This is a genomic window from Paraburkholderia sp. RL17-381-BIF-C, assembly GCF_046026435.1.
GTDB lineage: Bacteria > Pseudomonadota > Gammaproteobacteria > Burkholderiales > Burkholderiaceae > Paraburkholderia.
This window is the reverse complement of sequence record NZ_JARESX010000018.1, coordinates 1-56658: the sequence shown is the minus strand read 5'-3', so window position 1 is coordinate 56658 and position 56658 is coordinate 1. Positions and strand designations below refer to the sequence as shown.

Sequence of the window (56658 nt, the reverse complement as noted above, 5' to 3'; positions counted from 1 at the left end):
CTGCGCGGCCCCTATCACGGCGCGCTCAATCACACGCAAAGCTACCTCGTCATGGCGCATGACGACGAAAACGGCCAGATCGACGTGGACGACAAAGGCCAGCCGCGCATCGTGTGGGAGAACGCCGGCAAGCAGCCGATCTTCCAGGTGGTCGAGGCAGCGCTCAAGCAGGCGACCGTGCCGCTCGGCGGCAAATACCTGCGCAATCCGATTTCCACTGAAATTGTCGGCAACCGCACCGTTACCGTGCATCCGCTCGGCGGCTGCGGCATGGGCGAGGATGCGGAGCGCGGCGTGGTCGACCATATGGGCCGCGTGTTCAGCGGAGCGACGGGCAACGCGGTGCACGACGGTCTCTACGTAATGGACGGCGCCGTCATGCCGATGTCGCTCGGCGTCAATCCGCTCCTCACCATTTCCGCGCTGGCCGAACGCAATTGCGAACTGCTGCTGGCTACGCATCCGGTGACGGCCGCCTCGTCTGCCGGTGCAGCGGCGACGCCGAGCTTACCGCCTGCACCGACACCCGAACTCGCGTCCTCGTCGTTGACGCCCTCCTCGCCGCAGAAGATCGGCCTGCAATTCACCGAAACGATGATCGGCACCTACACGCCGGTCGTGGCGGGCGAAGCCGCCACGAGTCCGATCGAGTTCACGCTGACCGTCGAATCGGAAGATCTCGCCGATATGCTCAGCAATCCGCAGCATCTGGCGCGAACCGCGGGTACGCTGACCTGCCCTGCGCTGTCCGCGCAGCCGATGACGATCTCCAACGGCACCTTCAATCTGTTCGTGGTCGACGCGTCCGACGTGGACGAGCGCAACATGAACTACCGCATGACGCTCAATTCCACCGACGGCAAGACGTACTTTCTGAGCGGACAAAAGATCATCACCCGCACCTCGCCGATCAATTTGTGGGAGCAGACCAACACGCTATACGCGGAGATTCGCGAATCGGCGCAAGCGGACGCGCCGCTGATCGGCAAGGCAACACTGATCATCACGCCCGAAAATTTCCTCAAGCAGCAACGCACGCTGGAAGTCACCCATGCACCCGATCTGAAGACGCGCCTCGAATGGACCCTGAAATTCGGCAAGTTTTTCGCGGGTGTGCTGTTCACCGAATATGGCGGCGTGGCCGCGCCCTTGCAGTACTTCAACCCGAATGCAGAACCGCGCCTGAAGCGTGCGTTGCGCGCGCCGGTGCCGCAGGTCTTCTTCTTCGACACGCCCGATGGAACGAAGCTCAGACTCACGCGTTACCTCGACCCCGCGAACAAAGCGGCGCGCCCCGTGCTGCTGATTCACGGTTCGGGCGTATCGAGCCGAATCTTTTCCACCGACCTGATCGCGACCAACATGGTCGAGTATCTTTGCGCATCAGGCTACGACGTCTGGCTCGTCGATCTGCGCGTCAGCATCGAAATGCCGAGTGTGCTCGTGCCGACCAACGTCGACAAGGTGGCGCGCGAGGACATTCCGGCCGCGGTCGCCAGAATCCGCGAGTTAACCGGCGCCCCGGAGATTCAGGCACTGGGACACTGCCTGGGCGGATTGGCGTTGAGCATGTCGCTGCTGTATGGACTCGAAGGAGTGCGTTCGGCGGTCATCTCGCAGGTGTCGACTCACCCGGTGCCGGGCACGCTACAGAAGATCAAGGCCGGCCTGCATATCCCCGACATCATGAAACACCTCGGCGTGCTCGACCTGACCGCCTATACGGAACACAAGTCGTGGCCCCACAATCTGCTCGATGAGGCGCTCAGGTTCTACCCGCTCGATCACGACGAGGGTTGCGGCAATCCGATCTGCCACCGCGCGACCTTCCTGTACGGCCTGCTCTACGAACATGCACAACTGAACGAGACGCTGCATGCGAATCTGCAGGAATTGCTTGGTGTGCATGACGTCGAGGTATTCAAGCACCTCGCCACCATGGTGCGGGCCGGCAAAGTGGTCGATGCCGCCGGCAAGGATGTCTATCTGCCAGGCGCGGACGGCATGAAAGGACTGAAAGGCATGCGCCGGCCGATCGGCTTCATTCACGGCGATAGAAACGAAACCTATCTGCCGAAAAGCACGCTGCTCACGTACGAGATGCTGACCGGGCACTTCCCCGAGCAGCCTTACGAGCGGCACATCATTCCGGGCTATGGCCACATCGACTGTATCTTCGGCAAGAACGCCGCCGTGGATGTCTATCCGGTGATCGCGAAGTACCTGGACGCGCATTGACTCAGGGCGAGCACGCCTACACTCACGCGTAACGGCATAGCCCGTTCAGAACAGCTTGCCGGGATTCAGAATACCGTGCGGGTCAAGCGCATGCTTGATCGCGGCCATCGCGGCCAACTCTTCCGGCGAGCGCGAGATCGGCAGGAACTCGCGCTTGAGCAGACCAATGCCGTGTTCGGCCGACACCGAACCATGCAGCGGCCCGAGCATGTCGTAGACAAACGCGTACACCGCGTGATGATCGACGCCGGGGATCGAATGGCCGTCCACCGTGACATGCAGATTCGAATCGCCGATATGCCCGAAGAAATACGACGCATTGCCCGGCCAGCGCTGATCGAGCGCCGCGCGGCATCGGTCGACGAAAACGCCGATCTCGCCGATCGGTAAGCTCACGTCGAAGTTGATCGCGTCGAGCCGCACCGGAAACTCCGCGGTGCATTCGCGAATCGCCCATAGCGCGCGCACGTCGGCCACCGACTGCGCGATCACAGCGTCGCGGATCGCGCCCGCTTCGAGCGCTTCTGTCAGCGCGGCGGAAAACCGTTCACCGCCATCGCCCGCATCGAAGCTCGCGTGTTCGATCAATGCATAGAGCGGGTGCGCTTCGGCGAACGGCGAACGCGTGCCGGTCAGCTTCACGCCGAAGTCGTAGAAGTCCGGCCACATGATTTCAAACGCGCCGATGTCGTTGCCAAATCGCGTGGACAAGCGGCGCAGCAGATTCACGGCGGCATCGTAGCCATCGAGCGCGACCAGCGCGGTGTGGCGCGCGGCGCGTGGCGGATGAAGCCGCAGCACCGCACGCGTGATCACGCCGAGCGTACCCTCCGAGCCGATGAACCAGTGCTTGAGGTCATAGCCGGTGTTGTTCTTCACCATCTTGCCAAGCGACGTCAGCACGTCGCCATTGGCCAGCACGACTTCGAGGCCGAGCACCTGGTCGCGCGCGGTGCCCGACTGGATCACCCGGTTGCCGCCCGCGTTGGTCGCGAGATTGCCGCCGATCTGGCAGGACCCGCGCGCGCCGAGATCGAGCGCGAGTTCGAAGCCGGCTTGCGCGGCGGCTTCCTGCGCGGCTTGCAAGGTCGTGCCGGCGCGCACGGTCAGCGTGGCCGACGCGGCATCCACTTCCTCGACGCCGGCCATCCGTTCGAGCGACAACGCAATATCCGTGGCACGCGCAATCGCGCCGCCCGCAAGGCCGGTCATGCCACCTTGCGGCACCACCGGCTGATGAGCCGCGTGACAGATCGACAGCGCACGCGCAACCTGCTCGGTGGTGCGCGGCAGGAGCAACGCCGCGGGGCGCGTTGGATCGTGGCGTGTCCAGTCGGTCATCGCGCGTTCGCCGATCTGCTCGCCCACGCGCACGCTGTCTTCACCGAGCGCGGCGCGCAGCGCGGCGAGTGTCGCGGAAAGCGGCGCTGTGTGACCCGCCGTGCTGTTGTCTGTCATGCAGTGGTTCCTTGCGCGCCTTCAGCGGCGCGTTTCTTCCGATAGCCCATCGAGTCGTTGATACGCCCGAGAATGTAGTCGCCCGCGGCGACCGGCTGATACTTGAGGTCGGCTTCGTTCGTACCGAGATCGCGCGGATCGACCATCGCGCCGTAAGTCGGATCATAAAACGTCGCGATCGAATAGCGCTCGCGACCCGACGCATTGATCACGCGGTGCAGCGTGGAACGGAAGCGGTCGTTGGTCCAGCGCGCGAGCAGATCGCCCACGTTGACCACGAAGCTGCCTTCGACCGGCGGCGCGTCCACCCACGTATTGTTGGCGATTTCGCGCACCTGCAGGCCGCCCACCTGATCCTGCCACAACAAGGTGATGCAGCCGTAGTCGGTATGCGGCGCGACGCCGAACTGATCGTCGTCCGATTGGGGCGGCTGCGGCGGATAGTAGACCATCTGCGTGCGCTGCATCCGCTTGGTATATCGCGGCGCGAAAAAATGTTCGTCGACGCCGAGGCTCACCGCCACCGCGCGCAGCAGATCCGCGCCGCACGCCGCGACCGCTTCGTAGTAGCCATATAGCGCGGGACGCAGCTCCGGCATGAAGTCCGGCCAGTTATTCGGCCCACGCAGTGCCTGACCTGCCAGCACGTCCGGGTCGTCTTCCGGCAATTCGAGGCCGATGCTGAAGAACTCCTTGTAGTCGGGACGTTTGGCCTCGTACATGGTCGCGTCACCGAGCGCATTGAAGCCGCGATGCCGTTGGTTGACCGCCGCGCGCCGCTTGGTCTCCACCGGAAACGCGAAAAAGCGGCGCGCCGCCTGCGCGGCGGCATCGATCGAGTCTTGCGGCACGCCATGATTGACGATGTAGAAGAAGCCGATCGTCGTGCACGCTTCACGGATTTCCTGCGCGACGCGCTGCAAAGCCTGCGGGTCGCCCGCGCGAACGCCGGCGAGATCGATGATCGGAATGCGGGTCACGGGCATCGCGCTGCTCCTGATGGGCGGGTCGAATCGACTGATGAAAGAACCACATGAAGGCGCATGAATCGTCTATGGGAAGACCTCGTTCCGCCTCACGCATTGCAGTTGTATATACCGCCAAAAGCACACCCGCAAGCTGCTTCGCACCGCTTCATATAAGGGCTTTTCTCTACTCGCGTGTTTATTTTTTTCGCGCGAAAACTGCGGTATATACTGCCTCGCATGACTCGCGCCGAACCCGTTTCGTGCACCACCTTCGCGCGACACCGCTTTGCCAACCGGAGAATCCCATGAGCATCCTTGCAGGCTGGAAGTGTCGTTTGGTCATGCTGGCGTTGTGCGCGGCAAGCGTCACCGCCCACGCGGAAGACCAACTCGCCAAAGTGAAGAAAGCCGGCGAACTGGTGGTCGGCACCGAGATGCAGTTCGCGCCCTTCGACTTCCTCGAAAACGGTCAGCAAGCGGGCTTCAACAAGGATCTGTTCGCCGAGGTCGGCAAGGAAATGGGCGTGAAGGTGCGCTTTATCGACTTGCCCTGGCCGAGCGTGCTGCCGGGTCTTGAAGCGGGCAAGTTCGACATGGTGGGCGGCCCGCTGACCGTCACCAAGGCGCGCATGGAGCGCTACACCTACACGCTGCCGATCGCGGACGCAACGGATGCGCTGCTCAAACGCGCGAACGATTCGTCGCTCAAGCAATCGTCGGATATCGCGGGCAAGACGGTGGGCGCCGGCAAGGGCTCGGCGCAGCTCGACCAGTTGAAGGCCTACGTCGCCACGCTGCCCAAACCGCCTGAAATCCGCGAATACGTCGACAACAATCAGGCTTACGCCGATCTCGCCGCGGGCCGGATCGTGGCGGTCGCGAACTCCATGACCAACATTGCGTATGTGGCGAAGCAACGCCCGGAAACGTTCGCCGTGGTGCAGCCCCCGTTCGGCGCCAAGGTGTATTTCGCGTACTGCCTGCGTAAAGACGCGGACAGCAAGCCGCTCGCCGATGCGTTCAACGCCGCGCTCGTGAAAATGCACAACGACGGACGCCTCGCCACCTTGCAGAAGAAATGGTTCGGTGTCGCCATGGATGCGCCGACAACCATGCCCGCGCCGAACTATTGATCGCCTCACGCTTTGCCTGGCTCACGTGCTGATTTCGATGCACGTGTCGTGATGCAAGCGATGCGGACCGCGCCCCGGGCCGCATCGTGTTTCCCGTTCTAGCGAGTGCGACGCTTATGTTCAGCACGACCGTCTTCCTCCAGGGCTTGCCGCTGCTGCTGCATGCGGCGCTCGCCACCATCGGCATTTCGCTGACGGGTCTGCTGATCGGCTTCTTCGTGGCGATCGGCGTGTGCGCGGCGCGCCTCTCGCCGAATCGCGCGGCGCGCATGTTCGGCGGCGCCTATGTGTTCTTCTTTCGCGGCGTGCCGATGCTGGTGCAACTGCTGCTGGTGTACTACCTGCTGCCGTTCGCGGGCATCAACGTGTCGCCCGTCGTCGCGGCGATCAGCGCTGTGTCGCTGTGCTCCGCGTCCTATATCGCCGAGATTCTGCGCGGCGGTTTTCTCAGCATTCCGCCGGGCCATCTCGAAGCCGCCCGCATGCTCGGCCTCTCGCCATTCGACATGCTGCGACGCATTCTCGTGCCGCAAGCGTTCCGCTTGACGCTGCCGTCGCTCGTCAATGAAATGGTGCTGCTCATCAAGGCTTCCTCGCTGATCTCGGTGGTGGGCGTGGCCGAACTGACGCGCACCGCGCAGAACATCGCCGCCAGCACGTATCGGCCGCTGGAAGCCTATCTTGCCGCAGGGCTGATCTACTTCGTGATCTGCGGTGCGCTCGCGCTCGTCGCACACGCCGCCGAATACCGCTTGCAGCACGCCTGAGCGGCCCAGCGTTCGACCTCGAATCCACGCCATGCAAAAGCTCGATCCCACCGTCATCACACACAACCTCCAGCCGATCGCCGCGGGCCTCGCCACGACGCTCGGCACCTGGGCTGCGGGCGTCGCGATCGGCATCGTGATCGGCTTTCTGATCGCCGTGCTGCAACTCTTCTGCGGGCGCTGGGTGCGCGGCGTATTGCGCGTCTATATCGAACTGTTTCGCGGCACGCCGTTTCTCGTGCAGCTCTTTTTGCTGTATTACGGCGGCCCGTCCTTCGGCCTCACGTTGGAACCGATGACCGCGGGTGTGCTCGGTTTGGGCCTATACGGCAGCGCCTATTTCGCCGAAGCCTTCCGCTCCGGTTTCCAGTCGGTGCCGCCAGGTCATCTCGAAGCGGCGTCGTGCCTGGGCCTCACACGCTGGCAGGCGGTCATGCGCGTTCAGGTGCCGCAAATGCTCGTGCTGATCGTGCCTGCATTGACTAATCTGATCATCGTATTGAGCAAGGAAACGGCCGTGCTGTCCATCGTCACCGTGCCTGAACTCACGTTCGTGCTGACCGGTATCGGCTCGGCCACCTTTGCCTTCGTCGAAACGCTGCTCGTGCTGTGCGTGTGCTATCTCGCGCTGGTCGAACTGACTTCGCGCGCGGGCATGTGGGCTGAAACCCGCATCGCACGCTTCATGGCATGAACGGAAACGGAACCCTCCTATGAACGCCATCGCCGACATGCCCTCCTCCGCGCCTACTGCCAACATCGAAGCATCGCCCGGTGCGCCGTTGATCGAAGTGCGCGACCTGCGCAAACGCTTCGGTGAAGTCGAAGTGCTGCGCGGTGTCGATCTCGAGATCGCGCGCTCGGAAGTGGTGTGCATCATCGGCCCGTCCGGCTCGGGCAAGAGCACGCTGTTGCGCTGCCTCGCCGCACTCGAAACCTACGATCAGGGCGACGTACGCATCGAAGGCGAACTGCTCGGTTACAGCGAGCGCAACGGCAAACGCGTGCGTGCGTCGCAAAGCGAGATCAATCGCGTGCGGCGCAACGTCGGCATGGTGTTTCAGCAGTTCAATCTGTGGCCGCACATGACGGCGCTCGGCAATGTGATGGAATCCCTGCTGCGCGTTCGCCATCTGTCACGCGACGAAGCGCGCCGCCGCGCCAACGCCATGCTCGAAACAGTCGGCCTCGCGCACAAGGGCGATGCGTATCCGGCCAAACTCTCGGGCGGCCAGCAGCAGCGCGTGGCGATTGCGCGAGCGCTCGCCATGGAGCCGCACATCATGCTATTCGACGAGCCGACCTCGGCGCTCGATCCGGAACTGGTCGGCGAAGTGCTGCAAGTGATGAAACAGCTCGCGCGCGACGGCATGACGATGGCCGTGGTCACGCACGAAATGGGTTTCGCCGCGCAAGTCGCGGACAAAGTCATGTTCATCGATCAAGGCCGCATCGCCGTGCAAGGCAAACCGCGCGATGTCTTTCACGATGCCGGACAGCCGCGCTTGCGGCAGTTCCTGCAAAACTACTTCGACCGCAACGCTTTCTGGGCGCGCGGCGCCGACGAGGCGCAGCCGCTATGAGCGCCCACCGCTTTCCGCCTGCCTCACGCGGACACTGACGCCAAGGCCGCCGATGTCCTCCACCGTTCGCAGCCGCGCTCACGACAAGCCGCTTTCCTCCGCGGCGCTGAAAGCCGCGCGCGCCGCGGCCGAGGCACCCGCCGCGCGCTACGAACAGGTCAAGAGCCATATCCGCCAGATCATCGAATCGGGCGAACGCCAGGCGGGCGACCGTTTGCCGTCCGAACTCGATCTGGTCGCGACACTCGGCGTGTCGCGCATGACGGTCAATCGCGCGCTGCGCGAGCTCGCCGAAGAGGGACTGGTGACGCGCGTTTCCGGTGTCGGCACCTTCGTCGCGCAAAGCAAGCCGCAATCCACGCTGCTGATGATCGCCCATATCGGCGACGAGATCCGCTCACGCGGCCACGAATATCGCTACGACACGGTGCTGCTGCAACGCGAAACGGCTTCAGTGATGGTGTCGAACGCGCTGGGGCTGGTGCCGGGTGCGTCGGTGTTTCATGTGATCTGCGTGCATCGGGAGAACGGCTCGCCGGTGCAACTGGAGGATCGCTATGTGAACCCGGCTATCGCGCCGGATTTTCTACAGCAGGATTTTTCGGCGATCAGGCCGTCGGAATATCTGTTCGAGATCGTGCCCGCGCACGACGTCGAACACGTAGTCGACGCGGGGCTGCCCACGCGCGCCGAAGCCGACCTGCTCGAAATCCGCGCCGAGGAACCGTGTCTCACGCTAATGCGCCGCACGTGGACGAGCGGTGTGGCGGTCACGTTCGCGCGTTTCGTGCACCCCGGCTCGCGCTACCGGCTGGGCTGCCGTTTCTCGCCGGATCTGTCGCAACGCCAGGGTTGAAACCGCGCTCTAAGTGAAGCCGCGCTAGACGTTGCCCGCCAGATGAAAACGCGACGCCGGGTGCCACAACCGCACCGACGTCGCCACATCGTCACCTACCCATGTGCGACGCCAGAGTTGCAGGCACGGCTCGCCGATATCCATCATCAGATGCCGCCGCACATGGGCGTCGGGCTTCTGCGCGTAAATGCGGAACTCCGCGCGCTGGATCGGCGCGAGCCGCACCATGTAGTGATTCGGCGTCTCGATCGTGAAATCCTGTTCCAGGTAATCGGGAAACACCTTCGGGTTGACGTAGCGGTCCTCGTACTGGATCGGCTCGCCCTCCTCGCTATGCACGATGCACGAGTGAAACGCCGGCCCGCTGGCGAGACCGAGCGCTTCGAGCGCGTGCGGGTCGTCGCTCGGTTCGAGCGTCAGCACACGCGCCGAATGGCGGTGGCCGCGTGCGGCGATTTCGTCGGCGATATTGCGGATTTCCAGCACGGTCGATTCGTAGCGCTGCGGCGCGACGAAGGTGCCCGAGCCTTGCACGCGCGTGAGCACGCGTTCGGTGGTCAATTCGCGCAGCGCGCGCGACACCGTCATGCGCGCGACGCCGAATTCCTTGACCAGTTCCGTTTCAGAAGGAATCAGTCCGCCGGGCTTCCAGTCCCCTTCGCTGATGCGGCGGATCACGTAGCGTTTGATCTGCTCGTAAGCGGGCATCGCTTTCGCTGGGGTCTCCCGTTTGCTATCGGGGCAGCCCTGCGTCTCTGCGCTTCGCGCGTTTGTAGTTGTGTTCACTCCGACCTCGTGGGTGGTACGCGGGTTCTACCTGGTTGGTACACCTCGACCGGCGCGCCGGCGGGTAAGCCGGCGCACCGGCGCTGTTTCCATCATGCCATGTGCGCGGCGGCGTGCCCGTCGTTGACAGCGATACTCGCGGCGGCGCGAACGTGGCCCGCGGCCACCAGACTCGTGACCGTTGCCGGCCTCGCCAGCTCGGTGCCGTCGACGGACGTATCCGGCCGAGGGCCAATGTTACCAGGGTTCGGCAACGGCGGCGGCGCCTCGTCGGCGATCATGCGAAAGGCGATGCTCATGTCGTCCGCGAGCGGACGGTCGTCGCGGTACGCCGGCACGACACGGCGCACGCGCTGCCAGAGCGCTTCAGTGTGCGGCGCGCGCGGCGCGTCGATACTTTGCAGGTCGTAGGCCTGCGCCGCCGCCAGCAATTCGATCGCGAGGATGCGCCCGGCGTTGTCGATGATTTCCAGCGCCTTGAGCGCGGCCGGCGTGGCGTGGCACAGGTGGTCTTCCTGCAAGCCCGAGGTGATGCCGCCGTCGAGACTTGCGGGCAGCGCGAGACGCCGGTTCTGCGCGACCAGCGAGGCCGCGGTGTACTGCGCGATCATGAAGCCGGAACAGGTGCCGCCCGGCTCGGCGAGAAACGCCGGCAGGCCGCTCACCAGCGGATTGACGAGGCGGTCGAGGCGTCGCTCGGCCATCGCGGCGACTTGTGCGATCGCGGTGGCGAGACTGTCCATCGCCAGCGCGATCGAAGCGCCCACCGCGTGCGCCTGCGAATACACGCGCGGGTCTTCCGGCGTGCCGGCGACGATCGGGTTGTCGGTAATCGATGCGAGTTCACGATTGACCACGTCGGCGGTCGCGGTGAGCACATCGCGCGCGGCGCCATGCACGTGCGGAATGGTCCGCATGCTCAGCGGGTCCTGCGTGCGGTGGCCGACCACCGCCGCGAGAATGCCGCTGTCGGCCAGTGCGGTGCGCATCCGCTCGCCGACCAGGTTCAAGCCCGGCGAAATACGCAATGCCAGCGAATCTTCATCGAAAGCCGCGAGCTGGCCGCGCAGATTCTCGAAGCTCATCGCGGCGACCATGTCGGTCCAGTCGAGCAGGCGTTCGGCCCGCGCGAGCGCCAATGCCGCAAGGCCCGTGACGCACGGCGTGCCGTTGATCAGGCTCAAGCCTTCCTTCGCTTCGAGCACCAGCGGTTCGAGCCCGAGCCGCTGCAGCGCGTCGCGTCCTTTGAGCCGCTCGCCGCGAAAACGCGCGTAACCCTCGCCGATGCAAACAAGTGCGATATGCGCCATGTGGCTCAGATAACCGACCGAGCCGAACGCGGGCACTTCCGGCAAGCAATCCGCGTCGAGCAGCGCCACCAGCTGGTCCGCGACTTCGAGCCGAATCCCCGAATGGCCGTGCGCGAAGTTGTTGACGGCCGCGGCCATGATGGCGCGCGTTTCAGCGACACCGAGCGGCGCGCCGACGCCGACCGCGTGGCTCATCAGAATGTTGCGCGACAACGTGCGTTGTTCGGACGGCGAGACGATCACGTCGCACAACGCGCCTACGCCGGTATTCACGCCATACGCGCGAATCCCGCGCTCGACGATCTGTTCGACGAGCACGCGCGCCGCCGCGATGCGGGCGCGGGCGTCGGCGGAAAGCTCGAGCGGCTCGCCGGCGGCAACCGCTGCCACCTGAGCCCAGTCGAGAGGACGATTGGAACGGATTACGGCCATGTCAGCGCTCTACTTGGAAATTACCTGGTGATACTGATCAGTTCGTGGTGCGGTCCTGATGGCTCGAAACGAATTGCCTGAAGCGATCCGACTTGCATTCGACGAACACTTCGTCGGGCGTGCCGTCGGCTTCAACTTGCCCCTGATGCAGGAACATCACGCGATTGGACACATGGCGCGCGAAACCCATCTCGTGCGTGACGACCAGCATGGTGCGGCCCTCTTCGGCCAGCGAGCGCATCACGCGCAGCACCTCGCCCACCAGTTCGGGATCGAGCGCCGAGGTCGGCTCGTCGAACAGCATGACTTTCGGATGCATCGCCAACGCGCGCGCAATCGCCACGCGCTGCTGCTGCCCGCCTGAAAGATGCGCGGGATAGTGGCCGCGCTTTTCCGCGAGGCCGACTTTCGCCAGCAGGGCCTCCGCCTCTTCCACCGACTCGGCACGGCTGCGCTTTTGCACGCGCATCGGCCCTTCGATCAGATTTTCCAGCACCGTCATATGCGACCAGAGATTGAAATTCTGGAACACCATGCCCAGTTGCGAGCGCACCCGGTCCACCTGGCGGCGGTCGCTCGGCTGCAGCTTGCCGTCGCTGCGGCGCTTCATTTTCAACTCTTCGCCGGCCAGGGCGACCGAGCCGTCATCGGGTGTTTCGAGCAGATTCAGGCAGCGCAGAAAGGTGCTTTTGCCCGAGCCGCTCGCGCCGAGAATCGAGATCACATCGCCCTGGTGGGCGTCGAGTGAAATGCCCTTGAGCACGTGGTGATCGCCGAACGATTTATGAATGTTCTTGACCGACAGTGCAACGGGTGCCGTAGCGTTCATGGGATTCTCCAGATTCATCCAGGATGGGCGGCCGTTCAAGGCGCGGCGCGACGCGCTTCGGTGGTGCTGGAAACTTTGCGGCTCACGGCGGCCTGCGGGCGCGCAGCTCGCAGGTGGCGCGACAGACGCGTTTCGAGCAGGCCGAGCAGCCGCACGATGACAAAATTCAGGAACAGGTAGATCAGCGCGGCGCAGATGAAGACTTCAGTCGTGCGATAGGTTTGCTGAATGATCTGCTGCGCGACGCCGGTCACTTCCCACACGGTGACGAGACTCGCGAGCGCGGTCGACTTGACGAGCAGCACAGCTTCGGTCGAATACGCCGGCAGACACTGGCGCAAGGCGATCGGGCCAATCACGCGGCGCAGCAGCGCGAAGCCCGACAGGCCGATCGAATAACCGGCCTCGATCTGACCGACCGGCACGGCCATCAAGCCGCCGCGAATGATCTCGGCGGTATAGCCGGCCGTGCATAACGCGAGCGACAACACCGCGCACATGTAGGGCTCGCGCAGCACCGGCCACAGGAAGCTCTCGCGTATCACGCCGAACTGGCCCATGCCGTAGTACACGAGGAACATCTGGATCAGGAGCGGCGAGCCGCGGAACACGAGGATATAAGCGCGCGCGAAGCGATTCGGCAGCCAGTGCGGCGACACGCGCATTGTGACGATCACGAGCGAGAGCAGGCCGCCGAGAATCAGCGAACAGAAGAACAGGCCAAGCGTGGTCGGCACGGCCGCGAGCAGTTGCTTGAGCGTGTCGAACAGAAAGTCGAAGTCGAAATGCATGATGGCCGCCCTCGTCAGTTACGCGCGAAGTTGCGCTTGAAGGACCGGCCCACGCGCGCTTCGGCGCGGTTGAAGACGCGGTTCGAGATGCTGGTCATGAGCAGGTAGAGCGCGCCGCCCACCACGAAGAACGTGAAGTATTGGTGCGTGGACCCCGCCGCCACCTGGCTCGTGCGCAGCAATTCGGCGAGCCCCGTCACCGAGATCAGCGCCGAGTCCTTCAGGCTGAGTTGCCACACGTTGCCGATGCCGGGCAGCGCGAAACGCAACACTTGCGGAATCAGGATGCGGCGCGCCATGGTCAGCGTCGGCATGCCGATCGAGCGCGCGGCTTCGAGTTCGCCACGCGACACCGCCAGCACCGCCGAGCGGTACACCTCGGCCTGATAGGCGCCTGAAATCATGCCCACGGCAAGCGCGCCGATCACGAACGGCGGCACGCCGACAAAACCGTCCGCGCCGAACCACTGGCCGATGGTCGTGACAAGCGTCGAGCCGCCGAAATAGAACAGATAGATGACGAGCAGTTCAGGCACGCCGCGAAACACGGTGGTGTAGATATCGCCGATTACGCGCAACGTGCGCAAACGCGACAGCTTGGCCGCCGCCACCAGCGCGCCGAACACGGCGCCGACCGCGAGCGCCGCGAGCGTGAGCGCGACCGTCATCAATGCCGCGAGCAGTAGTACGCCGCCCCAGCCTTCCGGCCCGAAGCCGAGCATCTGTATCAGAGCCATTCCCTACCTCTCATCTTCATCCATTGCGGCGGATCCGAACCAGCCGGCTCGCGCAGTGAGGCCGTCGCGCGCGCCGCATCTTCCGAACGCGCTCAGGAAAACGCCGGGCCGCCCACAGCTGTTGCCTCGCGCGAAGCAACAGGCTCGGGGCGCCCGCCAAATCAAGGCGTGACGTCGGTCTTGAACCACTTGTTGGAGAGCTTCTTGACGGTGCCGTCGGCAAGCGCGGCGCTGATCGCGGTGTCGAACTTCGCTTTCAGATCGGCGTCCTGTTTGCGGAACGCCAGGCCTTCACCCGGGCCCCAGATCGGGCCGCCGATCTTCGGGCCGGCCATCGCGATCGACGCGGTTTCTTTCTTGTCGATATTGGCGGCGTAGTAAGTCACGTCGTCGAACGAGGCGTCGATGCGGCCGTTGGCCAGATCCAGATCGCGCTCGGGCGAAGTCTTGTAGACGCGGATCGTGGCGATGTCCTTGAAGCCGTCGTTGATGAACTTGGTGTAGACCGTGCCCGACTGGATGCCGATGGTCTTACCCTTCAGCTGCTTGCGCAACGCGTCGACAGTCGGCTGGTCGGCCTTCGGATCGCCCGACAGCTTCACGACGCCGGCACCCGGCGCGGCCTTGGGCAAAATCTTCGCGTCGGCCACGGCGAACGTGGCGGGCGTCGCGGCGTACGGCTTCGAGAAGGCAATGATCTTTTCGCGCTCCGGCGTAATCGAAATCGCATCCATCAGGACATCGAACTTGCCAGCCTGCAGGCCGGGAATCATGCCGTCCCAGTCTTGCGCCACGAGGTTGCATTGCAGCTTGATGCGCTCGCACAGGTTGGCGACCAGTTCAGGCTCGAAGCCGCCCAGTTTGCCGCCTGGCAAGGTCAGGTTCCACGGGGCGTAGCCGCCTTCGAGCGCGATCGTCACTGTCTTCCAGTCTTTGGCCTGCACCGGTGCCGCGAAAATTGCCACGGCGCCGATAACGGCGCCGATCAATGCTTTTGCTGCCGTCGTGCGCTTCACTTTCACGTCGAAACTCCTTTGATTGAGGAAACCGTCGAACCGAGTGTTTAACCGCTGTTTAATTTGTATAGACAAGTCTGCATGAGTCAAAAAGCCGCTGCAAGACAATTTGCGGGAAATTGGCAGGATCATCGGGTAAGCCCCTAGACGATGCCGTGCGACGGGACTTTTCGGGGAGTTTTTACGTGTGAGAGGCGGACGGCGCGTGTCGCCGCATCGGCGCGCGTCTTTTGTTTTGTCTAGACAGGTTGATAGGCAGCGATGGTGTCGCGATGCGCCTCACCAGATAAACGGCACGAACCGATAACGCACGCGCGCCATGTAGTCCGTGTAACCGTCGAGTTGCGCGGCCAGCACGCGCTCTTCGCGCACCGCGCGCCAGCCGATGCCGATCACCATGACAGGCACGAGGGCGAGCCCCCACAACGACCCGAGCAGCAAAGGTGTGCCGACGAACATCAGCAGCGCCGCGGCGTACATGGGGTGACGCACATGCGCGTAGAGGCCGGTGTCGATCACCTTATGGCCCCGGCTTGCCTGGATTTTCACGACCGGCGCGGCATAACTATTGGCCTGGAACACGAAGCGGCACATGAAGAGGCAAAGGAACACGCACAGCGAGCCGAGGCTGACCAGCGCGACCGGCAGCGGCGCGGTCCAACGAAAGCGTATCGCGTCGAACGCCATCAGAACCAGCCAGCCGCACCACACCACCGCGACGGCCACCATGAATATGCGGTCCCAGCGGCTTTGCTGCTCCTGAACGAAAGGCGACAGACGCTCGGCGAGCAGACCGGGATCATGACGCGCGAGCCACAAGCCGATCCATAGACTCAGCACGCCCAACTCGATCACGTACCACCACGCGGCCGGCCACGCAAAGGTGCCCGCCGCGCCGAACAGCAGCGCGCCCATGCCGAGCAGCCACACCACCGTTTGAAAAATGAGGCGCGCGACCATGACCGTTCGTTGCTACGCGGTTTTCGGCGGCGTGCGCACGCGCTCGAATATCTCGGCGATGTCGATCTCACCGGTATCCAGGCCGAACTGATCGCGCAGACACGCGGCGAGTTCGGCGGCGCTCGCGATCTGCCGCTCGCTGATGAGCCGGCCGTCCGCGGCGCGTTCGCTCAATTGATCGTTGAGCAGCGCGAGCCGCGCTTCGGGCAGCACACGGCACACGATCAGCGTGCTCGCAAAAATCGCTTCTGGCGATGTCGACGTATACCAGTTCGAGGTTTCGTAATCGATCCACTCGACCGGATGCAGATCGAAGCGATAGACGCGCGCCCAACTTTCGTCGCGTGCCTGCACTTCGAGATAGAGCGCCTCGCGCGATGCGTCGGCAAGACGGAACGTACCGAGTTCGGTGGACTGCGCGAGTCCCGCGGTCAGCCGCAGCGGGGCGGTCAGCGTCACGCTGCCGAAGCCGACGTCCGCGATCCAGGCTTCGCCGCGTATGTCGACGCGCAACACCATGTGCGTGCGCGGCGGAACGGCGTCCGATTCGCGGCCCCACAGCACGCGCCCGAGCAACGGCGTGACCGTGAAGCCCAACTGAAGCAGCACGTCGGCGAACAGCGCGTTCTGTTCGAAACAGTAGCCGCCGCGGCGTTCGGTGATGAGTTTGCGCTCGACCGCCTCAAGATCCAGTTTCACCGGGCGCCGCGTGAGCGGGTTCAGGTTCTCGAACGGGATCGCGCGCGGATGCAACCGGTGAAGCGCCTGCAAGACTTCCAGCGTGGCCGCGCGCGGACCGTCGTAGCCTATGCGGGCGAAGTAGTTTTCCAGATTCACTGTGTGCGGCATCGGCAGGGTTCCGGTATGGTTTTGGGCGCCGGACGCTTATGCAACAGTGTGCGGCTGTGTGCGGTGATATGCGGCCAGGCGGTTTCGGAAATCGATCATAGCCGCTTTTAGGGTCCGCTCGCTGCCGTGCTGCTTACCTGTTTTCGTAGGCAGCGGCCCGCGCCGCCCGTGCGAGGGCGGCGCGCTTTGCCGAGGCCGTATGTTGCCTGCTGGCTGCCTACTTCCCCTTACTGCCCGCCCTTCAACGCCGAGGTGGCAATCGACGGCACGCTGATGCCGTGGCTCGACGCGAACTGCACGGCCGAACTCAGCGTGGACATCAACGATTGCAACTGGCCCGGCGCCGATTGCGCGATGTACGAGGCGCTTTGCGCCGTCTGCGGATTCATGCCGGACTGCAGCAGCGACGACGGACTCATCTGGCCGATGCTGCCGAGCCCCGACTGCAAGCTGGAATATTGGCTCACGCCTTTACCCAGCGACGACAACCCTTCCGTGAAGGCCTCCTTGTTGATCGGCGTAGCCGACGCACTGCCGCTCGCCCGGCTCGCAAAGGCTTGCGTCAGCGTTTGCGACAGCGACTGCTGCGTGCTGCCCACCTGAGTCAGTTGACTCACCGAGGGCGTGCCGCCGCTCAGCAATCCCGCCGCCTGCTGCGCCTGCCCCGCCGCGCTGCTCATGCCCATCGCGGAGGCAAGACTCGACTGGCCGCTGAGCACCTGCTGGTTCGCACCTACATAGGTCTGCAACAACTGCGAGACACCGCCCGACGAAGCCGTCGCCCCGGCGCCCGCCGAACTGTCGCCGCCGCCTATACCGAACTGTTTGAGATTCAATTGCGCATTCGACGCGCCACTCACCAGCAAACCGCTGCTCGCCAGCAGCGAAATCAACATCTTGCGTTTGTTCATATCCCTCTCCTGAATGGGCGTTTCGGGTATTCGTGCGAGTTCGACACGACACCCCGGAACGCGTTCGATATGACTACATCCATACGGTTCCATTACGTCTTTATTAACTTCGAATTACACGCAAATGCCATCCAATAGCAGCCCGTAAAGAACAAAGTTATAAGTCAGTAATATTGATGCGAATCGTTCTCATTTGTGTTGACGCACCCATTTCGCATGCGTACGATCTCGCCATCTGCTGCAACGGGTGTCGCGAACCATGCGGCAAAATCGCTGGCACGCGCCGACGCGCCGCGATGGTTCAAATCAGTCGATACAACACCAATAAGGATTTCGATGAAGTTCGCCGAATTCAACGGACCTGGCGCGAAGGCGCGTCCGTTTCGCGATTCCGTGCCGCGCGCCAAGGCGGCGTGCCGTTCACGGTTGCCTTCCTTGCGGCGCGCCGCGCTTTGCACGGCATTCGCCTGGGCGTCGCTGACTGCCGGCGCCGCGATGGCCGAAGCCAATCCCGACGCCACGCCGGAAGCGCCCGAGGCCGACCTGAAGATTCAGGCGACGCAGACGAACCAGTGGACCGGCTTCTGGAATCGACAGCAGATGCTCGGCGACATTGGCGGCTTGCGCCCGTGGCTCGGCAAATACGGTGTGACCTTCACGCTCACCGAAACCAGCGAAGTGCTCGCCAACCTGCGCGGCGGTCTCGCGCGTGGCGCCGACTACGACGGCCTGACGACCGGCACCGTGCAACTGGACACGCAAAAAGCATTCGGCTTGCCGGGCGGCCTCTTCAACGTCAGCGCGTTGCAGATTCACGGCGCCAATCTCAGCGCCAACAAGCTCGGCACACTGAATACGGCGAGCGGCATCGAAGCGGACGACGCCACCCGCCTGTGGGAACTGTGGTACCAGCAGTCGTTCCTGAACAAGCGCCTCGACGTGAAGATCGGTCAGCAAAGTATCGACCAGGAATTCATCACGAGCCAGTACTCGGCGCTGTTCGTCAACACGATGTTCGGCTGGCCCGCCTTGCCCTCGTACGACATGCCGTCCGGCGGCCCGGCGTATCCGTTGTCCGATCTGGGCGTGCGCGTGCGCGGCCAGATCACGCCTTCCTTGACCGCGTTGGCCGGCGTGTTCGACGGCGATCCGCTCGGCAACAACCCGAACAACAAGAGCGGCACCAACTTCAATCTGCACAACGGCACGCTGTTCATCGGCGAATTGCAGTACGCGATCAACCAGCCGGCCGACGGCGAAATGGTCGGCGCGGGCGGCGCCGGTTTGCCGGGCACCTACAAGCTCGGTGTCTGGTACAACAACGGCAGCTTCGCGGATCAGCGCTACGACAACACCGGCTTGTCGCTTGCGAATCCGGCGACGAGCGGCGTCGCGCAGAACCATCACGGCGACTACAGCTTCTACGCGGTGGCCGATCAGATGATCTGGCGTCCGGACCCGGACGAAGCGCGCAGCATCGGCGTATTTGCCCGCGTGATGGGCGCGCCCGGCGACCGCAACCTGGTGAGCCTCGCCGCCAACCTCGGCGTAGTCATGAAAGCGCCGTTCGCCGGCCGCGACAACGATAGCGTCGGCCTCGCGCTCACGTACATCAAGGTCGGCAATCACGTGAACGGGCTCGATACGGATGCGCGCGCATTCAGCAATAGCCCGTACGGCATACGCACCAGTGAAACCACGCTCGAGGCGACCTATCAGTATCAGGTCAATCCGTGGTGGCAACTGCAAGCTGACGCGCAATACACGTTCAACGCCGGCGCCGGCCAGAATCCGAACGATCCGACCCAGCCGCTGCGCAACACGTTCGTTATCGGCGTGCGAACCAACATCAATTTCTGATGACGTTCGCGCCCAACTCACACGCTACCGACACATCGAATTCCATGCTTTCGATCATGACCGCAATCACCGCTTTGTGCGCAGGCACGGAGGCTCAATCGTGAACAACCCCACGCGCAAGTTTTCGCCGCGCGCCGCGCGGGCCCTCGCATGGCCGCTCGCACGGCCCCTTGCACGGCCTTTGATCGCCGCCGCTGTCAGCGTGGCCGCATTCGCGACGGCCGGCAGCGCGCAGGCCGAGCCGCAAGGCTTCCTCGAAACCGTCAAGCATCACACCACGCTGATCAATACCGTGCCGGGCAACGGCGACCAGAATCCGTACGCGGTGGTGGTCGCGCCGGTCACGGCGGGCACCGTCAAACAAGGTGACGTGCTGGTCGGCAACTTCAACAACTCGACCAATCTGCAGGGCACCGGCAGCACGATCATCAACTATCACCCGGACACCAAAGAGATGACGGTGTTCGCCACGGTGCCGCGCGATCTGAAGGAATGCCCGGGCGGTATCGGCCTGTCGACCGCGATGACGATGCTCAAGTCCGGCTACGTGATCGTCGGCAGCACGCCGAGCAACGACGGCACCACGGGCACCAAGGGCGCCGGCTGCCTGATCGTGATCGATCCGCAAGGCAAGGTCGCCTCGACCATCACGAGCCCGAACATCAATGACCCGTGGGGCAACATGGCGGTCGTCGACAACGGCACCAGCGCGACGCTGTTCGTCAGCAACGCAGGCTTCGGCGTGGGCGGCGCGGACGGCAATCCGCCGGTATTCAAGCAGGCCACCGTGCTGCGCCTGGATCTCGACGTGCCGGCCGGCAAACCGCCCGTCGTCAAGAAAGAAACGGTGGTGGGCAGCAACTTCGGCGCGCAGGCGGATAAGGGCGTGTTCCTCGTCGGCCCGACCGGCCTCGCGCTTTCGGCCGATCAGAAACTGCTCTACGTGTCCGACGCGATCGGCAACCGCATCACCGAAATCGACGAACCGATGACGCGCGACACGAGCGCGGGCGTCGGCCGTCAACTGACCGCCGACGGCCTGCTGCACCGCCCGCTCGCCATGGTCACCGCGCCCAACGGCCACCTGCTCGTGACCAATGCGCTGAACGGCCAGATCGTCGAAATCGACCCGGCGAGCGGCAAGCAGATTTACGCGCGCTGGATCGACACCGACAAGGCGCAATCGCCGCCGGGCAACGGCGACCTGTTCGGCCTCGCAATGACGCCTGAAGGCGACGGCTTCTACTACGTGCAGGACGACGTGAACACGCTCGTGCTCGCGAAGTGATTTCAATGTTCCAACGCCAAATGAAGGTGAAGTAACCATGGCAAACGATCACCCCCCCCGGCCTTCACGGCGCGGGTTTCTCAAGGCGGGCGGTGCCGCGGTCGCAGCAGGCGCGAGCCTCGGCGCGGGGCTGGCTACGTCGCAGAGCGCGCTCGCCAGAACGCAGGCGCATGCCCCCGTCGATCCGCAAGTGGCCGTCGAGCCGTTCTACGGCGTGCATCAAGGCGGCATCGTCACACCGCAGCAAAGCCACACCTACGTCGCCGCGCTCGATCTGACCACCGAGAAACGTGACGACGTGATCGCGCTGCTGCGCGCGTGGACCGACGCCGCCGCGCGTCTCACGCAAGGCGGCACGGCCGCGCCGCTGCCGACCGGCGACGCCGGCGACAACAAGGCCGCGCCCGATTCCGGCGATGTGCTCGGCCTCGGCCCCTGCGGCCTGACGATCACCTTCGGCTTCGGCCCCGGTCTTTTCACGCACGAAGGCAGGGATCGCTACGGCCTCGCCGCGCGCCGCCCCGCCGCGCTCGTCGATCTGCCGCGTTTTAACGGCGACCAGTTGATCAAGGAAAAAACCGGCGGCGATCTGTTCATTCAGGCCTGCGCGAACGATCAGCAGGTCGCGTTTCACGCGGTCCGGCAGTTGGCGCGTCTCGCTTACGGCACGGCGGCGATGCGCTGGGGCCAGTCCGGTTTCCTGTCGGGTCCGCGCGGTCAGACGCCGCGCAATCTGATGGGCTTCAAGGACGGCACCAACAATCCGTCCACCGCGAAGCCGCAGTTGATGAACGAATTCGTGTGGGCCGGCGCCAGCGCCGACGCGCCGTGGATGGAAGGCGGCACCTACACCGTCGTGCGACGCATCCGCATCACGCTGGAGCACTGGGACAACACCGAGCTGGACTTTCAGGAACAGGTATTCGGGCGCCACAAGTACAGCGGCGCGCCGATCGGCAAGAAGAACGAGTTCGACGCCGTGGACCTGAAGGAAGAGGACAAGGACGGCAATCCGGTGATTCCGGAGAACTCGCACGTGCGTCTGTCGAATCAGGCGAGCAACAACGGCGCGCAGATTCTGCGGCGTTCGTACTCGTATAACGACGGCACGAACTTCTACATCGAGCGCTGGCCGCCATGGCGCCAGGAAACCGAATACGACGCGGGCCTCATTTTCATCGCGCATCAGGGCGACCCGCGCACCGGCTTCATTCCGATCAACGACAAGCTCGCGAAGTTCGACATGATGAACCAGTTCACGACGCACGTAGGCAGCGCGATTTTCGCCGTGCCGCCGGGCGCGAAGCCGGGTTCGTATATCGGCGCGGGATTGTTCGAGGCGTAATGCGAGCCGCGCAGTCGGCAAAACACAAATCAACTATCACATCAAAACGGATTTCTGGATCATGGCTTACAACTGGTTTGGCACTCGTCTGCGTGTTCTGAGCAGCGCGGCCGCGCTCACGCTGGCCGCTTTCGCGACGGTGCCGTCGGCGGCGCACGCCGCGTCGATCACGCTGTATAACGCGCAGCACGAGCAGGTCGTCAATCTGCTCGCCAAGGACTTCGAAAAACAGTCGGGCATTTCGGTGAAGATCCGCAACGGCGAAGGGCCGGCCATGGCCGCGCAGATCGTCGCCGAAGGCGCCGCCACGCCCGCCGACGTGTACTTCACGGAAAACTCGCCCGAGCTCATGCTGCTCGAAGAGAAAGGCCTGCTGAACAAGGTGGACGCCTCGACGCTCGCCACCGTGCCGGCGCGCTTCAGTTCGCCGAGCGGCGCATGGGTGGCGGTGACCGCGCGTGAAAACGTGCTTGCCTATAACACCACCAAGGTGCAGGCATCGCAACTGCCGCAATCGCTATTCGATCTCGCCAAGCCGGAATGGAAAGGCAAGATCGGCATTGCCCCGAGCGACGGCGACTTCCTGCCGCTCGTCTCCGCGGTGCTCGCGTTGAAGGGCGAGGCGCAAACGGTGCAGTGGCTCAAGGGCCTGAAAGCCAACGCGCAGATTTTCGACGACGACGAAGGCGTGGTCGCCGCAGTGAACCGCGGCGGTGTCGCGACCGGACTGATCAACAACTACTACTGGGCGCGCCTGCATGCCGAACTCGGCGACGGCAAAACCCGCAGCGCGATCTATCACTTCGGCAACGGCGACGCCGGGGCGGCCGTGAACGTGTCGGGCGCCGCGGTGCTGAAGTCCGCGCACAACACGGACGGCGCCCAGAAGTTTCTCGCGTACCTGGTCAGCGACCGCGCGCAGCAGTTGATGGCGAATAGCCACGTCATGTTCGAATATCCGCTGCACGCAGGTGTCGCGCCTGACCCGATTCTTAAACCGTTCGCTGAACTGAGCCCGCCGCCGCTGACCATCCAGCAACTCGGCGACGACAGCCAGGCCGGCAAGCTGCTGCGCCAGGCAGGCCTCCTGTAAATGAGCGAAGCATTGTCAGCCGGCCCGCCGGTTGTCCCCTCTGACCCGGCGCGCGCCCGTCCGCGCGCGCCGCGTGGCCTGTTCGCGGCGGCGGCACTGAGCGCTTTGCTGGTATTGCTGCCGATCGCGTTGACGTTCTGGCGCGCCGCGAGCTTTGGCGCCGGCGAGGCGATCGATCTGATCTTCCGTCCGCTGGTCGGCGAACTGCTGATCAACACGCTGACGATCACCGTCTCGACCACGCTGGTCTCCGCGGTGGTCGGCACGGCTGCCGCGTGGTTCGTCGAACGCACGCACTTGCCGGGACGCCGCGCGTGGGCCGTGTTGAGCGCCGCGCCGCTCGCCATGCCGGCCTTTATCTCGAGCTATGCATGGGTGTCGCTGAGCCTGGATTTGCAGGACTTCGCGGGCGCGCTGCTCGTGCTCACCTGCGCGTATTTTCCGCTCGTCTATCTGCCGGTCGCCGCAGCGTTGCGCAGCATGGATCCCGCGCTCGAAGAAAGCGCGCGCGCACTCGGCTGCAACCGTTGGACCACCTTCATTCGCGTGGTGCTACCGCAACTGCGTCCCGCGTTGCTCGGCGGCATGCTGCTGGTCGCGCTCGGCGTGCTGTCCGAGTTCGGTGCGTTCACGCTGTTGCGTTTTCACACGTTCACCACGCAGATCTACGCGGAATTCCGCACCAGTTTCGATGGCGGCGGCGCGTCGCTGCTCGCGTGCCTGCTGATCGTGATCTGCCTGATCGTGCTGGCATTCGAGTTCCGCGTGCGCGGCGCGGCGCGTTATGAACGCGTCGATCGCGGCACCCGCCGCGCGGTGTTGCGCTACGACCTCGGCGTGTGGCGCTGGATCGTCGTCGGCGGCTTTGCGCTGCTGTCGCTCACTACGCTCGGCGTGCCGCTCGGCATGATCGGCTACTGGCTCACACAACCGGGCGCGGCTGCCGTCACGCCGGCCGACGTGTCGCCCGAACTGCTGTTCAATGCGACGCTCTCATCGCTCGGTTTCGGTCTGGCCGCCGCGTTGCTGACCACGCTGCTGGTCGTGCCGCTCGCGTTCCTGCTGGTGCGCTATCCGACCCGTTTCGCGACGCTGTTCGAACGCACGGTGTTTCTCGCGCAAGGCGTGCCGGGTCTCGTGATCGCACTGGCGATCGTGTCGCTCGCGGTCCACGTGCTGCAACCGCTCTATCAGAGCGCGACACTGCTGGTGATCGCCTACGCGATGCTGTTCATGCCGGTGGCGCTGGTCAGCGTGCGCGCCGCCTTCATACAGGCGCAGCCGCGCCTCGAAGAGACCGCACGCGCACTCGGCCTGAACTGGTCGCAAACGCTGTTTCGCGTGGTGTTGCCGCTGGCGGCGCCTGGACTCGGCGCGGCCGCGGCGATGGTGTTCATCTCGGTCGTCACCGAACTGAACGCGACGCTGCTGCTCTCCCCGCTCGACACGCAAACGCTCGCCACCCAGGTCTGGGCCGACACCTCGACCATGGCGTTCGCCGCCGCCGCGCCGTACGCGGCGCTGCTCACCGGCATTTCGCTATTCGCCTCGGGCCTGCTGTTCACGCTGCTCGGCAAGTCGGCGCTACTCGGCGAACGCGGCTGACGCGCCGCGCTTTTACCATCGGATTGTCATGAGCGAACTTCGTATCCGCGGGCTGCAAAAATCTTTCGACGGCCAACCGGTGCTGCACGGCATCGATCTTTCCGTCGAGCGCGGCACGTTGCTGGCGCTGCTGGGTCCGTCGGGCAGCGGCAAGACCACGCTGCTGCGCCTCTTGTGCGGTTTCGAACGCGCGGATGGCGGCAGTGTCGAAATCGACGGCCGCCGCGTGGCCGGCGACGGTCTGCATGTGCCGTCGGAACAGCGCCATATCGGCTACGTGCCGCAGGAAGGCGCGCTGTTTCCGCATCTGTCCGTGGCGGAGAACATCGTGTTCGGCTTGCCGCGCGCGCAACGCCGCGCGCGGCATCGCGTGGCCGAGTTGCTTGAGCTGGTCGGCTTGCCGGCCAACTTCGGCGAACGCGCGCCGCAGCAGCTATCGGGCGGGCAGCAGCAACGCGTCGCGCTGGCGCGCGCGCTCGCGCCGTCGCCCACGCTGGTGATGCTCGACGAACCCTTCTCCTCGCTCGACGCCGCACTGCGACTCGAAACCCGGCAAGCCGTGGCAAGCGCGCTGGCTGCGACCGGCGCGACGGCCGTACTGGTCACGCACGATCAATCCGAGGCGTTGTCGCTTGGGCATGAGGTGGCCGTGTTGTGGAACGGCCGGCTGATCCAGACGGCGACACCGGAAAACCTCTACCGTCGGCCCGTGACGCGCGAGCTGGCGTCGTTCGTCGGCGAGGCGGTGTTGTTGCCGGGCGTGGTCAGTCAGAACCGCGTGAGTTGCGAACTGGGCGAATTGCCGCTGTCCGGGCCGATAGGCGAAGGCGCTGTCGATGTGATGGTGCGGCCCGAGCAGATCCGGCTGCTGCGCGCCGAAGACACGCTGCACAACGGCGCGCCAGTGCATGACGCGGTCGTCACGGAGGTGGTCTTCCAGGGACAGGACGCAGGCGTCGCGCTGCAACTGCGCGCCGCCACGCGAACCCTGATCCGCGCGCGCGTGCCGGGTTATCTTTGCCCGCGGCCAGGCGAACAGGTCCGGCTCGCGGTAGATGGCGAGGTGACGGCTTACGCGCGTGCCTAGTCGCCGCGTTTGAATATCAAAAAGTGCGAAGGCGGACTTGGCCGCCGCCTTCGGCCACTCGACTCGCCGTCGCCTCGTCTCGCCGCTAGGCCGACGCCCCACGCGATTGGGGCCGCACCGACAAATCCTGCACCATCTGCGCGGCCAGGTAATCACACGTCGGCCGGTCCGACTTGGCGCTGCGCGCCACCACGATTTCCAGCGGCGCGATGCTCGGCAAGCCCTGCGCTTCACCGAGAATCGCGAAGCGCGGCGGCACGCTGCAACGCGTGAGCGCAATCACCGACAACCCCGCATCCACGGTCGCCACCAGCCCCATCAGGCTCGCGCTGCTGAACGCCGCGCGATAGCGGATACGCGCGCCGTCCAGCGCGGCCAGCGTATGCTGGCGCGCCACGCAGCCCGGCTCGTAAAGTCCCACCGGTAGCGGCGACGCCGCCAGCACAGGTGTATCCACCGACGCCCCCACCCACACCATCGGCTCGCTGCGCACGAATTCGCCGCGTAACTTGCGGTCGCGCGTGACGAAGGCGAGGTCGATCTTGTTGTCGGCCAGCATCGGCGCGAGCGAGGTGCTCTGCGCGCAGACGATTTCGATCTCCACATGCGGATACAGATTCGAAAAACGCCGCAATACGGGCGACAGCAACGAGGATACGTAATCGTCCGGCGCACCGAGCACCACCCGCCCGGTGACCTCGGGCCGCACGATCGCCGACCACGCCTCCTCATGCAGCGCCAGCACGCGCCGCGCGTATTCGAGCAGCGTATTGCCCGGCCGCGTGAGCGACAGATTGCGCGTATTGCGGGCGAACAGCGTCGTGCCGAGCATGGTTTCGAGCCGCTTGATCTGCATGCTGACGGCCGCCTGCGAACGATGCACGGTCGCCGACGCCTTCGTGAAGCTGCCCGTTTCCACCACCGCGACGAAAGTGCGCAACAGATCGACGTCGAATTCCGGGTGCATGATTTATCAATTCAGCTTATGGAATTGCTCAATTTAATTCGTTTGTCGGTACCGTGCAAGCCGCGCAATACTCGCGACATACCATCACGGAGACCGCTGCGCATGTCCCTCACCCAACGTCAACAAGGCGCCATCACGCTGGCCAGCGGCGGGCTGTTGATGGGCACCATCGGGATCTTCGTCGAGGAAGCGCGGCTCGGCGCGCTGACGCTGGTGTTCTTTCGCTGCCTGTTCGGCTTTCTCGCGCTCGCCGCGTATTGCGCCTGGAAAGGCTTCTTCACGCACGCGCATTTCACGCGACGCACCGTCGCGCTCGCGCTGATCTCGGGCGTGCTGATGGTCACGCAGTGGGTCGGGTTCTTCGATGCGATTCATCGCACCAGCATCGCGGTCGCTACCGTGGTGTTTCACGTGCAGCCGTTCTGGGTCGTGCTGATGGGCGCGGCGTTGTTCAACGAGCGGCTCGGCGTGGACCGGCTCGGATGGATTGCGACTGCCTTCGTGGGACTCGTGCTCGCGTCGGGCGTCGCGGCCACCGAGCATCTGCAAGGCCACACGAGCTATCTGATCGGCATTGGTGAAGCGCTCGCGGGTTCGGTGCTGTATGCGAGCGTTACGGTGATCGCCAAGGGACTCGGCGATTTACGGCCGCATCTGCTGACGCTCGCGCAGTGTGCCGTGGGCGTCGTGTGCCTGCCGTTCATTGCGCCGCTCACCGCTGAGCATATCGGCCCGATGCAGTGGTTTTGGCTGGTTGGCATGGGCGTGCTGCATACGGGACTGTCGTATGTGCTGATTTACGGCGCGTTGCCCAAGCTGAGCACGCCGATCATTGCCGTGTTGCTGTTCGTGTACCCGTTGACGGCGATCCTGGTGGATGCCGTTGTGTACGGGCGGGCCTTATCGATGCCGCAGCTTGCCGGCATGGCGTTGATCGTGGTCGCGAGTCTGGGGGTCAATCTCGGGTGGCCGCTGCTTTCGTTGCTACGGCCGGGTGGACGGGCGCGACGGCATTCGTGCGATTAATCGCCAGTAATTTGGCAGAAGTTCTCGACCAACTTCATCTGGATACCGAATTAGTTTCACGAAATGAGATGCATGCCGACAATCAATTGATTGAACCGCGCGTGGCGGAGGCTGACTGCACGCAATCATGCGCGAAGCCAGCCTCACCCTGCTCAGCCAAGCCGCCAACTCACTGCGGCAACACCTCGCCCTTCGTCTCCGGCGCAAACGGAATCACGAACAGGCCGACGATAAATGCCAGCGCCGTCAGCGCCACCGGCACGCCGAGCGTATGCATATGCAGCACTGCCGCGCCGAGCAGAAAATTGACGCCCGCGCCGACGAACCGCCCGAACGACGTGCAGAACGCAAACGCCGTCGCTCGCACCCGTGTTTCGAACTGCTCCGGCAGCCACAAGCTGAACAGCGCGAAATTGCCACCGAAGAATCCCAGCACGAACAGCCACGCAATGAACGGCGCGAGACCGTTAGGCAAATAAAATGCCCAGCCGAAACTGCCGACGATCGCGATCGCCATGCCGAGGAAGTAGATCGCCAGCGTCTTCTTGCGGCCGATGCGCTCGGCTAGCGGCGGCAACGCGAGACAGCCGAGGATCGTCGCGATGGACAACAAGCCCGTGGCCAGCGAGGCCGTTCTGATCGCGTCGTTCTTGGCCATGCCGGCCTTGGTCGCCAGTTGAATCACGGCGGACGGCTCGTACACCGCGCCGGCCCACAACCCGATGATGGCGATCGTCAGCAGAATGCAGGCCACCCAGGTGCGGCGCCGATACGCCGGTCCCATGATCTCGCGCAGCGGTTTGGTGCGCACCGTGCGCGCCTCGGCCTTCTGCCACTTCTCCGACTCTTTCACGCGCAGCAGGATCAGAATCGCGACCACCACGGGCACCGCGCCGGTCAGGAACATCGCGCGCCAGCCGTAATGCACGCCGACCGTGTAATTCAGCGCCGCAGCGAGGAAGAAGCCGGCGTAGTAACCCGTCTGCAGATAACCGGCGCCCATCTTGCGGCGATCCTCCGGCCACGCCTCCGCCACATACGTCCCGGCCAGCGCCCACTCGCCGCCAATACCGACACCGGCAATGAAACGATAGATGCCGAGTTCCCACACGTTGTGCGAGGTCGCCGCGAGGCCCGTGAAAATCGCGAACGTGAAGATCGTGCCGGCCAATACCTTGGTGCGGCCGTAGCGGTCGGCGAGCGGCCCCCAGATGAACGACAGGCCCCAGCCGACCAGAAACAGCGCGAACAGGATTGAACCGGCGAGGCCGACGTTCGCGGGCGTCGCCGCATAACCCGAGCGCGGCAGCAGTTCGGTCAACGCCGGCGTTAGCACGAGCGCATAGATGAACGAGTCCATCCCGTCGAGCGTCCAGCCTGCCCACGCTCCCCAGAAGCCTGCGATCTGCGAACGGTTGAGCGGCGTGCGACGCCGCGTGACCGACGCGCGGTCGGTTAGTGAATTCATCATGCTCCTCCGGCCCAACGGTTAATGTACGTAACGGCAACGACGAGAGATGGCGCGTTTGTGATGACCTGACGGCGTGCATGTACGAATGGTCAGGAGCATTGGCGAGCAGAACGGCAAAAATGTTTTGCGGGTTTGCCCACCTGTAATTTGCGTCTTTTTATATATAATATTTAATATTATGAGCGATGCAATAGATGGTTTTCCCCTGGACGCTCCGGCGCAAAGCCCGCTTTTACCTGCGGCCGCGCCGCGTGAGAGCACGTCCCACCTGATCGCGGAGGCGCTGCGCGCGGCGATCGTCAACGGCACGCTGGCGCCTGGCGCGCCGCTGCGGCAAGACGCGATCGCGCGGCATTTCTCAGTCAGCGCAATTCCCGTGCGCGAGGCCTTGCGGCAGTTGGAGAGCGAGGGTTGGGCCAAAGCCGCTGTACACAAAGGCGCGACCGTCGCCCCTTTGTCGGCGGAAGAAGCGCGCGAGATCTACGAGATCCGTTCGGCGCTGGAAAGCCTTGCGATCGGTCTTGCGATTCCCCATCACACCGCCGCCACGCTGCGCGAAAGCGCCAGTCTGTGCCGCGCCGCCGAACGCGAAGCCGACCCTTCGCTGTATGTCGAGCGCAATGTGGCGTTTCACATGAGCCTGTATGCGCCCGCAGCGCGTCCGCAGCTTGCCGACATGATCGGTACGCTGCACCGGCGCGGCGAACGATATCTACGCCTGAAGTTCGGCTTGCCGTCGTACAAGGGCGAGTCCGACAATGAACACGCCGCCCTGCTCGACGCCGTGCAACGCCGCGACGTGCCCACCGCGCAGGCGTTGGTTGTCGCGCATCTGCTGGGCACGGGCGACCTGCTTTATCGTTTTTTGACCGAGCGCGCGCAGGCTGAAGCCGCGCTAGCGAATCAACCCAAGCCGCGCGGCAGACGCCCGCGCGCCGCCACCGGGAGCTGAGAGAAGCCGATGAACCGACCCGCCCAAGCCGCTGCGTCCGCAGTGTCGCCCCCTACCGCCGCCCGTTCGTGGACCACGCGCCGCGACGAAAAGAACCGCCGCCTCGCCGCCATTGCACCCTGGCTGGAAGACGGCGTGCTGCCGTCGAACCGTATCGTCGATGCCCTCGAAACGCTGATTCAGCCAGGCGACCGCGTCGCCCTAGAAGGCGACAACCAGAAACAGGCCGATTTCCTGTCGCGCTCGTTCGCCAAGGTCGATCCGCAAAAGATCCACGACGTGCATCTGCTGATTTCGAGCATTGGCCGTCCTGAGCATCTGACGCTGTTCGAGCGCGGCATCGCGCATAAAGTCGACTTCTCGTTCGCCGGGCCGCAAAGCCTGCGCGTCGCGCAACTGCTCGAAGACGGCCAACTGGAAATCGGCGCGATCTATACGTATGTCGAGTTGTACGCGCGCATGTTCGTGGATCTGACGCCGCACGTCGCGCTGCTGTGCGCGGAAAAGGCCGATCGTCACGGCAATCTGTACACCGGCGCGAATACCGAAGACACGCCGACCATCGCCGAGGCGGCCGCCTTCCGTCATGGCATCGTGATCGTTCAGGTCAACGAGATCGTCGACGAATTGCCGCGCGTCGACATTCCGGGCTCATGGGTCGACGTGGTCGTGCAGGCGGACCGGCCGTTCGCCGTCGAGCCGCTGTTCACGCGCGATCCTCGCCATATCGGCGACCTGCAGGTGCTCACCGCAATGATGGTGATTCGCGGCATCTACGAACCGTACGGCGTGACATCGCTGAATCACGGTATTGGTTTCGACACGGCCGCGATCGAATTGCTGCTGCCCACTTACGGCGAGTCGCTCGGCCTGAAGGGCAAGATCTGCCGCAACTGGACGCTCAATCCACATCCCACCATGATTCCCGCGATCGAATCGGGCTGGGTCGACAGCATTCATTGTTTCGGCAGCGAAGTGGGCATGGAGGCGTATATCGAGGCGCGTCCCGACGTTTTCTTTACCGGTAACGACGGCAGCCTGCGCTCGAACCGCGTGCTCTGCCAACTGGCCGGGCAATACGGCGTCGATCTGTTCATCGGCTCGACCTTGCAGATCGATGCGGACGCGAATTCGTCCACCGTCACGCGGGGGCGTCTGGCCGGGTTCGGCGGCGCGCCGAACATGGGCCACGATCCGCGCGGCCGGCGTCATTCGAGCGAAGCGTGGCTCAAGCTGCTGCGCGATCAGGGCCCGGTGTCGCGTGGCCACAAGCTCGTCGTGCAAATGGCCGAGACCTACAAGAAAGGCGGCGAGCCGACCTTCGTCGATGAACTCGACGCCGTCGCGGTCGGCGCGAAAAGCGGCATGCCGATCGCGCCCGTGATGATCTACGGCGACGACGTCAGCCATGTCGTCACCGAGGAAGGCATCGCGCATCTGCATAAGGCCGAAGGTATCGACGAGCGGCGCGCGGCGATCGCCGCCGTGGCCGGCGTGACGCCGATCGGGCTGCGTGCCAAACCGGAGAAGACCGCGGAGTTGCGCCGGCGCGGCATCGTCGCGTATCCCGAGGATCTCGGCATTCGTCGCGGCGAGGCCAAGCGCTCGCTGCTGGCGGCGCGCAGCATCGACGATCTGGTGACGTGGTCGGGGGGGTTGTACGAACCGCCGGCGCGCTTCAGGAGCTGGTAAGCATGGCGCCCGCTGCTTTGCTCGCGCGTACGGCGCAAGCGTCGACTCCGAGCGCTCGCGCCGTACGCGCGACGCAGGCCGATCTTCGCGCCGGACCTGCCGGAGTGGCTGGAGTGGCTGCACTTGCCGGCGCCGCTGACGGCACGACCGTTCTGCACACCGCTCCGCGCACCGCCCGCCTCGCGCCCACGCCCTCCGACGCGCAACTCGCCCGTTACGCAGTCACCGCGCTAATCGACGAAGCGCAACTCACGCCAAAGCCCGCGCTGGTCGACCGGCGCGGCAGCGGCGCGCATCACGACCTCGATCTCGCCACCATGCTGCGTTCGGCCAACGCACTCGAGCCGACCTTTGCCGCACTCGCACGCGCAGCGCGCCGCCGGGGCGAACCGTCCGCGTTGCTGCGCACCGAGCTCGCGCAGATCGGCCGCGCCGGCGAACTGGACATGCTGCACGCCACAGGCGGCAGCAACGCGCATCGCGGCGCGATCTGGATCGTCGGGCTGCTGGTCGCGGGCGCGTCGCTGCCTGGAGGCGCCATGCGTCTGAACGCATCGAGAATCTGCACGGGAGCCGCGCAGATCGCGTGCTTCCCGGATCGCTTCGCCGCACCGTCAGACAGTCATGGCGAACGCGCGCGTCAGCGCTACCACGTCGGTGGCGCGCGCCGCGAAGCGCAAGACGGCTTCCCGCACGTCGTCGACGTGGGCTTGCCTGCGTTGCTCGCGGCGCGCGCGCGAGGCATCGACGAAAACGAAGCGCGCGTCGACGCCCTGCTCTCGATCATGGCGTTGCTGGACGACACCTGCCTGTTGCATCGCGCGGGGTTGCCCGGCCTGCACGCCGGACAGCACGGCGCGCAACGCGTGCTGGACGCGGGCGGCAGCTCGACGTCCGCGGGCCGCGCCGCCCTCGCCGCGCTCGAACACGACTTGCTGTCGCTCAACGCATCGCCCGGCGGCGCAGCCGATCTGCTCGCCGCCACTCTCTTTCTCGACATGCTGGCGCATCACGACGCCAGCGGGAGCCAGGACTCATGGAACATCTGACCTTCGACTATCCGGCGCAACGCGCCGTCACGACCCGCGCGCATGTCGGCGTGGTGGGTTCGGGCGACCTGGAAGTATTGCTCTCGCCCGCCGATCAGGCCGGCGCGCTGAGCGCGCATGTGGTCGTGCGCACCAGCGTGGACGGCTACAGCCACATCTGGAAAAGCGTGCTCGACCGCTTCTTCACCCGCTACGACGGCGCCGCGCAAATCGAAATCAACGACTTCGGCGCGACGCCCGGCGTGGTCGCATTGCGGCTCGCGGAAGCCGTCGAAGCCGCCGAACAGGGAGACGACGCATGAACACGGTTGCGAGCACTCAACCCGCGCCGATGCTGCGCGAAAGTTTCATCGAACTGCCGGCGCGCGAGCGGGCCCGCTCGCTGCTGGATGCGGGCACCTTCCGCGAACTGCTCGGCCCATTCGACCGGATCGAGTCGCCGTGGCTGCCGCTGCAAGGCGTCGTCTGCCAGGCGGATGACGGCTGCGTGATCGCGCGCGGCACCATCGACGGCGAGCCCGCCGTGGTCGCCGCGATCGAATCCGCGTTCCAGGGCGGCAGCATCGGCGAAGTGTCGGGCAGCAAGATCGCCGCGGCGCTCGAACTGGCCCTGCGCGACTGCGAAAACGGCAAGATCGTGCGGCCGGTCGTGCTGTTCGAAACCGGTGGCGTGCGGCTTCAGGAAGCCAACCTCGGCCTCGCGGTGATCTCCGAGATTCAGGCCGCCATCGTCGCGCTGCGCCGGCATGTGCCGGTGGTCGGCGTGATCGCGGGCATGGTCGGCTGCTTTGGCGGCATGTCGCTGGCGGCTGCGCTGTGCTCGTATCTGGTCGTCACGAAGCAGGGGCGGCTTGGCATGAACGGCCCCGAAGTGATCGAACAGGAAGCCGGCATCGAAGAACTCGACGCCAGCGATCGCCGCCGCGTGTGGCAACTGATCGGCGGCGAACAGCGAACGGCAACCGCGCTCGCCGATCAACTGGTCGACGACGATGCCGACGCGGTGCGCGCCGCCGTGCGTTCCGCGTTCACGCAAGGTGTGCCGGCCGCGCATCGCACCGAACAGGTCGACCTTTTTCTGAACCGGCTCGCGCGGATCGATCCCGCCAGCGTCACGCCGGAAACCATGCGCGACGTGTTCAACCGTCAGGCGCAGAACGAGCAGAACGCATTGCGCAAGGAGCAAGCATGAGCGACGTACAACTCAGCCGCGGCGCGCGCTGGTTCCAGGCGCTCGCCGGCGAATCGGCCAGCCAGGCGCCCGTGTGGAGCGGCGACGCGCAACTCGGCGGCGAAACCGTCCACTTCTTCTCGGTGGTGCCCGATCCATCAAACCGCTTTCCTCGCGCCACCGACAACGTGGTCGGCCTCGAACAGGGCTGGCGGCTCGCTCGCGCCGTGCGCGACGTCATTGCACGAGACGAAGCGAGCGGCACGCGCCGCCCGATCGTCGCGATCGTCGACGTGAAAAGTCAGGCTTACGGCTATCGCGAGGAAATGCTCGGCATTCACCTCGCCTGTGCGGCGGCCGTCGACGCGTACGCGGCCGCACGCGACGCGGGTCATCCCGTGATCGCGCTGATCGTCGGGCCGGCGATGTCGGGCGCCTTCCTCGCGCACGGTTATCAGGCCAACCGCATCGTCGCGCTCGACGCGCCCGGCACCATGGTTCACGCCATGGGCAAGGAAGCCGCCGCGCGCGTCACGCGCCGCACGGTCGAAGCACTCGACGCACTCGGCGAAACCATCGTGCCGATGTCGTACTCGATGGCGTCGTTCGCCAAGCTCGGCCTGCTGGACCAGTTGATCGACGGCGTCGATGCCGACGCGCCCGACGCCGCGCAGATCGAGCGCGTGCGCGAAGTTCTGAGCGAGCAGATTCGCAGCGTGCGCGACGATGGTCGCCGCAACCTCGCGCATCGGCTGGAATCGGCGGCGGCGCAGAAGAACCGCGCGGCGTCGATCGAAGTGCGCCGCCGTCTCGCCGAACAATGGGATGCCGCGTGATGCAGGTGTGCGCCGCGCCGCCGTTTGCAATCGACCACGCGTTGTCATGCAATGCGCGATGGCGGCCGCATGACTTGTTGCGCCTGCGACATTTGCAGGCTTTCGAGGGCGAACCGGCGTGGGTGCGCGAGGCTTTCGGACGCGCGCCGTATGCGGTCGTCAGACGCGCACTGGCGGCTGAAGGGTTCGTTGCAATCGGTATGCGCGGTGCCGGGCGCTCGCAGCGCTACGGGACGTGGGCGTCGTCGGCGGATGTGGTGAGCGCCGTGTCGCCGGAAGCGCTGGCGTCAAGCACGCCGCTCGAAGGGCGCGGCGCATTGCCCGCGTTCGCCGCGCTCGCCGCGTTGCAGGACGACGCGGCTGGCCCGTTGGGCGCGTTGACGTGGGGACCGACCGGCAGCGCCGGCTTTGAACTGGCCACACGCGTGGCGACGGTAACGGCGTCGAGCGATCTCGATCTGCTGATCAGAACGGACGAAAAACCGCTCGCGCGAAACCACGCGATTGAATTGCTGGATCATCTGCAGGTACTGGCGCGACGTGTGGGCGTTCGCGTGGACGCACAACTCGAAACGCCCGCGGGTGGCGTGGCGCTGGCCGAATGGGCCGCGGGGAAACCGCGCGTGATGGCACGCCATGCGAGCGGCCCGCGCCTGATTACCGATCCGTGGGCCACCGCGACTCACGGTAGCCACGCCTGATGCTCGCCCTGCTTTTCCCCGGACAAGGCGCGCAGACCGACGGGTTCCTGCATCGCCTGCCTCGGCATCATGCAGTGCGCGACACACTCGAGGAAGCCTCGCAGGTGCTCGGCGTCGACGTGCTCACACTGGACACGCCGGACGCACTGCGCTCGACCGTCGCCGTGCAGATCGGCTTGACGGTGGCAGGCGTGGCGCTCACGCGCGCGCTGGCCGATGAACAGCTCGTGCCGGAGATCAGCGCGGGCTTATCGGTCGGCGCCTATGCAGCGGCGGTAAGCTGCGGCGCGATTCATTTCGACGATGCGCTGAAGATGGTTCGCCGCCGTGCCGAGCTGATGGAAACGGCCTACCCATCCGGCTACGGTCTCGCCGCCATCTCCGGTTTGACCGAATATCAAGTGGAAACACTCGCCGTACGGCATGCCGATGAAGACCACCAGCATATCTACATCGGCAACGTGAATGCGCCGCGCCAGATCGTGATAGCGGGCGCGAACGAAGCGCTCGACGCCTTCATCGCACGCGCGCTGGCCGCCGGCGCGCGCAAGGCCACGCGCCTCGCGGTGAGCGTGCCGTCGCATTGCGAACTGCTCGCACAGGCCACGGACGAATTGGCCGCTTACGCTAAGGATGTGCCTTTTCACGCGCCGCACAGTACGTATGTCGGCAATCGCGGCGGACGTCCTTTGTACACGGCGGACGCGATCCGCGACGATCTCGCGACCAACATGCGCTACACCGTGCGCTGGTTCGACGCGCTCACCGTGATGCAGGAAATGGGCGCGCGTGTGCTGATCGAAGCGCCGCCGGGACAGGTATTGACCGACATTGCGCGCGAGTACTTTCCGGATACCGCCGCGCTTGCGGCCAGCACGTTCCCGTTCGATCGGCTCGTGGCCACTGTGCGACGGCGTCTGGACGCGCGCTGAATGAGCCACGGCGTGTTCGTCAGCATGCCTCAGCGTTTCCCGATCAACTGCCGTCCCATCGCCTTCGCATACTGATCGCAAGCGTTGCGCGCGACACGGGATGCCGCGAGCACACCGACGTCGGCATCGTCGCGGTAGTACATCGCGACGTCGATCGGTGGCGGCAATGGCCGTACCTGCAATTGGCCCAGTTCGCCACGGGTCAGATAAGGCTCGACGAATAACGCGGGCACGGCCGCCACCCCATAACCGTCGCGCAGCAGTTTCACGATCACCGCGACCGACGGCATGCAGGTCACCTGCGTCTGCGCGAGCGGCACGCCGGCGCGCTTTGCGAGCGCCTGCACGATCCCTTCGACCGCGATTTGAGGCGCGGTACCACGGCCGAACGTCAGCACGGGCTTGCTCAATACCGTCTGCACATGTTTCGCGCGGCTGGCCGGTATCAGATCGCTGCGCGCGATCCAGCGCACGGGATAGCTCGCCAGCAAGGTCGAGACGATCGACGCCTCGTGCTCCGCGGTTTCCTCCACCTGAATCACCAGATCCAGTTCGCCCGCCCGCAAACGCGGTCCGAGTATCGCGCTCGAATCGACCGTGAGGTCCACGACGATGCGGTTGTATTCGAGGTTCAGCATCCGGATGTAGTCCGGCAGCCAGCTATGCACCACCGTCTCGATCACGCCGAGGCGCAATCGCGTCGCCACTTGCGTCTCGTCCTGCGCGGCCAGTTGCAGCGAGCGCGTGGCCTGCACCACCGAGCGCGCGTGCGCGAGCAGCCGCTCGCCATTCACGGTGAGCTGAAAGTCAGCGGCATCGCGCTCGATCAACTCGACGCCCAACTCGGCTTCGAGCGTCTTGATGCGCAGCGAAATCGCGGCGGGCGTCGCGTGCATGGCGGTGGCGGTCGCGCGAAAACTGCCCAGGCGGGCGAGCGTCAGAAAGGTTTCGACAAAGCGGGTATTCATTGCGGAGCTCTCTCAACAACGGCGGAATGCACGCGATCATCGCCGCAAACCGGCTGCGGCGCTGTTAAGTTTAATTTAACGAAACGCAATAAAAACTCGCTGGATGGATATTTTTGACGTTACTAATCTGGGTCGCAACGCTGAAGTGTTTTCAGCCACACCGGTCTACCTGGAGCCGAGCAGTTCATGTCCTACACGCCATCCGAGTTTCGTCAGCAGATTCGCGCTCGCCGATTGTCCGGTCCGACAGCCGGCTACTGCGGAGATTATGCGCAAGCCAACCTCGCCATCCTGCCCCGTCAATACGCCGACGATTTTCTGCGCTTCTGCACGCTCAACCCGAAAGCGTGTCCGCTGCTGGGCATCGGCGAACCGGGCGACTGGCGCGTGCCCGCGCTCGGCGCCGATCTCGACATCCGCAACGACGTGCCAGCGTTTTACGTGTACCGGCATGGCGAGCGCGCCGAGGAAGTGCGCAGTCTCGACGAACTGTGGCGCGACGACCTGGTGGTGTTCGCGATCGGCTGCTCGTTTTCCTTCGAAGAAATGCTGCGGCGCGAAGGCATCGCGTTACGTCATATCGAACAGCAAGTCAACGTGCCGATGTATCGCACGCGCGAGCGCAACGTGGCGGCCGGCGTATTCGGCGGCAACCGCGTCGTGTCGATGCGGCCGATGAAGGCCGCCGACGCCATCCGCGCGATACAGATCACCAGCCGCTTTCCCGCCGTGCACGGCGCGCCGGTTCATATCGGCGATCCGTCGCTGATCGGCATTCGCGATCTGGCGCGTCCCGATTTCGGCGACGCCGTCGAAGTGCGCGGCGACGAACTGCCGGTGTTCTGGGCTTGCGGTGTCACACCGCAAGCCGCCATCGAAAGCGCGCGTCTGCCGTTCGCGATCGCTCACAAGCCGGGACACATGCTCGTGACCGACATTCCCAACACCACGCTCGCGGTGCTGTAGCCAACGCGTTTTTCCCTCACCTGCCGCGCGACGAGCCGCGGCCCACGACGACCGGAGTGCAAGCATGGAAACCGAAGCGCAGTTGACCGCCGACGCTGAAACTTACGGCGCATCCGGCACAGGGAAAGGCCCGTTCGCGTGGTATCGGCAGATCTCCGGCAGTGAGAAGCGCGCCTTCTGGAGTTGCAAGATCGGCTACGTGCTCGACGCGATGGACACGCAATTTCTGAGCTTCGTCATTCCGACGTTGATCGCGACATGGGGCATCACGCGCGGCGACGCCGGCCTGATCGGCACCGTCACGCTGCTGAGTTCGGCGCTCGGCGGCTGGGCCGCCGGCGTGCTGTCGGATCGCATCGGCCGCGTCAAAACCTTGCAGATCACGATTCTCTGGTTTGCCGTCTTCACGCTGGCTTGCGCGCTGGCGCAGAATTTCGCGCAATTGCTATGGGCGCGCGGGCTGATGGGCCTCGGCTTCGGCGGCGAGTGGACGGCAGGCGCGGTGTTGATCGGCGAAGTGATCCGCGCGCGCGATCGCGGCAAAGCGGTGGGCCTCGTGCAGGCGGGCTGGGCGATCGGCTGGGGCATTTCCACGCTGCTCTTCATGGCCGTGTTCTCGCTCGTGCCGCCCGATTACGCGTGGCGTGTGCTGTTCGCCATCGGTATCGCGCCGGCGCCGTTCGTGATCTGGATCCGACGCTTCGTCGACGAGCCCGAGGTGCATCGGCAGCAGAAAGCGGCGCAGGCCGCCTCGCAAACGCGTACCTCGCTGCTCGACATTTTCCGTGGCGAGATTCTGTGGACGACGCTGCGCGCATCGGTGCTGGCAACCGGTGTACAAGGCGGCTACTACGCAGTGACGACCTGGCTGCCGACGTATCTGAAGACCGAACGGCATCTCAGCGTAATCGGTACCGGCAGCTATCTGGGCGTGGTGATCGTCGGCTCGTACTGCGGCTATCTCACCGGCGCCTATGTCAGCGACAGGATCGGGCGTAAGCGCGCCTTCATCGCGTTCGCGCTGGCGTCGTGCGGAATTGCGCTGATCTACACGCAACTGCCGCTCGACAATCTCTCGATGCTGGTGCTCGGCTTCCCGCTCGGCTTCTGCGCGTCCGGCATTTTCTCGGGCATGGGCGCGTTCCTCACCGAGCTGTTTCCCACCCGCATGCGCGGCTCCGGCCAGGGCTTTTGCTACAACTTCGGGCGGGCAATCGGCGCAACGTTTCCGTTCCTGATCGGCTACGTCTCGCAAACGATGACGCTCGGCCACGCGATCGGCGTGTTCGCGGCGGCGGCGTACGGTGTCGTGATCCTCGCTGCGTTGACGCTGCCCGAAACCCGAGGCCGGCAACTCAGCGCGTGAGGCACCACCGCACTGCTCACGCCTGTTCGGGCGCGCGTCCAATCACATGCGTGTCCGGCGGCGCCGATCCGTCCGCGTGCCCGCGTTCGCGTCCCGCGGTCACGACTGCGCCGGTGCCGCCAGGGCGCCCCACTGATTTCGCGTGACGCTCGATCAGGCGTTGCAACAGGCAGAATGCGCAGAGCAACGCGCCGATCACGATGCGGGTCCACCACGAACTGAGCGTGCCGTCGAAAGTGATCAGCGTCTGGATCGTGCCGAGAATGCCGACGCCGAACAGCGAGCCGATCACATAGCCCACCCCGCCAGTCAGCAGTGTGCCGCCGATCACGGTCGCCGCGATCGCATCGAGTTCCATGCCCTGCCCTTGCAAACCGTAGCCCGACAATACGTAGAACGTGAAGACCGCGCCGCCGAGCGCCGAACAGAAGCCGCTCAGCGCATACACGCCGACGCGTGTGCGCGCGACCGGCAAGCCCATCAGCAAGGCCGAGCGCGCATTGCCACCGATCGCGTACACGTTGCGGCCAAAGCGCGTGAAATGTGCGACGTAGATTGCTGCCAGCAGCGTGACGAACGCAATCAGCACGTTGGCGGTGACCGAGCCGACGCCGATGTCGAGACGAAACGCCGAAATCTTCTGGAACGTCGGGTCGGTGATGGTGATCGACTGCGTCGTGATCAGAAAGCACAGGCCGCGCGCGAAGAACATGCCGGCCAGCGTGACGATGAAAGCCTGCAAGCGGAAGAAGTGGATCAACGCGCCCTGCACCGCGCCGAACACGGTGCCCATCAGCAACACGATCGGCAGGATCGCCCACACGGGCCAATGCATGTGTTCGGAGAGCACCGCCTCGACGATGGTCGTCAGCGCGACGACCGAGCCCACCGACAGGTCGATGCCGCCGGACACGATCACGAACGTCATGCCGATCGCCACGATCAGCAGGAACGCGTTGTCGACCAGCAGATCGAGCAGCACTTGCCACGAGAAGAAGCCGGTGTACATCACCGAGCCGAAGCCGAACAGCGCGCAGAACAGCAGGATCGTGACGGCAATCGGCAGCGTGCGCGGATCGACGATATGAGCCCATGCTTCGAGGATTCGTCTCATCGCGCCGCTCCATGTTGCTTGACGAGCGACCGGCGGACCGACATGCCGAACGACATGGCGAGCGAGCGCGCCGCCGGCGACTGGATCAGGCTCACCGCCAGCACCACGGCCGCCTTGACGACGAGCGTGGCCTCGGGGGGCACGCCGATCGAATAGGTGGTGTAAGTCAGCGTCTGAATGATCAGCGCGCCCAGCACCGTGCCCACGAGGCTGAAGCGGCCGCCTAGCAGCGAGGTGCCGCCGAGCGTCACCGCGAGAATCGCGTCCAGTTCGAGCAGCAGACCGGCATTGTTGCCATCGGCGCTACGCACGTTCGAGCTGATGAGAATGCCCGCCATTGCCGCGGTCAACCCCGAGAAGCCGTACACCGCGAAGACGAGCGCCTTGGACCGCAGACCCACCAGACGCGTGGCGACCGGATTGACGCCGATCGCGCGGATGAAAAGCCCGAGCGCCGTGCCTTCGACGAGCGCGGCGGTGGCCAGCACCGCCACCGCGGCGATCCAGACCGAACACGGCACGCCGAGCCAGTAACCACCGCCCACGAACAGATAGCCCGGCGCGCCGATCGGAATGATCTGCCCTGCTGTCAGCAATTGCGCGACGCCACGCCCGGCGACCATCAGTATCAAGGTGGCGATGATCGGCTGCATGCCGACGAAGGACACCAGCAACCCGTTCCACATGCCGCTCAGCAAACCCGTGATCAACGCAGCCAGCAGCGCCTGCGCAATCAGTCCGGCGGACGCCACCGGCTGGGTCGCCAGAATGGTGGCCGCGGCGGCGCCCGCGATCGCCACCACCGCGCCCACCGAAATGTCGATGCCGCGCGTCGCGATCACCAGTGTCATGCCGGTGGCGACGAGTACCAGCGGCGCGGCGCGATTCAGCACATCGATCGGGGCGCCGAACAGGTGGCCGTCGAGCATGCGCAGCGACAGAAAATGCGGATTGACCCACAGGTTCAGGCCGCACAGCAACAGCAACGTCACGCACGGCCAGATCAACGGACGCTCGGCGCCGTCGCGCGCGATCCAGTTCGAAAGCTTCATTCGCCGCTCCCCGCGATAAGTCGATAGATATTGTCTTCGTTGGAGGCCTGGCCGCTCACTTCGGCGATTTTGCGGCGGTCGCGCAACACCGCCACGCGATGACTGACGCGCAGCACCTCGCTGATCTCCGACGAAATGAACAGGATGCTCAGGCCGCTCGCGCACAGCGCCAGCAGACGATCCATGATGTCGAACTTGGCCGCGATGTCGATGCCGCGCGTGGGTTCGTCCAGTATCAGCAGCTTGGGATCGGTGGCGAGCCAGCGCGCCAGAAGCGCTTTCTGCTGATTGCCGCCGGACAGCAAGCCGATCGGCTGTTCCGCATCCGACGCCTTGATGCCGAGCCGCTCGATCCATAGATCAGCTAGCTCGCGCGCGCGTTGCCGGCTGATCTTGCGCCACCATCCGCGCCTTGCCTGCAACGCCAGCAGGATGTTCTCGCGGATCGACAGCTCGGCGACAATGCCTTCTTTCTTGCGGTCCTCCGCGCAATAGCCGATGCCATGGCGCACCGCGTCGCGTGGCGAACGCAGCCGCACGGGCCGGCCTTCCACCAGCATCGTGCCGCTGTCGGCGCGATCGGCTCCGAACAGGAGCCGCGCGGTTTCCGTGCGGCCCGATCCGAGCAGACCGGCAAGGCCGAGGATTTGCCCCGGCTGCACGTCGAGGTCGATCGGCTGCATCGAGCCGCGCCGTCCGACGCCGCGCAACGCCATGAACGGCTGGCCGGCCTGCGCACCCTGCGGCCCTGCATGGCCGTTGTGGCCGTCGTGGCTTGCTTGCGCCGCTTCGCGCAAACGCGCGCTCATGCGCTCGTGGCCGACCATCCTGGACACAAGCTGATCGGCTGGCAGATCGCGTGCGAGATATTCGCCTTCGCGCTCGCCATTGCGCATTACCGTAATGCGATCGGAAATCGCATACGTCTGCTCGATAAAATGCGTAACGAACAGAATCGCAATGCCAGACTGCTTAAGATGCCGAAGTATTTTGAACAGCTGCGCAACTTCGCTGTCATCGAGGCTCGAGGTCGGCTCGTCGAGGATCAGCACGCGTGCATCGACCGAGAGCGCCCGCGCGATGGCGACCATCTGCTGTACGGCGATCGGATAGGCGTCGAGCGAACGGGTGACGTCGAGCGTCACGTCGAGGCGCGCCAGCGCGGCTTGAGCCCGCCGCTTGATGTCGTTCCAGTCGATCGCGCCAAAGCGCTTCGGCTGCCGGCCCGCAAATATGTTCTCCGCCACCGAGAGGTTCGAGCACAGGTTCACTTCCTGATACAGCGTGCGGATGCCGGCCGCTTCGGCCTCCTGCGGCGAGGCAAACGCCACCACCTCGCCACCGAGGCGGATAGTGCCGGCCTCGGGCGCGACCACGCCCGTGAGCACGTTGATCAAAGTGGATTTGCCGGCGCCGTTCTGTCCCATCAGTGTGTGAATCTCGCCGGGGAACAGGCGGAAATCGACGCTCTGCAACGCCTTCACGCCCGGGAATGTCTTGCTGACGCCGGCGGTGGCGAGAACGGGTTCGAGTGCGCTCGCGGCGCCGCCGGGCTGGGTAGCGGCGGCGCCAGCCAGCGGCTTTGAACTGGAAGGGTGATGCGTCATAGGCCTCGCTCGATCGGCGGTGCGTGGTTCGGCGGCCTCCAGCGTAGCTGCGCGCAAAAGAGGCCGTCCGCTGCCCAAGCAGTCGGACGGCCAGGCACCGCTGGAGAAACCTTTTTCGATCTGTCGGTACGGCGCTTCCCGGCTGCGCCTTCGTCTACGCGGCCGGGCACGCTTGTCACAATCAGGAAGCCTGATTTACTTAATGTCAGTATTTACGTGTTGGCAGCGTTTGCGCAGCGACGCTCATCGGGAACACTGTCTCTTCTGTCAGGATACGCTTGGGCAGCGGCTTGCCGGCCACCACATCCTTCACCGCCGACATCAATTGCGGTCCCAGCAACGGACTGCACTCCACGTCCACGTTCATCTTGCCGGCGGCCATAGCCTGGAAGCCGCCTTTGGTGGCGTCGAACGAAACGATGGTGATGTCCTTGCCCGGATGCATGCCGGCCTCTTCCATCGCCTGGATGGCGCCTAGCGCCATATCGTCGTTATGCGCATAGACCACATTGATTTTATTTCCATAGGTCTTGATGAACGCCTCCATGACCTGCTTGCCGCCGGCGAGCGTGAAGTCTCCGCTTTGCGAGGCGATGATCTTGAACTTGGGATCGTTTTTGATGACTTCCAGCAGACCGGAGTGCCGATCGTTGGCTGGCGCCGATCCGACGGTGCCCTGGAGTTCGGCGATGTTGATGGGGCCCTGCTCGCTCTTATAGTGATCCGCGAGCCAGTGACCGCCGCGCCGTCCTTCTTCCAGGAAGTCGGATCCGATCATGGTGACGTACAGCGAGGTGTCTTTCACGTCGACGTTGCGGTCGGTGAGGATCACCGGAATCTTTGCGGCTTTAGCCTCGCGCAGAACCGGCTCCCAGCCCGACTCGACCACCGGTGAAAAGGCGATCACGTCGACTTTCTGCGCGATATAGGAGCGAATCGCCTTGATCTGGTTTTCCTGCTTTTGCTGCGCGTCGGAGAATTTGAGCTTGATCTTCGCGTCCGCCGCCGCGGACTTGACCGACTCGGTATTGGCGGTTCGCCACGCGCTTTCCGCGCCGACCTGGGCAAAGCCGAGGGTAATCTGTTTGTCTTGCGCGTAAGCGCCCGGCGCGGCCAGCGTCAGCGCGCCAAAACCCGCGCAGAGTGCGAGTGCGCTCAACGCACGACATGCTGCGCGTCGTGAATTCGCCATGACTGTCTCCTGATCGTTGTTATTCAAGCGATCCATCTCACCCGTCCAGCCATTGCGGCCCTCACGGTGCGTGGATCGTGATGTAGCGTAGTGTGCGGGGCGTTAACCGTCCAATCAAATGATTCGCGTCAGTGATATCGATTTTGGTATAGACCGCGATGTCGGTGGGAGCGCGGCGCCTGGGCGAGATTTGGGCGTCGTTTGGCTGATGGCGGCTGGCGTGGAATCCGCTCTGTGCTTTTTTATGTGCTTACGTGGGTGATGCTTCTTTGGGGCTGGCGCCTGTCCCAAACTGCCGCTGGTTCAGATTGGCGCCCCCATCGACCGGCGATTCACCGCCCCTCCCTGCGCGGCGTCACCCATCGGAAAGTCAGATTGATCCGCTCGCCCGCTACGCGCGGCTCCTTCGGCACCCGGTGCCGCCAATCCGCCTGCGTATTGCCCTTCATCACCAGCAAGCTGCCGCCCTTGAGCGAAAAAGACTGCACGACGCCGGTCTTGTTATGCCGCAGGTCGAACGTGCGCGCGACGCCCAGGCTTACCGACGCAATCACCGGCTGAGCGCCGAGTTCGGGCTCGCGGTCGGCATGCCAGCCCATGCTGTCGGTGCCGCTGCGATAGCGGTTGATCAATACGCTATTAAAACGCGCGTCGCAAACCGACTCCGCGGCGGCCTTCAGTTCGGCAACCGTCGGCGTCCATGGTTGCGGCACGTTGCGAATTCCCGAGTAAACGTAGACGGCGTCGGGTTCGCCTTGCCACGCAGTCAGCCGCGGCAGCGGCACGCGGCCGGCGGGCGTGCCCATCATGTCCTGGCGCCATTCGACTTCTTCGACGAGTCGCGTCAAGGCGTGCGCCGCGTCCGCGGGCGGCAGCCAATCGGGATACCAGTCGACGTCGGGCGTCGGCAAAGCATCGCAAGAATGCGCGAAAAGATCCGTCATGAGATTGCCTGGTATGATCGAGCGCTCAAAGCGCGAGCGGTTGAAAACCTTGGCTATTATGGCGACAACCAGGACGACGCTCACGCGCGCCACTTGCGCTTCCATTCGTGACCGTCGTATTCATTCCCTAGCCGCAACCTTCAAAGGACCCCCAACATGATTCTCTCCGACCAGGCGCTCGATCAGCTTTTTCGCGAAGCGCGCACGCATAACGGCTGGCAGGCGAAACCCGTCGAGGACGCCCTGCTCGAACAACTCATCGAACTCGTCCTGCTCGGCCCGACCTCGGCCAATTCGAGCCCGGGCCGCTTTGTCTTCGTCAAAACGCAGGAAGGCAAGGAGAAGCTGCGTCCGGCTTTGTCTGCAGGCAATCTCGAGAAGACGATGGCAGCGCCGGTCACGGTGATCGTCGGGATGGACATGGCGTTTTACGAGCATCTGCCGAAGCTGTTTCCGCACGCCGACGCGCGCAGCTGGTTCGCGGGTAACGACAAGGCGATCGCCGATACGGCATTTCGCAATTCGACGCTGCAGGGTGGCTACCTGATTCTCGCCGCCCGCGCGCTAGGCCTGGACACGGGTCCCATGTCGGGTTTCGACACCGCCAAGGTCGACGAAGCTTTCTTCGCCGGCACGACCGTGAAGTCGAACTTCCTGATCAATCTCGGCTACGGCGACGCGTCGAAGCTGTTTCCGCGCAGCCCGCGCTTCGCTTTCGACGAAGCCGCGCGGATCGTCTGACGTACGGCGCCGGGGCGCCGTTGAGCAGGGTCAACGGAGGAGCGCCACGTAAAACACCACGGCGCCGATCAGCGCGCCGATGAAGCAGAAGCCCTCTTCGGCGTCGTCACCGTTTGACCTGACCCATGCCCCGACGACGCCAAACAATCCCGCGATACCGAGGGCAACGCAGAGCATGACGACATCGAATAGCGCGCTCTTGCCCAACTCGGAAAAGTCGATATCGCGCACGCCGAAGTACAAGCCGATCGCCATCACCGATATGACCACGAGCGGCAGCATGACATGGCTCCCCTCGCGTCCGACGTGATGCGCGTGGTGCGCATGGCGGAACGGGTTGCCTGATCTGAGCAGCTTCATGTGCGCCTCCTGCCTCGCCCTCTACCGGCGACAAAACGAACCGCTACTGGTCTGCGTGGCCTTCGTGCTGGCCCTTGCTTTTGCTTTGATCCAAGCCGGCTCTATTTCAGGATAGCTCACGCCCGAGCACAATTCAAAGCCCATTTAATTGCGTCGCATTAGCCGGCTGGACGGGTCAAACACGACCGCGGCAATGGTGCATTGCAGTACCTTCCAGGCACTTTCGGATGTAGGCGGCGTGTCACCCTGCGACCAAAATTGGCGCCCTCGGCACGCGATTACACATCTCGGTAGAATGGGTCGGCTCGTTCCATTACTGCATTGCCGCAGCGGACGAGTAGCCGCCGCTCCTATGCTCGTGCCGGCCCCTTCCCGCCTTGATCCTCTCTATGCGCCGCTCATCGTTTCTTGTTCGCATCATTCTGATTGGCATCCTGCTGCACATCTACGTCGGCTTGCGTCTGATTCCGGACATGCCGATCGATACCGCCGGCCGTTGGCTGTGTGCGCTGTGGCTCGTGCTGTCGATCTTTATCATTCCGCTCGGCATGCTGGCGCGCACCATCAAACAACAGCCGCTCAGCGACCGGCTCGCGTGGGTCGGTCTGCTGGCCATGGGCTTCTTCTCGTCACTGCTGGTTCTGACTTTCGTACGGGACCTCGCGCTCGCCTCACTGCTGACCGTCGACGCAATCTGGCCGAGCACCATCGCGATCGCGCACTGGCGTACCGGTTCAGCAGCGGCTGTGCCGGTGCTCGCGCTGCTCTCCACGCTTGTCGGCCTGTTCAACGCTCGCCGTCGCGCCAAGGTCGTAACGATCGAAGTGCCGATCGACGATTTACCCGCCGCGCTCGACGGCTTCACGATCGTGCAGATCAGCGACATTCACGTTGGCCCGACCATTAAAGGCCGCTATGTGGACGCAATCGTCGACGCGGTGAATCGCCTCAAGCCGGATCTGATCGCAGTCACCGGCGATATCGTGGACGGCAGCGTACCGCAACTGACCCGACACACGCAGCCGTTGTCACGGTTGAGCGCGCGCCACGGCGCTTTTCTCGTGACCGGCAATCACGAGTATTACGCCGGCGCCAACGCCTGGATCGACGAATTCCGGCGCCTGGGACTGAATGTCCTGCTGAACGAGCACGTGATCGTGGACCACGACGGCGCACGCGCCGTGATCGCCGGCGTGACCGATTTTTCAGCGGGCCATCACGACCCGTTGCACCGCAGCGATCCGGTCGCGGCGCTCGCCGGCGCGCCTGGCGACGTGCTGATCAAGGTACTGCTCGCCCACCAGCCGCGCTCTGCCGAGGCCGCAGCAGCGGCCGGTTTCACGTTGCAACTCTCCGGGCACACGCATGGTGGCCAGTTCTTCCCGTGGAACTTCTTCGTGCGGTTTCAGCAGCCGTTCACCGCCGGTCTGGCGCGACTGAACGGACTCTGGGTCTACACGAGCCGGGGCACAGGCTACTGGGGGCCGCCGAAGCGTTTGGGCGCGCCTTCCGAAATCACGCGCCTGCGCCTCGTGCCCGGCGAGCCCGATTGAGGCACCGTTACTGCGTGGGCGCCACAGCCACGCTGACTTGCGGCGCGAACGCCACGACCACTTGCATGCCGGGCGTCACACCCGCGGTCTTTGCCGGGTCGCGGCCCTGTATATGGAACACCGACCCGTCCGCGCCTTTCAGCGCCATGATGCCGGAAGCATGGTCAATGGCCTCGACTCGGGCTGTCACGCTCTGAATCGCGTTCGACTGCCCAAACTGGGCCGCCGTGCTTTGCCCGTCCGCACTGCGCGTGACGCTTATCACCGCACTGCGCATCATGCGGATGTGAACCTTGCCGCCTTGCTTGATCTGCCCAAGACTGCGCGTATCGGTAACGTTGAACGACGCTTCGCCGCCCTGCGCGTCGAGTACCGTGACCGAATGGTTTGCCTGATCGACCGCCTTCACGATGCCATCTGCCTGCAGCGTGCTGCTACCTTCAAACGGCGCCGGCAAAGCCGTGGCGAACGATACGAGCGGAGCAACTGCGATCAACACGCCGGCAATGACACCAAGAGCTTTAACTTTCATACATTCCTCAATTCGGATGGGCGGCGGAAACGGCAAGAAGCGGTAGGAAGCGGCAAGCAGCGGCAAGAACCCGCCACGTGGTGCGCATCCCGGCGCAACGACATCTGGCCAATGCGTAAGCGGAACCGCCGGAAATAAAAACGCGGATCAAACGCCAAGGCCCGCACGAAGTGCCCGCGTTATGCAGACAGTGTGTTTTCCGGGATGGATACCGTCAACATTCGGAGTCCGTATTTGTGTGGGAATAGGCCTCCGATTTGCACGGAAACTTCCCAAAACATTCAGCGCAACTCATTCGTCGCCTCGCCTCATCGTGGCTTGACTTAATTTTGCAGAGGCGCCTAAAATCCGCCCAGTTCACTTATCCGGAAATACGATCTTGGACAGTAGCAGTAGTACCCGTCGAGCTTCGATTCGCCCGATCGCCTGATCGGCAAGATTTCCGCGCCAGCCTTTGCCTGTCGCCGTCTTGCCTACGGGCTGACGGTGCACGTCGTTGATTCCCTTACCCACTTGTTGCAAGTCAAGTTGCAGTGAGATCCGCATGGCTGAACGCCGTGCCGGCCATCCTTGCCTTTGAGCGTCGCGACGCTTTGCTCGCGCGCTGCGTCACGACTGCTCGCGCCTGTCCCATCGGGACGGACGCGCGGGTGTCACGCGCAAGGTTCACACTGTGCGAACTCGCGCCTCACCCTTGCAGACCGATGACAATTGAATTCCTCTTGCGGCTTCTCGCCGCCTTCGCCTGTGGCGTGGCGATCGGCCTCGAACGGCAGATGCGTCAGCGCAATGCCGGCTTGCGCACCATCACGCTGGTCGCAAGCGGCGCGTGCCTGTTCGTTACGCTCGGCGTGCTGACCGGCAACGGCACGACCGGCATCACCCAGATCGCCGCATACGTGGTCTCCGGCGTCGGCTTTCTCGGCGGCGGCGTGATCATGCGCGACAAGGGTTCCATTCAGGGAATCAACACCGCGGCGACCTTGTGGTGCTCTGCGGCGGTGGGTGTTTTGTGCGGCGCCGGTCATTACGGGCCGGCGCTGGCCGGCACCCTGGTCGTACTGCTGACCAACACCGTGCTGCGTGAAGTCAGCCGAATGATCAACGCGACGCCGGTATCGAACGCCGACCTCGTGCGCGAATACGTGCTGACGATTGTCTGCCGCGAGGCCGACGAGATTCACATTCGTACCGCCGTCTCCAACTCCATGTATTCGACGCCGCTGTCGTTTCAAAGCCTGACGAGCGAAGACGTCGAAAACGACCCTGGACGCATTCGTGTGACGGCAACGCTAAAGATGCATCCCAAAGATCAGTCGAAGCTCGAACAGATGGCCAGCCGCATCAGCATGGAAAAGAGTGTCTCCAGCGTGAGTTGGACCGCCAGAGAAGCGGAGCCGACGCCTGAGTAAGCATAGGGCGTAAGTTCCCCATATTCGCGTGCATCGTCTACACTTAGCTTGCAATAGATTTAGACAATGTTAATTCCGCGTCCTGAATATGGACTGTCCCATAACCTTCGACTAAGCTCTGACACCGTGAATTTTTCACATTCAACCATGGAGTCTCGATTATGGAACACGGCATCATTGCATGGCTCATCATCGGCGCGATCGCCGGCTGGCTGGCAGGTGTGCTCGTCAAGGGCGGCGGCTTCGGCCTGATCGTCGACATCATTGTCGGGATTGTCGGCGCGTTCATCGGCGGCTGGCTCGCCGGCGTGCTGCATATTTCGCTCGGCGGCGGCTGGATCGGCTCGATCATCACCGCGGTCATCGGCGCGGTCGTTCTATTGTTTCTTATCCGCCTCATCCGGCGAGGTACCTGAGCGCCGCATGAGAAGTCTCACGGCGTCAGGGGCGAAAGCCACCTGACGCCGGTTTGACGTTAAACCCGTCCGACTTTAAAGCCCCGCTTCCTGCGCCGGCAACATCGAACCGGTATCACGCAGCCGCGTGTGCAAGGCGAAGGCCTGATCCAACTGATGCGGCGTTTGCCCGCCGCCCTTCAATGCTTCCCGATAGTAGTCGCGCAACAGATCGCGATACAGCGGATGCACGCAATTTTCGATGATCAACGTGGCGCGTTCCCGCGGGGCGAGTCCGCGCAAATCGGCGAGTCCCTGCTCCGTCACGACCACGTCCACGTCGTGCTCGTTGTGATCGCAATGCGGCACCATCGGCACGATGCTCGAAATGCGACCGCCCTTGGCCATCGACTTGGTCGCGAAGATCGCGCACGACGCATTGCGCGCGAAATCGCCCGACCCGCCGATACCGTTCATCATGTGCGTGCCGCCCACGTGGGTCGAATTCACGTTGCCGTAAATGTCGAATTCCAGCGCGGTATTCAACGCAATCAGACCGAGCCGGCGAATAACTTCCGGATGGTTGCTGACTTCTTGCGGACGCAACACCAGACGATCGCGATAGCGTTCGAGTTCGCCGAACACCTGCGCCTGGCGCGTGGCCGACAACGTAATCGACGCGCCGGAGGCGAACGTTACCTTACCCGCGTCCATCAGGTCGAAGGTCGAATCCTGCAGCACTTCTGAGTAAATTTCGAAGGCTTCGAAAGGCGAATCGACAAAGCCGGCCAGCACGGCATTGGCGATCGTGCCGATGCCCGCTTGCAACGGCGGCAACTGCCGGGGCATGCGCCCGTGCGCCACTTCGTGCTGGAAAAACTCGATCAGATGACCGGCGATCAACTGTGTTTCGGCATCCGCCGGCAGCACCGTGGACGAACTGTCAGGCATATCGGTGATGACGATCGCCGCGATCTTCTCAGGCGGGATCTCGATCGCTTTGGTGCCGACGCGATCTTGCGGACGGACGATCGGCAGCGGCTCACGGTGCGGCCTGCGGCCCGGAATCCAGATGTCGTGCAGTCCCTCGAGCGCGAGCGACTGAGCCAGATTGATTTCGACGATGACCTTGTCGGCAAGAATCGCAAAGCTGGCCGAATTGCCTACCGACGTAGTCGGCACAATGCCGCCGGTCTCGGTGATCGCGACGGCTTCGATAATGGCGATGTCGAGTTTGCCGAGCTGGTTCGCGCGCAGCATCTCGACGGTTTCAGACAGATGCTGATCGACGAACATGACCTCGCCGCGATTGATGGCGTCACGAAGCGTCTTGTCCACCTGGAACGGCAAGCGCCGAGCCAGCACGTGCGCCTCGGTGAGCATGCGATCCACATCGTGACCGAGCGAGGCACCGGTCATCAACGTAATGCGCAGCGGCTTGCCTTCCTGACGCGCGCGCTCGGCAAGCGCAACAGGAACGGCTTTGGCATCGCCCGCGCGGGTAAAACCGCTCGCGCCGACGCGCATGCCGTCCTGAATCAGGAGCGCCGCTTCGGCGGCTGAAGTGATTTTTCCGCGCAGCGAGGCGCAGCGAATCCGGTCTTGGTACATGAAACTCAGTCTCTCCATAATCACCAGTCCGGCCTACCGATGCGCACGTCTGCGGTGTGCTTCACTCAATAGCCGGATTGTCACCCCCGCCGCGGCGTCACGACAGGACGGCGTCGCGGCCGGGGAGTTCGTCGCGCGTCAGATGGTCGCGACAGGTCTTGCACGTATTTCAAGGGCGATGCGCGACGCTGCCTCAGCTGCCGAAGTAGATGTTGCAGAAGCTCACAGGCCCGACGCACTCTTCAGCTTTGGCTGCCGGTGCAGCGGCACGGCCTCGCGTATCCGCGTTCGCGTCGTGCTGCGCAGTGGCTTGCGTGGTCTGTTGCGGGGCGGCGGGAGCCGTTTGAGCCTGAGCGACGACAGCAGACAAAGAGCAGGCGATCAGGGCGATTTTCAACACTTTCATTTCTCTCTCCAGGACTTACGATTACTGCGAGGCAGTGATGAAACTATATGGTTACCATCCACGCAGATAAACGGGGCCGCCCGGAAGTGATCTTTCCATCCTGAAGAAGGATCGGCGTATAGGGTGGATCGTGGCGTGTGCGAGTGACGGCGGTGAATCGAGGCTTATAAGTTGAGCGACAGGATTCGGGCGACAGGATTTTGGCCACTGGATTCAAGCCACTTGATTCGGGCCACCTGGTTCAGGTCACATGCTTCATGTCGACATAACTGAAGCCACATGACTCCGCGCCCATCACTCAACGCACATTGAACGGTGCGTCCTTGTCGAGCAACGCAGTGCGGATAAAGTGCAGGCAACTCAAAATGCGCTGCAGGTCGTGACGCTTGTCGCGCTCGGCATGAACCGTTTGCAGCACATCCTGCGCAATCCGCGCGGCCGAGTTCACGGACGCCAGCGCGCGTTCGAGACTCCGCGCATCGGGCCGCTCGAAGAGCCGCGCGAGGTCGTCGCGCGTGTGCTCGACGGCGCTGCCCCAACGCGGATGCAGTGCGTGCGCATACTCCGCGCGGACCGCTTCGTTGCGCAGATCGATCACGGCGTGGCCCACTTCAAGCGTCGCGAGCATCCAGCGCAAAGCATCGCGGCGACGCCGGGAGCGTCGCGCCAATAGCACGCGCAACTGGGAAGTCAGATCGTGTGTGCTCGACTGAAAGCGTTGATTGAGTCCCGGCAGTTCGTCCTTGCATGCAGACACGACTTGCGCGCGCAGGTCACCCATGATTTTCGCGATGAGCCAGGGCATGTCAGCCGGGAAAACGATCGCGAACACAAGCGCCGCCAGCAACAGCGACGCGATAAGCGCAATGCCATTGTTGATCAGCAGATCCGGCGCGTAAGCGACGACGTTGTCGGGCCCGGCGAGCAGGCAAAAAAACACCGAGAAACCGATCCCATATCCCGCCGCGAGTTTGCGCGTGGCGACGAATGCACCGAGCGCGAGCACCGGCGCAAGCGTGATGCACAGGAGCGGAAAGCCATCGATGTTGGGATACACGTAGCAGGTGAACAGATAACCGGTCATGGTCGCCAGCACGGCGCCGACGGCCATCTGTACTGCCATCTTTGAAGGGTTCGGCGCGGTCGATGTCAGCGCGCACGCCAGTGCCGCGCCGATCACGGCCAGGCCTCCGCTCGGCCAGTCTGTCGCGATCCAGAACCAGCTTGCGATCGCTATGACCACGGCCGAGCGGATAAATGTCATCGCGACGACAAAGCTGTTGGTTTTGCTCACGTAACGGCTGGTGGCTTGCGGCAGACCTGCCTGTTTGCGCCGCGTCAGCGACGCGTAGGTCCCCGAGTAGCGGATCCATTCGTCGACGAACCGGTACAGCAGTTCCGCAGCAGTATCGAAGTCCGCAAGCGATTCCGCAGGCGAAGCTTCCAGCGGCCTTCTCGTTTCGCGCACGCGCCGCGGCAAGCTCGCCTGAAAGTGCTGCAAACGGGTTGCCATGCGCGATGCGTCGACGGTCGCCTCGGGCGGCTGCGCCATGAGCGCAGCCAATTCGTGGAGGTACGGCTTGATCGCCGTGGCGATCGCCATCGAACCATTTACACGCAGACGCTTGAGCAGCTGATGCAGCGCATGCAGCCGCGCGCAGGCATCCATAAACTCGCTGTTCAGACGGCCGAGATGCTGGCTGCGGGAACGCATGGCCGGATCTTCGAAGGCGGCAAACGTGCGCGTCGCCTCGAAACCGACGATCTCATCGACGAGATTCGCAAAGCGTCGCTCGAATTGACCACGCTCAAGGCCGCGAACCAGCACGTCGGCGGCGAACGCAGTAAAATTTCTGTATCGAGACTGTAGTGTGTGCCGCAGCGCAAGGCTCGATCGTTGTGGCACGATCAGCGCGCTCACCGCGCTCGAAGACACGATGCCGACCGCCACTTCCGCCGCGCGCGTAAGCGCCGCCAGAAACAGGTCATGAGGCGCCGTGACATTCGGGATGCCGATCAGCGCAGCGGTGTAACCTGCAAGCACAAAGCCGTACCACCTGAAATGCCGAAACCGGACCGCTGCCGCAATGCAGGCGCTGACCCAGCAAATCATGCCGATCATGTACAACTCGGGCTGCTGGACGAACAATGCACCCAGCACGAGCGCGGCGGCTGTGCCCACCGCAGTCCCGAGAATTCGGTAGAAACTCTTGGCGAGCACCATTCCGCTGAACGGCTGCATCAGGACGAACACCGTAGTCATCGCAATGCGCGGTTGCGGCAGATCCAGCAGCATCGCAATGCCCAGCGCCAGCAGACCAGCGGTGACCGTTTTCAGCAGATGCAGCCAGACCAGGCCATCGCTATTAGCCCAATCCAGAACGACTGGACTGAGCGATCGCAACATGACGCTCCACTGCCGGACGGAATCGGCCGTCGGCCTGATCGCATGTTCGCGTTTCATTTGAAAGCAATACACCTCGGTTGGTCGCGGAAAGAAGCACCGGAGAACACTGTTGCTCACTCCGGCACGCAAGGCGCCGATTGTAGGAGCATGCTACGCGCGCATTAAGGGGACCGAGGCGGAACGTTCCTTCCAAAACGAACAACAATGCGCATCCGAGACAGGCGGACAATATGGCCTCTGCCGTGAAATAGAAGGATCGATGGATACGTTACAAAATATGCGAGTGTTCGTGCGCGTGGTCGAAGCCGGTAGTTTCACCGGCGCCGCGCAGTCGCTCAATTCAACGACTGGCGCGATGTCTCGCGCGGTTTCGGAGCTCGAAGCTCATTTGCGGACTCGGTTGCTGAACCGTTCCACGCGACGGCTCGCGCTTACCACCGCAGGCGAACGTTATCTGAAACGATGTCAGCAGATACTTGCAGATGTCGGCACCGCGGAAGAAGAAGCCAGTTGCGCGCACGAGCGCCCCACCGGCGCTTTGCGGATGCATAGCTTTGCCAGCATTGGTCAGCATTATGTGCTGCCGGCTATTTCGCGCTATCGCGCGCTGTATCCCGAGGTGACTGTCGAACTGACGATGTCGCAGCGCATGCCCGATCTTTTCGAAGGCAGTGCCGATGTCGCGGTGATCCTCGCTTCCACGTTGCCTAATTCAGATCTCGTGTCGCTTCCGTTGGGAACGACCTTCAGCATCTTGTGCGCTTCGCCGGCGTACGTGCGCACTCATGGCGCGCCGCAGAAACCAGCCGAACTGGCGCATCATGAGTGTTTGATTCTGCACACTCCGGCGTTTCCGCCGCACGATTGGGTGCTCGACGGGCCGAATGGCTGCGAAACGATGGAGGTGAATGGGCCGGTGCACGTGAACATCGCCGAGTCGCTGATTGTTGCGATTCGTGAAGGGATGGGCATTGGCATGGTGCCGCTGTACGCCGCGATTTCAGGTTTGCGTGATGGAACGTTGGTGCGCGTGTTGCCGGAATATACAGCGCAGAAGATGAATATTTACGCACTGTACCCGTCGCGTAAGTTCATCGACGCTAAGACACGGACTTGGGTCGAATTCTTGCGTACGCATCTGCCCAAAGTCATTGCACGCGATGAGGCGTTGCTTGCAGAAGTCGACAAAGCACAGATGAGCGATGGCACGGTGCCTGTGGGTGCGAGCAGCGGCGGGGATGTCGTGCCGCAGTGAAGCAGCGGTGATGTTGAGAGCGCCGCTGGCTGTGCCGGGGGCGGCTGCGGCGCGGGTGAGCCGCGCAGGTGTGGAGGT

At 64.0% G+C, this 56658-nt stretch carries 53 protein-coding genes (1 of these 53 only partly in view); 28 read left to right on the top strand and 25 right to left on the bottom strand.

Annotated features, from left to right (window positions below; all coding sequences use genetic code 11):
* Positions 1–2238: the 3' portion of a GMC family oxidoreductase N-terminal domain-containing protein gene (locus tag P0D70_RS13875; protein WP_408184952.1), read on the top strand. Its footprint begins 1221 nt before the window's first position; 2238 of the gene's 3459 nt are visible here — the last part of the coding sequence; its start codon lies off the left edge, out of view; the stop codon is at positions 2236–2238.
* A gap of 45 nt (positions 2239–2283) precedes the next feature.
* Here the strand turns inward: P0D70_RS13875 and P0D70_RS13870 are convergent, their stop codons facing one another.
* A complete protein-coding gene (locus tag P0D70_RS13870; protein WP_408184912.1) occupies positions 2284–3696 on the bottom strand; it encodes an FAD-binding oxidoreductase in 1413 nt (470 codons plus the stop codon).
* Positions 3693–4682 (bottom strand): isopenicillin N synthase family dioxygenase, encoded by a 990-nt coding sequence (locus P0D70_RS13865; RefSeq protein ID WP_091802123.1) that lies wholly within the window; start codon positions 4680–4682, stop codon positions 3693–3695. Before P0D70_RS13865 ends, P0D70_RS13870 begins: the two co-directional genes overlap by 4 nt.
* A 287-nt stretch (positions 4683–4969) precedes the next feature.
* Between P0D70_RS13865 and P0D70_RS13860 the strand changes: the two genes are divergently transcribed.
* From P0D70_RS13860 to hutC (P0D70_RS13840), 5 genes are all read left to right on the top strand, one after another.
* A complete protein-coding gene (locus tag P0D70_RS13860) occupies positions 4970–5797 on the top strand; it encodes a transporter substrate-binding domain-containing protein (RefSeq protein WP_091802126.1) in 828 nt (275 codons plus the stop codon).
* Between the two features lie 116 nt (positions 5798–5913).
* Positions 5914–6564, top strand: coding sequence for an amino acid ABC transporter permease (locus tag P0D70_RS13855; protein ID WP_091802129.1), 651 nt, complete (start codon positions 5914–5916; stop codon positions 6562–6564).
* A 31-nt stretch (positions 6565–6595) separates the two neighbouring features.
* Positions 6596–7258: an amino acid ABC transporter permease gene (locus P0D70_RS13850; protein WP_091802132.1), complete on the top strand. Its 663-nt coding sequence runs from the start codon at positions 6596–6598 to the stop codon at positions 7256–7258.
* 19 nt (positions 7259–7277) lie between these two features.
* Positions 7278–8147 (top strand): amino acid ABC transporter ATP-binding protein, encoded by an 870-nt coding sequence (locus tag P0D70_RS13845; protein WP_408184911.1) that lies wholly within the window; start codon positions 7278–7280, stop codon positions 8145–8147.
* 52 nt (positions 8148–8199) lie between these two features.
* Positions 8200–9003: a histidine utilization transcriptional repressor HutC gene (gene hutC / locus P0D70_RS13840; protein ID WP_408184910.1), complete on the top strand. Its 804-nt coding sequence runs from the start codon at positions 8200–8202 to the stop codon at positions 9001–9003.
* Positions 9004–9027: 24 nt separating this feature from the next.
* Here hutC (P0D70_RS13840) and hutC (P0D70_RS13835) read toward each other — a convergent pair whose 3' ends face one another.
* From hutC (P0D70_RS13835) to P0D70_RS13795, 9 genes are all read right to left on the bottom strand, one after another.
* Complete coding sequence (hutC, locus tag P0D70_RS13835) at positions 9028–9789, bottom strand: histidine utilization transcriptional repressor HutC (RefSeq protein ID WP_408184909.1); 762 nt, start codon at positions 9787–9789, stop codon at positions 9028–9030.
* A gap of 92 nt (positions 9790–9881) precedes the next feature.
* Entirely contained in the window at positions 9882–11531 is a 1650-nt protein-coding gene (locus P0D70_RS13830; protein WP_408184908.1) for an HAL/PAL/TAL family ammonia-lyase, read from the bottom strand.
* A 37-nt stretch (positions 11532–11568) separates the two neighbouring features.
* On the bottom strand, positions 11569–12360 hold the full coding sequence (locus P0D70_RS13825) for an ABC transporter ATP-binding protein (RefSeq protein WP_091802147.1): 792 nt from the start codon (positions 12358–12360) through the stop codon (positions 11569–11571).
* Between the two features lie 35 nt (positions 12361–12395).
* Positions 12396–13151, bottom strand: a complete 756-nt coding sequence (locus P0D70_RS13820; protein ID WP_091802150.1) for an ABC transporter permease — start codon at positions 13149–13151, stop codon at positions 12396–12398.
* Positions 13152–13165: 14 nt separating this feature from the next.
* Positions 13166–13888, bottom strand: coding sequence for an ABC transporter permease (locus tag P0D70_RS13815; protein WP_091802154.1), 723 nt, complete (start codon positions 13886–13888; stop codon positions 13166–13168).
* 161 nt (positions 13889–14049) lie between these two features.
* The gene (locus P0D70_RS13810) at positions 14050–14910 is read right to left on the bottom strand and encodes a transporter substrate-binding domain-containing protein (protein ID WP_091802157.1); all 861 of its coding nucleotides are present in this window, start codon (positions 14908–14910) and stop codon (positions 14050–14052) included.
* A gap of 273 nt (positions 14911–15183) precedes the next feature.
* Positions 15184–15864, bottom strand: a complete 681-nt coding sequence (locus P0D70_RS13805) for a methyltransferase family protein (RefSeq protein WP_408184907.1) — start codon at positions 15862–15864, stop codon at positions 15184–15186.
* 12 nt (positions 15865–15876) lie between these two features.
* Positions 15877–16713, bottom strand: a complete 837-nt coding sequence (locus P0D70_RS13800; protein ID WP_408184906.1) for an arylamine N-acetyltransferase family protein — start codon at positions 16711–16713, stop codon at positions 15877–15879.
* A gap of 227 nt (positions 16714–16940) precedes the next feature.
* Complete coding sequence (locus P0D70_RS13795; RefSeq protein WP_091802166.1) at positions 16941–17624, bottom strand: hypothetical protein; 684 nt, start codon at positions 17622–17624, stop codon at positions 16941–16943.
* A 336-nt stretch (positions 17625–17960) separates the two neighbouring features.
* On the opposite strand from P0D70_RS13795, the gene P0D70_RS13790 reads away from it, so the two are divergent.
* From P0D70_RS13790 to P0D70_RS13765, 6 genes are all read left to right on the top strand, one after another.
* A complete protein-coding gene (locus tag P0D70_RS13790) occupies positions 17961–19484 on the top strand; it encodes a carbohydrate porin (protein WP_408184905.1) in 1524 nt (507 codons plus the stop codon).
* Positions 19485–19584: 100 nt separating this feature from the next.
* Positions 19585–20772 carry an NHL repeat-containing protein gene (locus P0D70_RS13785; protein WP_408184904.1) on the top strand — a complete coding sequence of 396 codons (1188 nt, stop codon included), beginning with the start codon at positions 19585–19587 and terminating at the stop codon, positions 20770–20772.
* A 37-nt stretch (positions 20773–20809) separates the two neighbouring features.
* On the top strand, positions 20810–22117 hold the full coding sequence (efeB, locus tag P0D70_RS13780) for an iron uptake transporter deferrochelatase/peroxidase subunit (protein ID WP_408184903.1): 1308 nt from the start codon (positions 20810–20812) through the stop codon (positions 22115–22117).
* A 61-nt stretch (positions 22118–22178) separates the two neighbouring features.
* Positions 22179–23210: an iron ABC transporter substrate-binding protein gene (locus P0D70_RS13775; RefSeq protein WP_091802179.1), complete on the top strand. Its 1032-nt coding sequence runs from the start codon at positions 22179–22181 to the stop codon at positions 23208–23210.
* Entirely contained in the window at positions 23211–24815 is a 1605-nt protein-coding gene (locus tag P0D70_RS13770; protein ID WP_408184902.1) for an ABC transporter permease, read from the top strand. It abuts the gene before it with no gap.
* Positions 24816–24843: 28 nt separating this feature from the next.
* Positions 24844–25902, top strand: a complete 1059-nt coding sequence (locus P0D70_RS13765) for an ABC transporter ATP-binding protein (protein WP_408184901.1) — start codon at positions 24844–24846, stop codon at positions 25900–25902.
* A gap of 85 nt (positions 25903–25987) precedes the next feature.
* Here the strand turns inward: P0D70_RS13765 and P0D70_RS13760 are convergent, their stop codons facing one another.
* Complete coding sequence (locus tag P0D70_RS13760; RefSeq protein ID WP_408184900.1) at positions 25988–26869, bottom strand: LysR family transcriptional regulator; 882 nt, start codon at positions 26867–26869, stop codon at positions 25988–25990.
* A gap of 102 nt (positions 26870–26971) precedes the next feature.
* Here P0D70_RS13760 and P0D70_RS13755 point away from each other — a divergent pair, with 102 nt between their 5' ends.
* A complete protein-coding gene (locus tag P0D70_RS13755) occupies positions 26972–27895 on the top strand; it encodes a DMT family transporter (protein WP_408184899.1) in 924 nt (307 codons plus the stop codon).
* 169 nt (positions 27896–28064) lie between these two features.
* On the opposite strand, the gene P0D70_RS13750 is transcribed toward P0D70_RS13755, so the two are convergent.
* Positions 28065–29363, bottom strand: coding sequence for an MFS transporter (locus P0D70_RS13750; protein WP_408184951.1), 1299 nt, complete (start codon positions 29361–29363; stop codon positions 28065–28067).
* Between the two features lie 181 nt (positions 29364–29544).
* On the opposite strand from P0D70_RS13750, the gene P0D70_RS13745 reads away from it, so the two are divergent.
* The 8 genes from P0D70_RS13745 (at position 29545) to mdcH (ending at position 36699) form a co-directional block, all read left to right on the top strand.
* The gene (locus P0D70_RS13745; RefSeq protein WP_408184898.1) at positions 29545–30318 is read left to right on the top strand and encodes a GntR family transcriptional regulator; all 774 of its coding nucleotides are present in this window, start codon (positions 29545–29547) and stop codon (positions 30316–30318) included.
* Positions 30319–30327: 9 nt separating this feature from the next.
* Positions 30328–32010 (top strand): malonate decarboxylase subunit alpha, encoded by a 1683-nt coding sequence (mdcA, locus tag P0D70_RS13740; protein ID WP_408184897.1) that lies wholly within the window; start codon positions 30328–30330, stop codon positions 32008–32010.
* 104 nt (positions 32011–32114) lie between these two features.
* Positions 32115–33059 carry a triphosphoribosyl-dephospho-CoA synthase gene (locus tag P0D70_RS13735; protein WP_408184950.1) on the top strand — a complete coding sequence of 315 codons (945 nt, stop codon included), beginning with the start codon at positions 32115–32117 and terminating at the stop codon, positions 33057–33059.
* Entirely contained in the window at positions 33047–33361 is a 315-nt protein-coding gene (locus P0D70_RS13730) for a malonate decarboxylase subunit delta (protein ID WP_408184896.1), read from the top strand. The genes P0D70_RS13735 and P0D70_RS13730 overlap by 13 nt, the downstream gene beginning before the upstream one ends.
* Entirely contained in the window at positions 33358–34251 is an 894-nt protein-coding gene (locus P0D70_RS13725) for a biotin-independent malonate decarboxylase subunit beta (protein ID WP_408184895.1), read from the top strand. Before P0D70_RS13730 ends, P0D70_RS13725 begins: the two co-directional genes overlap by 4 nt.
* Positions 34248–35066, top strand: a complete 819-nt coding sequence (gene mdcE, locus P0D70_RS13720) for a biotin-independent malonate decarboxylase subunit gamma (RefSeq protein ID WP_408184894.1) — start codon at positions 34248–34250, stop codon at positions 35064–35066. Before P0D70_RS13725 ends, mdcE begins: the two co-directional genes overlap by 4 nt.
* Positions 35066–35767 (top strand): malonate decarboxylase holo-ACP synthase, encoded by a 702-nt coding sequence (locus tag P0D70_RS13715; RefSeq protein WP_408184949.1) that lies wholly within the window; start codon positions 35066–35068, stop codon positions 35765–35767. The genes mdcE and P0D70_RS13715 overlap by 1 nt, the downstream gene beginning before the upstream one ends.
* Positions 35767–36699: a malonate decarboxylase subunit epsilon gene (mdcH, locus tag P0D70_RS13710; protein ID WP_408184893.1), complete on the top strand. Its 933-nt coding sequence runs from the start codon at positions 35767–35769 to the stop codon at positions 36697–36699. The genes P0D70_RS13715 and mdcH overlap by 1 nt, the downstream gene beginning before the upstream one ends.
* A gap of 29 nt (positions 36700–36728) precedes the next feature.
* Here the strand turns inward: mdcH and P0D70_RS13705 are convergent, their stop codons facing one another.
* Positions 36729–37667 carry a LysR family transcriptional regulator gene (locus tag P0D70_RS13705; protein WP_408184892.1) on the bottom strand — a complete coding sequence of 313 codons (939 nt, stop codon included), beginning with the start codon at positions 37665–37667 and terminating at the stop codon, positions 36729–36731.
* A 186-nt stretch (positions 37668–37853) separates the two neighbouring features.
* Between P0D70_RS13705 and P0D70_RS13700 the strand changes: the two genes are divergently transcribed.
* Positions 37854–38633, top strand: a complete 780-nt coding sequence (locus P0D70_RS13700) for a putative hydro-lyase (RefSeq protein ID WP_408184891.1) — start codon at positions 37854–37856, stop codon at positions 38631–38633.
* Between the two features lie 64 nt (positions 38634–38697).
* A complete protein-coding gene (locus P0D70_RS13695; protein ID WP_408184890.1) occupies positions 38698–39999 on the top strand; it encodes an MFS transporter in 1302 nt (433 codons plus the stop codon).
* Positions 40000–40015: 16 nt separating this feature from the next.
* On the opposite strand, the gene yjfF is transcribed toward P0D70_RS13695, so the two are convergent.
* The 5 genes from yjfF to P0D70_RS13670 all read right to left on the bottom strand — a co-directional run bounded on the left by yjfF (position 40016) and on the right by P0D70_RS13670 (position 45908).
* Positions 40016–41113, bottom strand: a complete 1098-nt coding sequence (gene yjfF, locus P0D70_RS13690; protein WP_408184889.1) for a galactofuranose ABC transporter, permease protein YjfF — start codon at positions 41111–41113, stop codon at positions 40016–40018.
* A complete protein-coding gene (locus P0D70_RS13685; RefSeq protein ID WP_408184888.1) occupies positions 41110–42165 on the bottom strand; it encodes an ABC transporter permease in 1056 nt (351 codons plus the stop codon). Before P0D70_RS13685 ends, yjfF begins: the two co-directional genes overlap by 4 nt.
* Positions 42162–43772 carry a sugar ABC transporter ATP-binding protein gene (locus P0D70_RS13680; RefSeq protein WP_408184887.1) on the bottom strand — a complete coding sequence of 537 codons (1611 nt, stop codon included), beginning with the start codon at positions 43770–43772 and terminating at the stop codon, positions 42162–42164. Before P0D70_RS13680 ends, P0D70_RS13685 begins: the two co-directional genes overlap by 4 nt.
* Before the next feature lie 205 nt (positions 43773–43977).
* Positions 43978–44964 (bottom strand): ABC transporter substrate-binding protein, encoded by a 987-nt coding sequence (locus P0D70_RS13675; RefSeq protein WP_091808755.1) that lies wholly within the window; start codon positions 44962–44964, stop codon positions 43978–43980.
* A gap of 332 nt (positions 44965–45296) precedes the next feature.
* Complete coding sequence (locus P0D70_RS13670) at positions 45297–45908, bottom strand: alpha-ketoglutarate-dependent dioxygenase AlkB family protein (protein ID WP_408184886.1); 612 nt, start codon at positions 45906–45908, stop codon at positions 45297–45299.
* 156 nt (positions 45909–46064) lie between these two features.
* Between P0D70_RS13670 and P0D70_RS13665 the strand changes: the two genes are divergently transcribed.
* On the top strand, positions 46065–46649 hold the full coding sequence (locus P0D70_RS13665) for a malonic semialdehyde reductase (protein ID WP_408184885.1): 585 nt from the start codon (positions 46065–46067) through the stop codon (positions 46647–46649).
* A 30-nt stretch (positions 46650–46679) separates the two neighbouring features.
* Here the strand turns inward: P0D70_RS13665 and P0D70_RS13660 are convergent, their stop codons facing one another.
* Positions 46680–47009 carry a hypothetical protein gene (locus P0D70_RS13660; protein ID WP_408184884.1) on the bottom strand — a complete coding sequence of 110 codons (330 nt, stop codon included), beginning with the start codon at positions 47007–47009 and terminating at the stop codon, positions 46680–46682.
* Positions 47010–47398: 389 nt separating this feature from the next.
* Here P0D70_RS13660 and P0D70_RS13655 point away from each other — a divergent pair, with 389 nt between their 5' ends.
* Positions 47399–48562 (top strand): metallophosphoesterase, encoded by a 1164-nt coding sequence (locus P0D70_RS13655; protein ID WP_408184883.1) that lies wholly within the window; start codon positions 47399–47401, stop codon positions 48560–48562.
* 7 nt (positions 48563–48569) lie between these two features.
* Here the strand turns inward: P0D70_RS13655 and P0D70_RS13650 are convergent, their stop codons facing one another.
* Together P0D70_RS13650 and P0D70_RS13645 are read right to left on the bottom strand one after the other, a co-directional pair.
* On the bottom strand, positions 48570–49094 hold the full coding sequence (locus P0D70_RS13650) for a hypothetical protein (protein WP_408184882.1): 525 nt from the start codon (positions 49092–49094) through the stop codon (positions 48570–48572).
* A 357-nt stretch (positions 49095–49451) separates the two neighbouring features.
* Positions 49452–49640, bottom strand: coding sequence for a hypothetical protein (locus P0D70_RS13645; protein ID WP_408184881.1), 189 nt, complete (start codon positions 49638–49640; stop codon positions 49452–49454).
* 158 nt (positions 49641–49798) lie between these two features.
* Between P0D70_RS13645 and P0D70_RS13640 the strand changes: the two genes are divergently transcribed.
* Together P0D70_RS13640 and P0D70_RS13635 are read left to right on the top strand one after the other, a co-directional pair.
* Positions 49799–50506, top strand: a complete 708-nt coding sequence (locus tag P0D70_RS13640) for an MgtC/SapB family protein (protein ID WP_408184880.1) — start codon at positions 49799–49801, stop codon at positions 50504–50506.
* A gap of 161 nt (positions 50507–50667) precedes the next feature.
* Positions 50668–50922: a GlsB/YeaQ/YmgE family stress response membrane protein gene (locus P0D70_RS13635; protein WP_408184879.1), complete on the top strand. Its 255-nt coding sequence runs from the start codon at positions 50668–50670 to the stop codon at positions 50920–50922.
* A gap of 75 nt (positions 50923–50997) precedes the next feature.
* On the opposite strand, the gene scpC is transcribed toward P0D70_RS13635, so the two are convergent.
* From scpC to P0D70_RS13620, 3 genes are all read right to left on the bottom strand, one after another.
* Positions 50998–52512, bottom strand: coding sequence for a succinyl-CoA:acetate CoA-transferase ScpC (gene scpC / locus P0D70_RS13630; protein WP_408184878.1), 1515 nt, complete (start codon positions 52510–52512; stop codon positions 50998–51000).
* A gap of 193 nt (positions 52513–52705) precedes the next feature.
* Positions 52706–52918 (bottom strand): hypothetical protein, encoded by a 213-nt coding sequence (locus P0D70_RS13625; RefSeq protein WP_408184877.1) that lies wholly within the window; start codon positions 52916–52918, stop codon positions 52706–52708.
* A 298-nt stretch (positions 52919–53216) separates the two neighbouring features.
* Complete coding sequence (locus P0D70_RS13620; protein WP_408184876.1) at positions 53217–55382, bottom strand: FUSC family protein; 2166 nt, start codon at positions 55380–55382, stop codon at positions 53217–53219.
* A gap of 202 nt (positions 55383–55584) precedes the next feature.
* Between P0D70_RS13620 and P0D70_RS13615 the strand changes: the two genes are divergently transcribed.
* A complete protein-coding gene (locus tag P0D70_RS13615) occupies positions 55585–56580 on the top strand; it encodes a LysR family transcriptional regulator (RefSeq protein ID WP_091802258.1) in 996 nt (331 codons plus the stop codon).
* Positions 56581–56658 lie beyond the last annotated feature (78 nt).

What these genes read in the sequence shown, in the direction of transcription:
- P0D70_RS13870 (WP_408184912.1), bottom strand. Translation starts at nt 3,696, where the DNA reads ATGACAGACAACAGCACGGCGGGTCACACAGCGCCGCTTTCCGCGACA.
- P0D70_RS13695 (WP_408184890.1), top strand. Translation starts at nt 38,698, where the DNA reads ATGGAAACCGAAGCGCAGTTGACCGCCGACGCTGAAACTTACGGCGCA.
- P0D70_RS13705 (WP_408184892.1), bottom strand. Translation starts at nt 37,667, where the DNA reads ATGAATACCCGCTTTGTCGAAACCTTTCTGACGCTCGCCCGCCTGGGC.
- P0D70_RS13865 (WP_091802123.1), bottom strand. Translation starts at nt 4,682, where the DNA reads ATGCCCGTGACCCGCATTCCGATCATCGATCTCGCCGGCGTTCGCGCG.
- P0D70_RS13850 (WP_091802132.1), top strand. Translation starts at nt 6,596, where the DNA reads ATGCAAAAGCTCGATCCCACCGTCATCACACACAACCTCCAGCCGATC.
- P0D70_RS13645 (WP_408184881.1), bottom strand. Translation starts at nt 49,640, where the DNA reads ATGCGGATCTCACTGCAACTTGACTTGCAACAAGTGGGTAAGGGAATC.
- P0D70_RS13820 (WP_091802150.1), bottom strand. Translation starts at nt 13,151, where the DNA reads ATGCATTTCGACTTCGACTTTCTGTTCGACACGCTCAAGCAACTGCTC.
- P0D70_RS13800 (WP_408184906.1), bottom strand. Translation starts at nt 16,713, where the DNA reads ATGCCGCACACAGTGAATCTGGAAAACTACTTCGCCCGCATAGGCTAC.
- scpC (WP_408184878.1), bottom strand. Translation starts at nt 52,512, where the DNA reads ATGTACCAAGACCGGATTCGCTGCGCCTCGCTGCGCGGAAAAATCACT.
- P0D70_RS13760 (WP_408184900.1), bottom strand. Translation starts at nt 26,869, where the DNA reads ATGCACCCGGAATTCGACGTCGATCTGTTGCGCACTTTCGTCGCGGTG.
- mdcA (WP_408184897.1), top strand. Translation starts at nt 30,328, where the DNA reads ATGAACCGACCCGCCCAAGCCGCTGCGTCCGCAGTGTCGCCCCCTACC.
- P0D70_RS13660 (WP_408184884.1), bottom strand. Translation starts at nt 47,009, where the DNA reads ATGAAGCTGCTCAGATCAGGCAACCCGTTCCGCCATGCGCACCACGCG.
- P0D70_RS13845 (WP_408184911.1), top strand. Translation starts at nt 7,278, where the DNA reads ATGAACGCCATCGCCGACATGCCCTCCTCCGCGCCTACTGCCAACATC.
- hutC (WP_408184910.1), top strand. Translation starts at nt 8,200, where the DNA reads ATGTCCTCCACCGTTCGCAGCCGCGCTCACGACAAGCCGCTTTCCTCC.
- P0D70_RS13625 (WP_408184877.1), bottom strand. Translation starts at nt 52,918, where the DNA reads ATGAAAGTGTTGAAAATCGCCCTGATCGCCTGCTCTTTGTCTGCTGTC.
- P0D70_RS13765 (WP_408184901.1), top strand. Translation starts at nt 24,844, where the DNA reads ATGAGCGAACTTCGTATCCGCGGGCTGCAAAAATCTTTCGACGGCCAA.
- P0D70_RS13655 (WP_408184883.1), top strand. Translation starts at nt 47,399, where the DNA reads ATGCGCCGCTCATCGTTTCTTGTTCGCATCATTCTGATTGGCATCCTG.
- yjfF (WP_408184889.1), bottom strand. Translation starts at nt 41,113, where the DNA reads ATGAGACGAATCCTCGAAGCATGGGCTCATATCGTCGATCCGCGCACG.
- P0D70_RS13670 (WP_408184886.1), bottom strand. Translation starts at nt 45,908, where the DNA reads ATGACGGATCTTTTCGCGCATTCTTGCGATGCTTTGCCGACGCCCGAC.
- P0D70_RS13700 (WP_408184891.1), top strand. Translation starts at nt 37,854, where the DNA reads ATGTCCTACACGCCATCCGAGTTTCGTCAGCAGATTCGCGCTCGCCGA.
- P0D70_RS13635 (WP_408184879.1), top strand. Translation starts at nt 50,668, where the DNA reads ATGGAACACGGCATCATTGCATGGCTCATCATCGGCGCGATCGCCGGC.
- P0D70_RS13795 (WP_091802166.1), bottom strand. Translation starts at nt 17,624, where the DNA reads ATGAACAAACGCAAGATGTTGATTTCGCTGCTGGCGAGCAGCGGTTTG.
- P0D70_RS13855 (WP_091802129.1), top strand. Translation starts at nt 5,914, where the DNA reads ATGTTCAGCACGACCGTCTTCCTCCAGGGCTTGCCGCTGCTGCTGCAT.
- P0D70_RS13650 (WP_408184882.1), bottom strand. Translation starts at nt 49,094, where the DNA reads ATGAAAGTTAAAGCTCTTGGTGTCATTGCCGGCGTGTTGATCGCAGTT.
- P0D70_RS13730 (WP_408184896.1), top strand. Translation starts at nt 33,047, where the DNA reads ATGGAACATCTGACCTTCGACTATCCGGCGCAACGCGCCGTCACGACC.
- P0D70_RS13685 (WP_408184888.1), bottom strand. Translation starts at nt 42,165, where the DNA reads ATGAAGCTTTCGAACTGGATCGCGCGCGACGGCGCCGAGCGTCCGTTG.
- P0D70_RS13615 (WP_091802258.1), top strand. Translation starts at nt 55,585, where the DNA reads ATGGATACGTTACAAAATATGCGAGTGTTCGTGCGCGTGGTCGAAGCC.
- mdcE (WP_408184894.1), top strand. Translation starts at nt 34,248, where the DNA reads ATGAGCGACGTACAACTCAGCCGCGGCGCGCGCTGGTTCCAGGCGCTC.
- P0D70_RS13830 (WP_408184908.1), bottom strand. Translation starts at nt 11,531, where the DNA reads ATGGCCGTAATCCGTTCCAATCGTCCTCTCGACTGGGCTCAGGTGGCA.
- mdcH (WP_408184893.1), top strand. Translation starts at nt 35,767, where the DNA reads ATGCTCGCCCTGCTTTTCCCCGGACAAGGCGCGCAGACCGACGGGTTC.
- P0D70_RS13755 (WP_408184899.1), top strand. Translation starts at nt 26,972, where the DNA reads ATGTCCCTCACCCAACGTCAACAAGGCGCCATCACGCTGGCCAGCGGC.
- P0D70_RS13825 (WP_091802147.1), bottom strand. Translation starts at nt 12,360, where the DNA reads ATGAACGCTACGGCACCCGTTGCACTGTCGGTCAAGAACATTCATAAA.
- P0D70_RS13620 (WP_408184876.1), bottom strand. Translation starts at nt 55,382, where the DNA reads ATGAAACGCGAACATGCGATCAGGCCGACGGCCGATTCCGTCCGGCAG.
- P0D70_RS13770 (WP_408184902.1), top strand. Translation starts at nt 23,211, where the DNA reads ATGAGCGAAGCATTGTCAGCCGGCCCGCCGGTTGTCCCCTCTGACCCG.
- P0D70_RS13665 (WP_408184885.1), top strand. Translation starts at nt 46,065, where the DNA reads ATGATTCTCTCCGACCAGGCGCTCGATCAGCTTTTTCGCGAAGCGCGC.
- P0D70_RS13750 (WP_408184951.1), bottom strand. Translation starts at nt 29,363, where the DNA reads ATGAATTCACTAACCGACCGCGCGTCGGTCACGCGGCGTCGCACGCCG.
- efeB (WP_408184903.1), top strand. Translation starts at nt 20,810, where the DNA reads ATGGCAAACGATCACCCCCCCCGGCCTTCACGGCGCGGGTTTCTCAAG.
- P0D70_RS13680 (WP_408184887.1), bottom strand. Translation starts at nt 43,772, where the DNA reads ATGACGCATCACCCTTCCAGTTCAAAGCCGCTGGCTGGCGCCGCCGCT.
- P0D70_RS13745 (WP_408184898.1), top strand. Translation starts at nt 29,545, where the DNA reads ATGAGCGATGCAATAGATGGTTTTCCCCTGGACGCTCCGGCGCAAAGC.
- P0D70_RS13715 (WP_408184949.1), top strand. Translation starts at nt 35,066, where the DNA reads ATGCAGGTGTGCGCCGCGCCGCCGTTTGCAATCGACCACGCGTTGTCA.
- P0D70_RS13775 (WP_091802179.1), top strand. Translation starts at nt 22,179, where the DNA reads ATGGCTTACAACTGGTTTGGCACTCGTCTGCGTGTTCTGAGCAGCGCG.
- P0D70_RS13805 (WP_408184907.1), bottom strand. Translation starts at nt 15,864, where the DNA reads ATGGTCGCGCGCCTCATTTTTCAAACGGTGGTGTGGCTGCTCGGCATG.
- P0D70_RS13790 (WP_408184905.1), top strand. Translation starts at nt 17,961, where the DNA reads ATGAAGTTCGCCGAATTCAACGGACCTGGCGCGAAGGCGCGTCCGTTT.
- P0D70_RS13675 (WP_091808755.1), bottom strand. Translation starts at nt 44,964, where the DNA reads ATGGCGAATTCACGACGCGCAGCATGTCGTGCGTTGAGCGCACTCGCA.
- P0D70_RS13725 (WP_408184895.1), top strand. Translation starts at nt 33,358, where the DNA reads ATGAACACGGTTGCGAGCACTCAACCCGCGCCGATGCTGCGCGAAAGT.
- P0D70_RS13860 (WP_091802126.1), top strand. Translation starts at nt 4,970, where the DNA reads ATGAGCATCCTTGCAGGCTGGAAGTGTCGTTTGGTCATGCTGGCGTTG.
- P0D70_RS13815 (WP_091802154.1), bottom strand. Translation starts at nt 13,888, where the DNA reads ATGGCTCTGATACAGATGCTCGGCTTCGGGCCGGAAGGCTGGGGCGGC.
- P0D70_RS13640 (WP_408184880.1), top strand. Translation starts at nt 49,799, where the DNA reads ATGACAATTGAATTCCTCTTGCGGCTTCTCGCCGCCTTCGCCTGTGGC.